Below are 57,671 nucleotides of genomic sequence, written 5' to 3'. Positions count from 1 at the left end.
ATCTCTATTGAACCTTTGGGTATTTTTTTACTTAGGAATGTTTCCTTCTACGCCTTCTACAAACCAGTCAAAGGACAGCATTTCTTCATCCGTCATTTTTTCTCCAGCTTTTACTGCGATATTTCCACTTTGATCTTTAATTTCTCCTGTGAATACATCCCATGCTCCGTCAATGATTTCCTTTTGCTTTGCCTCTACCAATGCTTTTGTTTCAGCATCTACTAGTTCTGTCATCGGTGCAAGCTGGGTAATTCCGTCATTCATGCCGCCCCAGTACTGTTCTGGCTTCCAGGTGCCGCCTATGACAGATTGTACCGTCTCTACATAATAAGGTCCCCAGTTCCAGATCGGTGAAGTCAGATAGGCTTTAGGTGCAAACTGACTCATATCTGTGTTGTATCCAATAGAAAACGCACCCTTTTCCTCAGCTGCCTGTTGTGGTCCCGGTGTATCTTGATGTTGGGCAATTACATCAGCCCCTGCATCCAATAGTCCTTTTGCTGCTTCCTTCTCACTTGCCGGGTCATACCAGGTATTGGTCCAAACAACTTTTACCACAGCATCAGGATTTACTGAACGAACTCCTAGGGTAAAGGCATTGATTCCTCTTACGACTTCCGGAATCGGGAAGGCTGCCACATAACCGATCACATTAGATGATGTCTTGTTTCCAGCTACAATACCGGATAAATATCTGGCCTGATACATTCTTCCAAAGTAAGTACCTACATTCTCACTGGTTTTAAATCCTGAACAATGAAGGAAGGTTACGTCAGGATATTTTTTTGCCACATTAATGGTTGGATCCATATATCCAAAACTTGTTGTAAAAATAATCTTATTTCCCTTTTCTGCCAGTTCCGTAATCACGCGCTCTGAATCAGCGCCTTCTGGTACAGATTCTATAAAAGTTGTTTCAATGTTTGGTATCTTTGATTCTAAATATTCTCTTCCCAAGTCATGTGAATAAGTCCATCCTGCATCCCCTACAGGTCCTACATAAACGAAAGCCACTTTTAATTTTTCTTCCTGGCCCTCATCCTTTGGCTGATCTGCTTGTGTCGGCTTTGAGCCGCAGCCAGTTACCAATAATGCCAAAATCATCATTATGGATACTGCGAATAAAGCTTTTTTCTTCATTTTTTCTCCCCCTATCATTTTCTCAATTTGGAAACTGCTGTAATCAATCTTTAAAAAGGATTCCTGTACTGGACATTTTTTCAATAATGGCTAAGGATTCTACCCGTATGCCGCTTTCTCTTAAAATTTTTCCACCACTTTGAAATCCTTTTTCAATCACAATTCCCGCACCCACCAGGTGGGCTCCGCTCTTTTTAATCATATCTGCCAGGCCCAGCACTGCATGACCAAAGGCAAGAAAATCATCGATGATCAGAATGTGCTCTTCCGGTTGGATAAAATTTTTTGACACCTTGATATCGTACACGGTTCCCTTAGTAAAAGATTTTACTTGCTGTACATATACTTCGTCATTTTGGGTGACTGTCTTCGTTTTCTTTGCAAAAACCATAGGCACGCCCAGTGCTTGAGCTGTTGCCATGGCTGGTAGGATTCCAGAAGCTTCAATGGTAATCACCTTGGTGATTCTTTCATCAGCAAACCGTCGTTGAAATTCTCTTCCAATCTCTGTCATGAAGGATACATCAACTTGATGATTAAGGAAGGAATCCACCTTTAACGTAGTTTCTGTAAGAACTTGACCTTCTTCTCGTATTTTTTGCTTTAGCGCCTCCATATTGTCCCTCCAACTCCAATAGATCTACGGACTATGCTTGATAAAAATAAAAAAAACCTAGTGCTGCGTTCTCACTACGGTGAAAACTGCAAACACTAGGTTTAATGGCAAAATAAGCATACAAAAACGCCATTTCCCGAACAATTTTCACTCATAGTCCAATAATTTACGGTTATCGGGTAGAAACTTTTGGGCCATATTCCCAACATTATATGAGTGTTGTATTCATTTAATATACCTATTGTATATGGTTATGTGTCCATTGTCAACCATATGCATAAAATTTCACCGATTATTCAAAATACAATAAGGGTGATCTCGATAACCACCCTATTGTTCGTTATTTTTTCAGTGCTTCTTCAGAATATTTGTTTCCAGCATTCCAGAGCAGATACTCTGTTACACCATTTTCCTCCATTGCCCTGATTTGATCTTCTACTTGCTTTGGTCCATATTTAATATAACCCTTTACCCATGATGCCGTAAAGTCCTGAATCCACGGCCGAATGGCAGCCGGTGTTTTGATATTCTTATTTCTGGCCACAGAATCCTTGGTACTGTTGTATACCGTCTCATAAGGATATGCATCCGGTACCGGTAAACCATAGGTTCCATTGGCATAATGACTTGGATACATCATTGGACTTACATAATCTACAGCATTGCTGACAGCTTCCCAATACTGTCCCAATGCCATATCATCGGCTACAGAACCTACTAAGCCGTAAATATCTGCAGAAATATATACCTCCATTGGAGAAAGCTGCTCCCGGGCATATTTCAAAAAGTTCTGAATGGTTTCCGGCTTGTTTTCCCCCTTCGTATTACGATAGTCTAAGCTCGCATCCAGCTTACCTCCATTTGACGCAGGAAAACGCACATAGTCAAATTGTATTTCATTGAATCCCACTGCTGCAGCTTCTTTAGATACTTCTATATTGTATTCCCACAAATCCCGATCATGAGCTGATGCCCAGATTAGTCCGTCACTGTTCGTAAAAGGTTTTTTCGTATCTTTGTAAATAATCGCCCTGTCCGGATGAAGTGTTGTATAAGTAGGATCTTTAAAGGACACAATCCTTGCAATCAGGTAGATATCATTCTCTTTCAACTTCTTAACCAAAGCTTCAATATCTTTCACAGTAGCTTTTGCATTGGCTTCCGGAGCATATTTTTCAGCTGCCTTTGTCTTGAAGAGCATGTGCCCTTTGTCATCCTTTACGTCAATAACAAAAGTATTTATGTTTGTTCTCTTGCTCATTTCGATCAGTTGATCTAACCGGCTGTTAGATGCTGAATATTTTGTTAAGTAAATTCCTTTTACTGCTACCCTTGGATTATTAGGATATTCAAAGGTTTTTTGCTGGGGAGAATAGTCCAGCTTTCTTAAACTCTCACTTAGCAATTCCGTACGGTCCTTTACAGTATATTCTGATGAAATCCAGCCATTCATTTCTCCTTTTGGCGTGTCATAGCTGACTTTGTACCATAGACTGTTGCTTTCATCCGTCTTTTCTTCAATAACCTTGACAGCACTTCCCTTCATCAGGCTATCTACAATTTCACCATTTTTTACAGCCTCTTTACGAATGTTTAATTTGCTTGCGCTGATATATATTACCCCGCTATTTTCTTCTGCAGATGGTTGTGTCTGTTCGCCATTTGTTTCTTCGCCCTCCCCTTGTTCCTGAGGTTGCTGCTCATTATTGGCTTGGTCAGCTTTTGTTGCCGGTGCCAGGTTTTTACCAAATATTACAATGCTGCCAATGGCAAATACAACCATTACTACAATCAGCCAAATCTTTTTTTTGTCCATTTAGACACCTCACTCTTTCCCTGTTTATTTCCATTATAACATGGGGTGTCGACAGACTCCTACAATTTATTCTATGAAAATATTACTATTTTCTACCATCCTTGCGGTCTTCTTCTAAGATTATTTTCCCCTCTTGCAGCCAATTCCAGTATTTTTTTCGGATTACCCTTGCTGTAAGGCGTAAATTTTTTCTTTGCGGTATGTACTGAGCCCTATAATAGGTCTCCCAAAACTTTTCAAAATCATCACACTCGACGGCCGCTTCAAAATCCTTTCCTTCTTCTTCATAGATGTTATCCTCCTCATCACAAATATATGCCCGTCCTTGATTCACCAGTATCAACGTGTGTGCAGGATAACGCTGACGAAAATAGGCCATAAGAAAGTCGATGGTATGGTGTTCTAATTGGATTTTTGCGGCCAAGGCCCCCTGACCCAAAGGCACAAATCGGGCAAAACCACAAATGGCATGGATTTCTCCAAATACACTGCGGTAAAGCTTATACAAGGCTTTTCCTTCATCGGTAGTCTTGTAGATGATCCCCTCGATTCCATGCTGCAGACCATAATCAATCGCCTTCTTGCAAATACCATACTTTTTATCGTCCCGATGCCGAAGAACGTATAATAACAGATATTTTAGCCGAGCCCCTCTATTGTCAAAAATCCACTGCCCTTTTTTCTTTTTCTGCAACATACCTTTAATTACTTCCCATGTATATGCCCTTTCATCTACTACCGATGCAAACTGCAGCAATGTGCCGTTCCATTCCTCCTCACTGCAGATATCTTCTTCCAAAATCCATCCGAGGACACATGCCTTAAAAAAACTCCCTATATTGTTATTGTATCGTATCATAGCCTACAGACTCCTTTATAAATTGTTCAATGGTCAGTTGTTCATACATCGGCCTTTCACCCTTCAACAGCTCATCCAGACTGCCAAAAGCTTTACCGTTTAGTAGGATGAAGGGAGCAGCCCGTTTGATCACCACACCCATATGCTTCAGCTGCTGCAAGTCTGTAAGCCTAACACTCTTTCTTATTTGCAGGATTCTTCTGCAAGAAGTGGGTCCGATTCCCGGAATACGCAATAATTCCGTCTCAGTAGCCTTCTGCAGATCTATAGGAAAGAGGTGCATATTGTTGACTGCATAGGCCATCTTTGGATCTACCTTATAATTGAGATTGCCATCCCTCTCAAAGACAAACTCATCACTTTTAAAATGATACTGCCGCATTAAAAAATCCATCTGATACAACCTATTTTCCCGCACCAGGAGATTCTCTCTCTTTGCTGCGAAAGAGCCTTGTCCTATTGGCTGATAAGCACTGTAATAGGCTCTTTTAAGATTATATGTATGATACAGTTGGCTGACCGAATGGAAAATTTCTTGATCAGTTTCCCCTGCCGCTCCAACTACGTATTGTGTTGTCTGGGTTACACCCTGCTCTTTTTTCAACTGCCGGCTTATTTTTCCTATCGTGCCCAAAATATCCCGTTCAAAATTCTTTTTCCGACTCAATTTTTCCATATGCCGGTCACTGGGGACCTCAATGTTCACGGATACGCGATTGCAGAGAGAAACAGCCTTTTCGATCATGCTTTCCTCGCAGCCTGGGAGAATTTTCAAGTGAATATAACCGCCAAACCGATGCTTTATACGAAGCTGCGCTACTACCTGAAGCATATCCTCCATGGTTCTGTTTGAAGAGGCGCGAATCCCCGAGCTAAGAAATAATCCCTCAACATAATTCCGTGTATAGAATTGTACAAAAAGCCGTACCAATTCCTCCGGTGTAAAGCGCGCTCTCCGAATATCCCGGTGGCAGTTATTTTGGCAGTATCCACAATCCTGCTCACACTCATTGGTCATCAGCACTTTAAACAACGAAATACAGCGGCCATCCGGTGTAAAAGAATGGCATACCCCCGAGGGAGATACAGCACCGAAGGAGGCGCCCTGTATCTTTTTATTAGAGCCGGAGGCGGCACATACATCAAATTTCGCTGCGGTACCTAAAATGTCCAATTTCTCCAGCAATTCCATAATGCTCTCCACCTTTCTAGGTTCTTGTAGAAAACCAGCAGCAGAAACTGTCCACTTCTACGAATGCGCATCCGCTGATTTATCGGGACGACACGGCGGTCGTCCCCTGCTATAATACTGATAAATGCTTTTAATGATATCGTTGATTCTGCCCAGCATCTGTTTTTTTGTCATAGATCACTGCTGCTAAAATTCCATTTGTATGAAAAACTCTGCATTCCTTTCGAAGGCAGCAATAGGCACGAATCGTTTCTCCCTGCCATGAAAGGACTTTGATCTTTCTTTTGGTAATCTCATTTTTTCCTTGATAGATAATCGTAATCGGCAGTCCACTGTCGATACTATAATTTAAAACTTGAGAAATCATGGCCATCCCCCGTTTTCTCGAACGTATGTTTTTATTATTATATCACGAACATGTGTTCTATGTAAAGTTTGCAAAAATATTTTTTGTAAATACTGGAAAGTAATTTTTCCAATTAAAAAAGAGATGCTCATGAACTGAACATCTCTTGCTTTTCTCTTAATAATCTGCTGCATTGGTGATCGTTACCACCATGCTAACTTCTCCAGAATTCTGTGCTGTGCTGAATAAGCTTCTCAGACTGTTCCAAACCTGCTCCTCCGATCCATGGATATGGGTGTCCATAGATCCTACTGAAAATTGTACCCCTTGATTTCTTAAAGCTTCAATAGAATTGTTAATCACTTCACTGGCATGGCTGGTTTTTAAAGGGTATAAAGCCACTTCTGCATGGATCATGATCGATTTCCTCCTCTGTTATTTTTCATTATATAGTATGCAGACATAACCTTAACTTTATCCCTTGAACTTTTTTATTTTACTGGATTTGTAAGGGTTCCAATTTTTTCAATGCTACAAGAGACTATATCTCCTGAATTTAAAAATTTAAAAGGTGAAAAGCCCATACCTACACCAGCTGGTGTTCCTGTGGCAATAATATCTCCAGATTTTAAAGTCATACCCTTTGACAAATCCGAAAGAATTGTTGGAATATCAAATATTAGGTTGTTGGTATTGGATTGCTGGCGCACTTCTCCATTGACACTGCAGGAAATCTCCAGTTCCACAGGAAATGGAATCATACTCTTATGTACAAGATAAGGTCCCATAGGACTAAAGGTGTCTAAACTTTTTCCTTTATGCCACTGACCATGACGTTTTTGCAATCCCCGCTCACTTACATCATTTAAGATGGTATAGCCAAAAATATATTCCTCTGCTTTTTCCTTTGGAATATTTTTTCCTTCTTTCCCAATGACAATTGCCAGTTCTACTTCATAATCCAGCCGTGTTACCACACCCGGCATATATTCGATCACATCTCCATGCCCTGTAGCCGGCGAGGCTACCTTGCTAAAATAAATGGGATACTGTGGAACCTCATCCTGATCTCCTAGAACAACGCCTACTTCCTTTGCATGATCCAAATAGTTTTTTCCCAAGCAAAATATGTTGCGCTTTGGATAAGGAATCGGTGCACAAAGTTTCACCTTTTCGATTTCAACTCCATTATTATTAAAGTCTTGATCGGTTAATTGCTGCAGTTGTTTTAAAACACCATCATGGCAAAATTCAACAAACTCCAGCATCGTTTTAGGGCAGCTTTTCAATCCCTCTGCCAATCCGAAAGACACATATAGCTTCTCCATATCCATAATTTTTGTTCTGCTGCTATTTAAAACCCCAATTTTTTCTGACCCATTTTCTAAGTAAGTTGCAAAGTACATATTTTTTCCTCCTTCTCTCCTGTATCTCTTTTTATTATTTTTCTAGAAAAAAAGAATATTTCCTTTTTACAAAATGATATTTGTTTAAACTTTATCCTATTGGATCTTATCTAATCCGCTTACCCGATGGGAATAATACTTTTCAATTTTCGTTTGATGTAGTCATCCACAGCCTTTTCCAGCTGACGGTTGATCTCCTTTTGTTTGCTTTCTAAAGTGTCTTCTATCATTTTTCGAACTTCCCCTGTAATTTCACCTTTTTTCTGTTGTATAATTCGATTGATTTCATCCTCCAATCCTTTGCGAAGCTCTATAAGAATCGTATCCTGCTCTTTAATAATAATTTCTCTTACAATGGCTGCAGAATCCTTCTTTAGTTTATAGTTAAGCCATCCTACCGTAAGCATAGATCCAAATAAATTTCCAAAGATTAGTGCCGCGGTCACACTAGCAATCCATCTTCTGCTTATTTTCATGCCGCATCCCTCCCTTCTCAATATATCCCGAAGCTTTTTAAATTATTACTGGCCTGCTGCACTGTTTTGCTCATAGAGGCGTGCAAAAAAAACAGATCTATTGTAAAATGAAAGATGATTCTTCCTTTTTGAAAAATTCTCTTTTCACAATAAAATTTCAATAATCCGATAGATATAAGGGATAGATACAAGGATGGTGTTCCGTATGAAAAATAAATTTTTAATCGGATTGCTCATAACCATTATTCTACTTAGTGGTTTTTCAGCCCCTTCCCCGCTAGAACAAAATACTGTCCCCCAACTTTCAGAAACCCGTGTATTAAAGGTTGCAGGAGACAGTAATTTTCCTCCCTACGAATATGTAGATGAAAATGGCAACTATACAGGTTTTAATGTAGATATTATGCGTGCCGTCGCTTTACAGGCAGGGGTAGAGTTACAGTTTTATCCTATGAATTGGCATGAAGCCTGCGAAAAACTAAAGCTTGGTGAAATGGATGTCATTGAGGGGATGAAAATTACAAAAGATCGTGAACTCTATTATGATTTTTCCAGAGAATATTTAGAAAACTCTCAGTCTATATTTGTAAGTATTGATAATGAGAAAATAGACAGCTTTCAAAACTTATCCGGATCAAAAGTAGCCGTTCAGCAAGGAGATGTAGTCATTACCGATCTCCGCAAATTGTCCGGAATCAACATCTTTCTTTGCAAAGATCAGCAGCATGCAATGCAGCGTTTACTTAATCTAGAAGTAGATGCATATATCGGCAACACCTTAGCCGGTGTGTTCCTGATGAATCAAATGGGTGCTAGAAATAAAATTAAAATGACAGGAGAAACACTCAATCCAACAAAATACGCCATGGCAGTAAAAAAGGGAAACACCGAAACGCTTCATCTCCTTGACAAAAGTCTTAGTGAAATTAAAAAGAATGGAACCTATGATAAAATCTACAGAAAATGGTTTGGGCAGCCCACACAGCTTCCAAGTTGGTATATTCGTAGATTCCTAGTAGGTGCAGCCTTTGCTGCTCTGTGTTCACTCATTGCCCTATTAATCTTTTATCGCTGGAACTACCTGTTAAAAAAAGAAGTCTACCGGCAAACACGCCATATCCAAGAAGCTAATGAAAATCTTATCCAGAAAAATATGCTGATTCAAGAAGAAAGGGATTTTCGCAGTAAAATCCTGAACGAAATTTTTAGTGGTATTGTAACAATCAATCAAAAAGGCCATATTACCTTTGCAAACCAACAAGCTCATTATATTTTTCGAATGGAAGATCATTCACTGATCAATCAGCAATATTATGATACCCCGGTTCAGTCGATCTTGGATATTCAGGCGCTGCCAAATAAGAATCAAGAAAAAGAATTATGTATCGAAAATGAAAAAATAATTCTCAATTATAAAACGAGTTTGCTTCGCAGTATCGATCCTGAACAAGAAGAAATTATTTTAACCTTTCGGGATGTAACAGAAGAACGGTGGATGCAGGAAAATATTAAAACAAAAGATAAACTTCAATCTCTCGGAAATCTGATATCCGGTATTGCTCACGAAATTAGAAATCCATTAACAGCTATCAAAACCTATGCGGAGCTCATTCCAAAAAAATTCGATAATCCAAAATTTCGGACGATGGTTTCAAAAGATATTCCGCAAGAAATTGACCGCTTAAATACACTTATCAACGATTTGCTGGAATATTCCCGACCAAGGAAACCCTTTAAGGAAAAATTGTCTCTACTCGATGCAGTAAATGGAGTCATTCAATTACTGCATAATAAATTAGAAAAAGAAAATATTCTAATTATGAGCAATGTTCCCCAAAATGTACACATTTATATGGATAAAAATCATCTGCGTCAGGTGCTCATTAATATTCTTTTAAATGCACTTGAAAGCATCGATAAGGACGAAAAAAGAATTATGCTGGACTTAAGGGAAACCCCTCAGCATATATTATTTTCCATTCGTGATAATGGCTGTGGCATTGATGAAGAAAGTTTTCATAAAATCTATAACCCTTTTTATACAACAAAATCAACAGGAACAGGCCTAGGTTTATTCGTATGCTATCAATTGCTGGTTGAAAATGAAGCAGAAATCATGGTTCATAGTATGAAAAATGAAGGCACTACATTTACCATTCAATTCAAAAAACCGGAGGAGGATCAATTTGGAGAAATTGCTCATTGTTGATGACGAAACATCTATCTGTACCTCACTAAGCTTTGCCTTAGAAGATGAATATCAAATATTTGTGGCAGAGGACGAATCGACTGCACTCCAGCTTCTAACAAAGCAGGATATTGCCATCATATTACTCGATCTGCGTTTGGGCAGCAGCGACGGTATCCAGCTCCTAAAGCAAATTAAAACCCATAAGCCTGATATTGTAGTGATTATGATGACAGCTTACGGAACGATTGAATCCTCTGTAGAAGCGATGAAAGCCGGTGCGTTTTACTACATTGCAAAGCCCATCAATATAGATGAATTGCATCTCCTGCTGCTAAAAGCAAAAGAATATATGTCATTAAACAGCAGAATAAAGTATCTTACAGATCAAATAAGCTTAAACCAAGGCCGCTATAATATCATCGGCACTTCAAAAAAAATAACCCATGTATTTGACCTTATTGAAAGAATTAAGGATATTGACAGCAATGTATTGATTACAGGCGAAAGCGGTACGGGCAAAGAATTAGTAGCAAGAGCCATACACACCTGCGGAAATCGTCAAAATAAGCCCTTTCACATTATCAACTGCTCTGCAATTCCCGGTCATCTTCTGGAGAGCGAATTATTTGGTTTCAAAAAAGGTTCTTTTACAGGCGCTTTTGAGGACCAAAAGGGAATTATTGAATTGTCTAACGGTGGAACACTTTTTCTCGATGAAATTGGCGATATGGATCTAAATCTGCAGACAAAACTTTTACGCGTTATTCAAGATAAGAAAATCCGCCCGATTGGTGCCAGTAAAGAGATACAAGTAGATGTTCGCTTCATCTCTGCTACCAATAAGGATCTGCGTGAAGAAATTAAATTGAACACCTTTCGTATGGATTTGTTTTATCGGTTAAATGTGATTCATATCCATATGCCGCCACTCCGCGAAAGAAAAGAGGATATCCCAAAGCTTACAGACTTTTTCATTAAAAAATATAACATCGCTTTCAGCAAAGAAATTAAGGGAATTACCCACAAAGCCTTAGATATCATTGAAAAATATAAATTTGACGGCAATGTACGGGAATTACAAAACATTATTGAGCGTGCAGTTGCCTTGACAAATCATAGTTTTATACATGAAGAAGATCTGCCCGAAGAGCTCTTTATAACTGAAAATGTATTTAATCCCCATGATGATCTCCTCCCGATCCCTGTAGGCGAGTCTATGAAGCATATAGAAAAAAAAGTTATCACTGCTACATTGAAAAAATATGAGGGAAATCGCAAGAGAACCGCAGAGATTCTGGGAATTAGTGAAAGGGCCCTCCGTTACAAAATCAAAGAATATCAGCTCACTTAACCCTGCAAATTTTGCCACTGCGTAAAAATTTGCAGGGCATTTTTTTATCCCATGATGCTTCCCAATAGCAAAACCGAAATGATCCCACTTCAATTGGCTGAATTACAGCCTTTCTAAATTCGAAAAAAGGTTTTCCTAACTTGGCATGACCATTGCAATAATATATTGTGCCATGGCAGATACGTTAAATATAGAAGGAGGGTTTTTATTGAAAACGGAAATGATTGACGGTATTTTTACATTAAGTGTAGACATGGTCGCAACACTGGCCATCGCTATCTTACTGCTATTATTGGGTTATTCTTTAAGAAAAAAGGTTAGCTTTTTTGAAAAATTCTGTATCCCTGCACCTGTAATCGGAGGTCTCTTATTTGCTGTACTGGCGCTCATTTTGAAACAGGGCAATATCGTTACCCTCAAGATGGAAACTACTTTTCAGTCTCCATTCATGATTGCATTCTTTACCACTGTGGGATTGGGTGCAAGCTTTGGGTTAGTAAAAAAGGGCGGCCTCCCGCTGATCATCTATTGGCTGCTGTGCGGTTTCTTAGCAGTTTCTCAAAACATAATCGGCCTCACCTTTGCAAAACTAACGGGTATTCATCCTTTATTGGGCATTATGGCCGGTGCTGTGTCTATGGAGGGCGGCCACGGTGCTGCGGCAGCCTTTGGCCCTACTGTTGAAGCTCTAGGTGTTCAAGGGGCAACTACCGTGGCTGTGGCCGCTGCAACCTTCGGTTTGATTTCCGGTGGGCTCATCGGAGGACCCATCGCCCGCTATCTGATAGATAAGCATCAGTTAAAACCGGATACCTCTGATATGGAAACGATTGAGACTTTTGAACAAATCGCCGGAACTTCAGAAACATCAAAAATCACTTCCCATTCTATGATGATCCATATGGCCGTAATTACAGTTTGCATGACGCTGGGTTCCATGGCTGCAGGATGGTTTGCAAAGGTTACCGGTCAGGTCCTTCCCGGTTATGTAGGTGCCATGTTCCTTGCCGTATTGTTTAGAAATCTAAATGACAGAATCCATCTGGTACGCCTTGATCAATATACCATTGACTTGATCGGAAACGTGTCTCTGGGAATCTTCTTATCTATGGCCTTAATGACTTTAAAACTGTGGGAGCTTTTCGGTCTTGCAATCCCAATGTTTGTCATCCTGGCAGCACAAGTCGCATTCATAATTGTATTCACAATTTTTATCTGTTTTAGACTGCTTGGTAAAAACTTTGATGCAGCCATCATGTCTGCAGGTATGGCTGGTCATGGCTTGGGCGCTACACCCAATGCGATTGCAAACATGGGTGCTGTAACAGAAAAGTATGGACCGTCTCCTAGAGCATTCATGATTGTCCCATTGGTAGGGGCATTCCTAATCGACTTAATTGCTTTACCGAATATCGTCTGGTTTATTAATCTATTAAAATAACTTTCTCACCCAATAAGGAGGATATACTATGGCAAAATTGGTTGAATGTGTACCGAACTTTAGCGAAGGCAGAGACAATAATATCATAGAGGCTATCGTTGAAGAAGTAAGGAAGGTAAAAGGTGCAAAGCTTCTTGACTACTCTTCTGATGAGGATCATAACAGAACAGTCGTCACCTTTATTGGAAGTCCGGAACCGATTAAGGAAGCAGCCTTCAATCTGGCAAAAAAAGCAGCTGAACTGATTGACATGACAACCCACCAAGGGGGACATCCCCGAATGGGTGCCACCGATGTCGTTCCTTTTATTCCTATTTCCGATATCACAATGGCAGAATGTGTCCAACTTGCTCGGGAAGTAGGACAGAAAATGGGGGAAGAATTAAATATTCCGATATATTTCTATGAAGAAGCTGCAACAAAACCCGATCGAAAAAATCTTGCAGATGTACGAAAGGGCCAATACGAAGGATTCTTTGAAAAAATTAAGGACGATAACTGGAAACCTGATTTCGGCCCGCAGGAAATGAATGCTAAATCCGGTGCTACTGCAGTGGGTGCCCGTGTTCCGTTGATCGCCTATAATGTAAATCTGGGTACCCACGACATTGAAATTGCAAATCAAATCGCTAAGAAAGTACGGTTTCTAGGCGGCGGTTTAAGATATGCCAAGGGTATGGGCGTTAAGCTGGAGGAAAGGAATATCGTTCAAGTATCTATGAATTTAGTTAATTATGAAAAAACAGCGATCTATACTGCCTTTGAAATGGTAAAAATGGAGGCAAAACGCTATGGTGTTCCTGTCATCGGCAGTGAAGTGATCGGATTGGTCCCGATGAAGTCTCTGATAGATTGTGCAGAGTACTATCTACAAATTGAAAACTTTAGTATGGATCAAATTCTTGAAAAAAGAATTGTAGAATAGATAGGGTTTAAATACATCAATATTTTAATTCGTTCAAAAGGGGATAGGGTAAATATAAGGCATGGAGCTCATTCGCGCGCTTCCATGCCTTACGTTTTTCAAAATACACCAACCTCTATTTTCTCCAACCCACAGCTATCAGGCATATCCAAAGTATTCCTTGATTACTTTTTCAGCTGTTCCGATCATTAAGTCAATCTCTTTTTCTTCAACTACATAGGGCGGCATAAAATAAAGTACATTCCCCAAAGGTCTCAACAATACCCCTTCTTTTAATGCCATCTGATAAAGCTGGTAGCCTACCCTTTTCTGCCAATCAAAACCTTTTTTTGACTCCTGATTCTCTACTAATTCGATCGCCCCTACCATACCCAGCTGCCTGAACTCCCCTACATGTGGATATTTCAAGAGGTTTTCAGCCTTTTCCCTTATGCAGGCAGCTTTCATAAGATTACTCTCCAAAATATTCTCTTCCTGAAAGATCTTTAAAGATGCACAGGCGATGGCACAGCCTATTGGATTGCCTGTATAACTGTGGCTATGCATAAAAGCCTTTAGTGCCAGGTAATCGTCATAGAAAACCTCATAGATTTTATCCGTCATCAAAGTCAAGGATAAAGGCATATAGCCCGCTGTCAATCCTTTTGAAAGAGTCATAATATCAGGAGACACGCCTGCATGCTCACAAGCAAACATCTTTCCTGTTCTTCCAAAACCTACAGCAATCTCATCTGCTATCATATGGATATCATATTGGGTGCACAGCTCCTGAAGTTTTTTCAAATAAATGGGAGAATAGATCTTCATCCCTGCAGCCCCTTGAATCATGGGTTCTATGATCACCCCTGCAATCTCCTCATGATGGACCTCTATGACCGCTTTCATGGCTTCAAAGCATTGGGCATCGCAGGTCTCACGGCTTTGTCCGTATTTGCAGCGATAGCAGTCCGGTCCCTCTGCTTTAAAGGTTTTTAATAACAGCGGCTTATAAATTTCATTATATAAATCAATGTCTCCCACAGACAAAGCACCCAGTGTCTCCCCATGGTAGCTTTCAGATATGGCTACAAATCTCGTTTTCTTTGGCTTTCCAATTTGCTGATAGTATTGAAAGCTCAGCTTTAAAGCGACTTCTACTGCGGAGGAGCCATTATCCGCAAAAAATACTTTATTGAGGCCTCCCGGGGTAATTTTTACGATCTCCTCAGCCAACCGGATGGCTGGTTTATGGGAGAAGTTTGCAAAAATTACATGTTCCAGTTTTTCTACCTGCGCTGCAATGGCCTGATTAATCTTTTTGTTGCTGTGTCCAAAGAGATTCACCCACCAGGAAGAAACTGCATCTAAGTAGCACTTCCCCTCCACGTCATACAGATAAGCCCCTTCTCCGCGCTCAATGACGATAGGGGGAAAAGTTTCATAATCCTTCATTTGGGAGCAGGGATGCCAAATGTATTGCAAATCCTTTTTCTGCAAATCATGCATTTGACTTCACTTCCTTTGCTTCTGCCATACACACTATAAGTTTCTCTATTGAAAGCTTTTCATCAAATTCTTCTCTCAGTTCTCCCATGGACCCCGTTTCTACATTAATATTCTCTAGTTTTCTAATGGTTGCCAGTACAGTTACCCCGGTAAATCCTTGGATCATTTGTATATTATCCACTTCTGCTGCAGATCCGCCATAACCATTGATAATGATCCCTTTAACACCAATACCAAAGTGACGGGCGGCTTGAACCGTAAGACAGGTGTGATTGATGGTGCCTACACCTGCCTTTGCAACCACGATTACGGGCAGTCCTAAATCCTGGATCAGATGATAAATCATATAGTCCTTATGCAGCAGCGGCACCATCAAGCCTCCGCTTCCTTCAGCTACAATAAAATCATATCTTTGGCACAACGTATTATAGGCATTGAATATCTTTTCTTTTTCGATTTCTATCCCTTCCAGTCTGGCTGCCAGGTGAGGGGATACAGGAGTTTTTAAACAATAAGGGTTTAAAAGACTATCGTCCTCCTGGAAATCTGCCACTCTCTTTACAAATCTCGTATCGGCAGAGATCAGTTTTCCGCCCTCATCAATCCCGCCACTTTGAACAGATTTAAAGCTGCACGCATGATGTCCCTTTGACCGCAATGTATGCACAAGCCCGGCCGTAATCACCGTTTTGCCTACATCCGTATCCGTTCCCAAAATAAAGATTCCTTTTGCCATCTTCTTATCTTTCCCTCCAGGTAAAATCATTTATAAAAAATAAGCATATGGTTTGCTATATCCGAGCTGCACAACCATATGCAAGGGGCGTTTATACTTCTAATCCTTCACATCGGATGATCCGAATATCATCCTCTATTTTACTGCCGATGGTAGTGAGATAGTTTCCTACCAGTGCCGCATTTACACCCGCGCGGAAACCTACCTCCTGCAAGTCTCCTAACAGCATTCTTCCACCTGCATAGCGTATATAACAGTCCGGAATCACGAAGCGGTATAATGCCATCGTTTTCAATGCCTCCACCGGCATCATGGTTTCTGTATCTTCCAGTGGTGTTCCTTTAATTGGATTCAATATATTTACAGGAATTGATTTTACACCTAATTCCTTGATTTCGAAAGCCATTTTTACGCGGTCTTCTACACTTTCTCCCATGCCGATAATCCCGCCACAGCAAAGTTCCATTCCCGCCTTCTGTACATTTTGTATGGTATCAATCCTATCCTGATAGCTGTGGGTCGTACAAATCTCTTCATAATATGTACTGCTTGTTTCAACATTATGGTGATACATGCTAACACCTGCATCTTTTAACCTCATGGCTTGCTCGTAAGAAATGATTCCGTGAGAGGCACAGATTTTCAAATCTGTATCTTGTTTTAATCTGCTATAAATCTCTAACAATTTTTCAAAATCTTCTCCATCGACACCCCTGCCACTGGTTACTAAAGAGAACCGATGGGCTCCTTCTTTTTCCATCTCCATGGCTCGTTCCAGCACCTTATCATAATTCAGCAGGTCATACTCGTCTACCCCTGTCGTATAGTGTACAGATTGGGCGCAATATTTACAGTCCTCAGAACATTTTCCTGATTTGGCATTCATGATGGTACATAAATCTACCTTGTTCCCTGCATATTTCTTTCGTATTTCATTGGCCGCACTGTAGAAGTGAGCCAACGCATCTTCATCCATCTCATCAATTTCCATTAACTCGAGCGCTTCTTCAAATGTAATCGCTCCACCTTGTAGAATTTTTTCTTTTATTTGCTCAATATACTTTTTCATTCATCTTCTCTCCTAGTTTTGTTTTATTCCCACATATCCTGCCCTTCTAAGGATAGGCACCACCTTTGTTGCTGTAAAAGCTACCAATGCGCTTAGCAGCACATCTTGAACAATATAAGGTACAAGACCTACTTTTACGGCTGCCATAAAGGACATTGGCTTTCCAAGATATTGATTAATAATGATATACAGGTAAGGAACTCCAACTGCATACACAGCCGCCAAACCTGCTGCTACCGGTAAAAATACATTTGCAAACTTTACTTCTCCAAGATTTTCTGTTAACTTTCCAATGATATAGGCACAGCAAATAAAACCTAATAGATATCCAAAGGTCGGTTGAAATATATAAGAAATTCCGCCGCCTTGAGTAAAAATAGGAATACCCGCTAAGCCAATTCCCACATAAAGCAGCTGTGAATATAGACCTAGCCTAGCTCCTAAGAACACGCCCGCAAAGGCACAGAATAAGAACTGCAAAGTAAATGGCACAATCGGCGTTGGAATTTTTAAAAATGCACCAATTGCCGTAAGTGCCGCAAATAATGCTACCAAAATCATGTCTCTTGTTTTCATCCTCATTTTATTTCTTCCTTTCTTATGTAGGTTACTTTTTAATGATATATTGCTTTTTTCCTTTTGTCAACATTATTTGTCATTTTAGTTTACGTTATGTGTTAACAATTTCTTTTGTTGCTTTTTACATGAATTTGTCGAGCAAAACATGTAAAACGACAGAGGATTTTTAAACTATATTGAGAAATTTAACACGAATATTATATTCATTGTTAAAATTTTATTAATTATTTATAGGAAAGGTCGTATGGATCCCATGGAGCACACTCGCCACTTTAAAAAAGCATATCCACTTAAGAAAATGTATTCTGGTACCCTAGAATCCCCCTTATTTTATCTGTTTCTTCTTGCGGTTACTTTATTTTCAATTTTCTACTCTCTAGATATTTTTTCTTTTTTTACATATATTACCTATGCTATAGGGTTGGATGATCTTAAGATAATCCATTCCGCAGTCATTGCACTCCTATTCGTTTTTGTTTTCTTAACCTACCGGTATAGATCACTTACAAAAATCTTAAAGTCCCGGGATCTGGAAAACCTGCAATTAATCCATACGCTATCTGAAACAAAGCAGAAGTACAGAGTACTTTTAGAATCAATTCCCGATGCGGTCATCGTGATTAACTATGACTGGAAGGTTTTACTGGCCAACGACATGGCCCATCAGCTATTTATTCAGGAATCTAAGGAGACCTTGATCGGTGTCAATCTTCTCAAGGCCTTTTCTTATTTCGCTGAATCCAGTATTTTAAAAACGATGCAGCATGTTATGGAGAATCGAACCCCTGATGTGATGGTAGATTCTTTTTCCTTCGATAATGACCATACAAGGTGGTTTGAAATTCACATCTACCCGGTTTCTGAAGGAATCATGCTCATTAATATTGATATCACCGAGCGAATTCTTGCAGAGGCTGCCTTATCAGAAAGCGAGCAGCGTTATCGCAGTCTCATCGATCTGTCTCCGGATATGATCACCATTGAACAGGACCATAAAATCGTCTTTGCAAATCCTGCTGCCGCTTCTATGCTGGGTATTCATTCCGTTGAGGAGCTGCTGGGAAAACCGCCTGAAACTCTTCTGTCCATAATTGATGGACATCGGGACCGGTTGATACAACAATTCGAAAAAATTTATACCCGGAACGTCTCTCCATCCTTTGAAGAATTTAGATTTGTCCGTCATGACCAAGAAATTTTAGATATAGAAATGGCATCGATTCCATTTATATTTGGTGAGAAACCTGCTGTCCAGCATATTTGCAGAGATATTTCCGTCCGGAAGAAAGCCGAAGAGGAAAGAAAAGAGGCGGCTGTAAACTTGAAATTATTACAGGAAGCAAGAGAATATGACCGTTTGAAAACTGAATTTTTCTCTAATATTTCCCATGAATTTAAAACACCGCTTAATGTGATTCTGGGAACGTTGCAATTATATGATCTGCATCTTCAAGGTACAACCCTTCCGGCAGAGCTATATCCGATTATCCGTTATAAAAAGATATTAAAGCAAAATTGCTACCGTCTGCTGCGGCTAATCAACAACTTATTGGACATCACAAAGATTGATTCAGGGTATTTCCAAATCCAGCACCGTAATTGTGATATGGTCTCACTTGTTAAAGAGATTACCTTGTCCGTAGCGGATTATGTACATAATAAAGCTCTCAGCATTACTTTCAATAGCAATACCGATCAGAAGCATATGGCTTGTGATCCCGATAAATTTGAAAGAATTCTTCTAAATCTGCTTTCTAATGCTATTAAATTTACGAACATGGAGGGCAGTATTTCTGTTAATTTCATCGACTATGGTAAACGGGTGGAAATCGTGGTTAAAGATACAGGTATTGGGATCCCAATAGATAAACAGGAAGTTATTTTTGAGCGTTTCCGGCAGGTAGACCCACTGCTCACACGTAACCATGAGGGCAGTGGAATTGGCTTGGCCCTCGTAAAATCTTTAGTTGAAATGCATCTGGGGACAATCAGGCTTCAGAGTGAAGTGGAAAAGGGAAGTACTTTCATTATTGACCTGCCTGTAATCCATTTAGAAGAATGCCAGCCGAATAATGATCCCATTGAACCCCCTTGTAATGTGGAAAAAATTCATATAGAATTCTCTGATATTTATCATATGTAAAAATAGTACCCATTCCGGGTACTATTCTAGTTTTCCAATAAAGTAACAGGGTACTTCAAAAGTATTGGCAAATACACGATCGGTAACCACTAAGACTACAGTGCAAGGTCCGGCAGACTTTTCCATATCCAACCGCTCATCATTTAGTACGTCAAACCTCAGCTGATAAGCCTCTGCCAGCTTATTTACTTCCCCTTTAATTCCAGAAGATCCTACAGGAATAATCTCTTTGACCCCTTCCAATTGAAGGAGCTTCTTCATCACCCGGGCATCTGCGATTTCACCTTGGTCTGCTGCCACATCATCTCCAATCTTCGGCAACCCCAAACTATATACCAAATCACCGGGAGATATTTTTCCAATCATCAACTGTGATTTGGCTACCGTACCTATGAGGGTTATGCCCAGTGCAGTCATTGCTGTCGGCATATTTTTCTCTGTACTGATAGTAATGGGAAGCTTCAAATCCCATTCCTCCAGCTCTTGCCTGATCCCCTCCATGATTTCTTCTCCTGTGGGGCTCGGCTCGTTGCAAATATTGGCAGTCACTGCAACAGGTTTTGCACCCGTAGCCATAACCTCCATAACAGCTACCCTGGTTGTATATTTTCCTACAATATGAGGGGGAACTTTAACCTGATCCCCTGCTTTACTGCCAACGGCACCACAGGAATCACAAGCTATCACCAGCATCTGATCTCCTTGTAAAGCAACCAGACTTATATCTCTATGTTTACTTTCCATAATCCAATCCTATGCTTTGAACGAATTTTGTCTTTTTCACCGCAGTAAATACCACAAGGGATATACCTACATTTACAGCACTGGCAAAGGTAAGAAAAGGTGCGATTCCCATAAAAAAACCCCATCCGAACTGCGGCATTAGTGCCAATACAAGAGGTGCCCCTACTCCATTTAAGAAGACGCCTACAATGCCAGCTATTGCCAGATTTGTCTTTTTATACGTCCAATGATATACATAGATAGTTAGTGCCATCATAGCTGCTACCAGTAAATGTATCGGCAGAGTCAAGTAGAATCCTGCATTTGCAGCCGTTAGCATGTGACCTAGAAAACCAATAACAGCGCCCTCAACACCACCCAGCATTAGCCCCCCTAAAAAAGCAGGCATTGCATCTAAAGCAATGCTTTGAAATGGACTGGGAATTTTTATGTAGGAACCCACAAAGCTAAGTGCAACAAACATCCCCATTAAAGTAAGTTTGAAAGTTTTTGAACGCATTTTTTCTTCCTCCTTTTTTCAAAAATAAAAAAGTTCATAGTCTACCTGTAAACCAAATAGACCATGAACTTTACCTTCATCCATGATGCAGTACATTTAGGCAGGTCTCCTGGCTCGATTCAACGCTCACTGTCCCTTCCCGGCTCTCCGGTGGTATTGACAGCAGCTCCTCCTCACAGTGACGGGTTCGCTGAAGACTTTCACTTCATTCCCTATTCTCCCCGAAGGGCACCTAAGTACTCACTTTATTTCCTTTTCACTTATAGTATAATGCCTGCCCCGGAAACTGTCAACCATCTATCCAACACAGACAAGGGGACGGTTCTTTTGTCTGCCTGCATAATCCTATTGCTCCATTATTGATCGTCCTATTGGAATGAAACGGGAACCAGTAGGAATGAATGACCTTTGGACAGAAAATAAAATCCTACGAGTAGTGCTATTCAATTATTTTTCCGCAATGCAAGCAGTTTCGATAAAATTCTGCCTCATCCTTTTCATCCATTTCAGCAGCTCTATAGAGCCGATAACCGCCGCTAAGGTTCAGGGTTTCATATCCATTTTGATCCAAAATCCGCTGTGCGATGTACCCTCTTAATCCAATTTGACAGATAATATAAACTTTTTTATTCTTATCAATTTCCTTCAGACGACTCCTTAAGCTGTCCAGAGGGATATTTACCGCTCCATGGATATGCCCGCCTTCGAATTCTTTATCCGTACGAACATCAAGCAAAACGGCTTCTTCTTGAATAGAGGATAGATCCTCTATATAAAAGGGCTTCATCTTCCCATCCAGTACATTGCCTGCCACATACCCGGCCATGTTGACAGGATCTTTCGCAGATGAAAAAGGTGGTGCATAGGCAAGCTCCATTTCCTGCAGATCGTATACGGTCAGTCCAAACCGCAAAGCATTTGCAAAGGTGTCGATGCGTTTATCCACACCCTCATAGCCAACAATCTGCGCACCTAAAATCTTCCCCTCATCAGGAGAAAACAACAGCTTTATGGACATCATTCTTCCCCCCGGATAATATCCTGCATGGGACAGGGAATAGGTAAATACCTTCTTATAGGGAATTCCACTGCTCATGAGTGATGCTTCCTTTTCCCCTGTAGCCGCAATGCTCATCTCAAAAAGCTTTAAGATGGATGTCCCCTGGCTTCCTCTATATTTCTGCTTTTGACCGCAAATATTATCCGCAACAATCCGTCCCTGTTTATTCGCAGGAGCTGCCAGCGGAATCAGCATCTGCTTGCCGCTGACAATATGCCTTACACTCACAGCATCTCCCAGAGCGTACACGTCCTTCACAGAGGTCTCCATGTAATCATTGACAATAATCTCTCCCCGCTGCCCAAGGGCAATCCCGCTGTCTTTTAAAAATCCGGTTTCAGGGGTTATGCCTATGCTCATAAGGATCATATCCGCCGCAACCTCTATACCCTTTTCCAGTACAACGGAGTTCTCTGTAACCGCCAGCGCTCTGCTGTTTAAATAGAGTTTCATCCCTTTAGCACGCATATAGTTGTGTAAATCATGGGCCATATCGTTGTCGATAGGTGCCATTACATGAGATGCTGCTTCAATCACACTTACCTCTACTCCTGATCTTTGCAGGTTTTCTGCCATCTCCAGACCGATAAAACCCCCGCCGATAATTGCACAAGATTTAGGTCGGGTATGTTCTACATAATCCCTGATGGCATAAGCATCGGGAATATTTCTCAAGGTAAAGACATGATTGAATGCCATTCCCTTCATTTCGGGAACAATTGGTGCTGCCCCGGGAGAAAGTACTAGTTTATCATAATCTTGTATGTAGGTTTCACCGGTATCGTGGTTTTTAACACAAACTGTTTTCTTCTCACAATTTACCGAAACCACTTCACTATTTACCCGTACATCTACCCGAAACCGGTCTTGAAAGCTCTTTGGCGTTTGAAGCAGCAGGGCCTCCTTATTCGTAATCACATTCCCAATATAATAAGGCAGTCCGCAGTTGGCAAAAGATATATGGGCTCCTTTTTCAAACAAAATGATCTCGTCTTTTTCACTATTTCTCCTTAAACGGGCTGCAGTACTGGCTCCCCCTGCTACACCGCCCACAATTAAAATTTTCATATCCATACTCCTTTCATCTTATCCATCAAAGATAATGCGGCGTTCTGTAAGTTAATATCTCACATCCATCCTCAGTGATCAGTATCATATCTTCAATATTAAAACCGCCCTTACCACGGATATAGCAAGGGACTTCTATGCAGAGAACCATCCCTGCTTCCAGCGGACGCCTTTCCCCCGGATGAATATAGGGTGCTTCTGCCGTTTGGGGACCCATGCTAATACTGTGCCCCAGGTGGCCTCTCCGATAGCAGCCGTATTTCTCTTTTACATAATCAAAACCAATATGGAACAACTCATTGATGGGAAGTCCCGGTTTTGCGGCTTCAATCATTTTCCGCTGACCTTCATACAATCTGTCCTTTAGCTCCAAAAGAGCTGGATGCCCATTGCCAACAATCCATGTCCGGGAGGTATCCGTGGTATAAAAATCGAATTCAGCATTTACACCTCCATCGAATTTAAAAGTATCCCCATCCTGTATCCTTCTGTCACTGGGCAGGCAGAGCCTTGAGCTGTCTATGCCCGTATTGAAGGTACTCCATGCGCTGGGAGCACAACACCCCGAAGTTATAACATGCTTGCGGAATTCTTGGGCAACCTGACATTCTGAAGTGCCAATCCGTACAAACCGACTGGCATGGCTTAATGCCTCATCAGCAACACGGGTAAGCCGGCGAAATACGCTAATCTCTTCTGTAGTTTTCACACTTCTTGAAAAAATAAATAAGTCGGAGATATTAACAAATTCTGCCTCCGGAAAGCTCTCTCTTAATCTATTGTAATAGTTTAAAGGAAGGAAATCCATCTCTATTCCAATGCTTTTATTGGCCAAATCTAATGCTTCAACCGTTTTTCTCAACACATCCATTGAAGTTTCAAAAGTATTGGGACAATCTTTTTCAATCCCGGTAACAACCTCGTCCCATTCGCGGACACCTACCCAGGTGTCATATTTTTTTACTGTAAAATCACTCATCTTTTCTTGCAAGGCTGGCACTTCAAAATCCATTGCAATGACATGGGTTTCTATCGCATCCTCTGCCCTCATGACCGCACTGGCAAACCCAGGCTGTCTGGAAACCGTATGCTGATGACTGGCAAAACCCGTAACATAATGAAAATTTTCCGGCGAAGCGACAATTGCACCCTCTATTCCGTTTCTACGCATCAATTCCTTAATTTTATGCTGTTTCGACAACACGATCCATTCCCCCTTTAAAGGAAAGCGTACCCCTCAGAGTACGCTTTCTTTTCATCTTCATTATACCGCAGGATAAAATAATGGTGCTCCAGGGCCTAGCGGTAAACCCAACAAGTACCACCCAATAAATAGGACAATCCATCCCAGGAGAAAGCAAATGGAATATGGAAGCATGGTAGAAATCACACTGCCGATCCCTGCTTTTTTATCATATTTTTGGAAAAAGGCGACGGTCAGCACAAAGAAAGGCATCAGCGGAGCAATAATATTGGTACTGGAGTCTCCAATCCTATAGGCAACCTGTGTCAACTCCGGAGAAAGACCTAAACGCATAAACATCGGTACAAATATAGGAGCCATGATTGCCCATTTTGCTGAATCAACTGCGATGAATATATTTATGAATGCCGTGAGAACGATGAAGCAGATAATTAAAGGCAATCCTACAAATCCAACGGATTTTAAGAAATTAGCACCGGATACAGATATGATGGTTCCTAAATTGGAGTAGTTAAAACAGGCTGTAAACTGTGCAGCAAAGAATATCAGCACCATGAAGCTAGAAAGTCCTGAAATGGCCTTATTCATTAAAGCAATAACATCTTTGTCATTTTTAATGACTCTTGCACCAATACCATAAAACACACCGGGAATTAAGAATAAGAGCATCATAAAGAAAATGATCCCGCTCATAAACGGAGATTTAAGAATGTCCCCCGTTTCAGGATTTCTTAAAAGTGCATTTTGGGGTAAAATCAACAGAAGCATCACAGCAATATAAACCAATGCTGAAATACCGGCAAACCGTATGCCTCTTTTCTCATCAACAGAAATATCCTGTACAATCCCGGCACTTGAAAAATCAAAAGGAGCCAATCTCGGTTCAATCAGCTTTTCAGTAACCAAAGTCCCTATGATTGTAATAAGAAAGGTAGAAACAAACATATAATACCAATTTGCAATGGGCATAACTGCATAGTTCGGATCAATCATCTGGGCTGCCTGGGTTGACATTCCGGCAAACATAGGATCATTGGTGCCAATCAACAGATTTGCGCTCCACCCCCCCGAAACACCGGCAAATGCCGCTGCAAGCCCTGCAATAGGATGTCTTTTAAAAGCCATAAACAAAATTGCTCCCAATGGAACCAGCACTACGTAGCCTGTAGAAGATGCAATATTAGACATGATTCCAAGGAACACCACCACAGCGGTAACCGCTTTCCTGGGGGTTACCGCTACTACTTTTTTAAGCAATGCTGCCATAAACCCTGTACCTTCAGCAACCCCAACCCCTAAGATAATTGTAAAAACGGTCCCCAATGCAAAGAAGCTGGTAAAGTTGCTTACTACCGTCGTTACCATATGTCGGATACTGTCCGGTGCAAGCAGATTCACGGCATTTACTGTAACCTCCTCAATTTTTCCGGTTGCACTGTTATATCCTTCATAAGTGACAGAAACACCGGCCTGTGCACAGATAAAGGATGTGACAATGGTGATTAAGGCAAGAAGGATAAATAAAGTTGCCGGATCCGGCAGCCCGTTGCCCACGCGTTCAACCCGATCCAAGGCCCGGGCGATAAAGCCTTTTTTCTCACTTTTCTGCTTTACTCCTATTTTTTCCATGTTTCTCCTCCTTTTTTACATTTATCATTTATTTTTATATAGCTATGTAACCAAACCCCTATTTTACCAGCCGATCTACCGCTTGTTTCAAATGATTCATTGCTTTTTCAAGGGTAGCTTTAGGACATGCCACATTCATCCGCATAAACCCGGCATCCGTACCAAAGGCTCTTCCATCGCCCAGTCCCAGATTCGCTTCATTTACCATAAAATTCACCAGTGCATCCCCTCCAAGATTCAACGCCCGGCAATCCAACCACATTAAATAGGTGCTTTCGGGAAAATATGTTTTTATTTGAGGAATATTTTCATCACAGAATTCCTTTACGTAAAGGATATTCTGTTCTACATAGCGGAGTAATTGTTCAAGCCAGTCCTCTCCATACCTATAAGCCGCTTCCACCGCCACAACACTAAAACAGTTATTCCTGGTAATATCCAGGCGCTGCCAAAAACCTTCAAACTTTGCCTTTACTTCTGCATTAGGGAATATCGTAGTAGAGGCTTGCAGCCCTGCCAGGTTAAAGGTTTTCGTAGCAGAGATACAGGTTATTGTGTTTCTTGCAAAGGCTTCTGAAATCGAAGCAAAAGGGATATGCTTCTTGCCCCATAGCATTAAATCAGAATGAATTTCATCAGAAATTACCATAACATTATATTTCAAGCACAATTCACCCATTTTGACAAGCTCCTCCCTTGACCATACCCTGCCTACAGGGTTATGCGGACTACAAAGGATAAACATTTTCGGACCTTGTTTGAGTTTTTCTTCAAAATCTTGAAAATCTACAGTATAGTGCTGGTTTTCTTCCTTCAATGCACTGGTAAGTGCTATACGGCCCCATTTCTCCACAGTATCAAAAAACTCTGAGTAAACAGGGGTCAAAAACAATATCTTATCCTTTTCCTCACTAAACTCCCTCACTGCAGTACACAAAGCAGGAACAACCCCTAAATTGAATCCAATCAGATCCCTGTCAATCTCCCAATGATTACGGCGTTTTTGCCAATCGCACACGGACTCAAAATAAGAGACCGGGCGGGACGTATACCCAAAAATTCCCTGGCTTGCCCGCTGCTGAATGGCATCCATAATAGGTTGGGCAACCATAAAGTCCATATCCGCAATCCACAGGGGAATCACATCCTCCCTTCCAAATTTATTTTTTCGCTCATCAAATTTTGCTGCCAAATTATTGCTCCGATCTACAGGTACGTCAAAATTATATCGCATCCTATGTCCATCCTTTCAAATTATTTTTTTACATCGGTTTATTTTGCAAAAATTATGCCAAATGAAGGCAAGCTTCAAAATAGGATCTTTACATAGGACTATGCCGCTATTATTCTGCCTTTTATGCATTACAACCGGCAAATAGCACAGCGGAGATTCTAGTCTCCGCTGCGCTTGTTGAAAACCTCCTCTTAAGATCCTCCCGGCTCCGCAATCAGGCCACTTTTACTGAGTGAAACAGCTGGAAAAATTAGTCTTCGCCCAGTCGCAAATTGGGAGCTTAAGAGAGGGTTTTTATGAAAATATGTCTTGCTCAACAGTCCGGCTGCATCATAGAAAAATAATTTTTGTCACCTCTCCGGTATTTAATGGTTGAAGATATCAAACTTCAACCTTATTAACCATTTCTTTTATTTTTTCAAATAACTGAATCCCCTTTTCCGTAATCTTGCTGCCTCCTCGTCCCTTAGAAACTTTCACAAATTGAAATTTATCCAGATGCAGGAGAAGTCTTCGTATCTCCTGTTCCGTAAGGAAAATTCCCTGCCTTTCGGCTTCTTGCGCCATGAATTTACGTCCAATGGCTTTGCGGTTTTTCGTGGCTTCATAAAGCTGCTCCAGAATAAAGTAACAGGCCTCTTCATCACTGCCTACAGTCTTCATAAAAACCTCAATCTGAGCCTTATCCTTATGCCTCATTTTATCCTGTATCACCATCACCGGATTTCCTTTTAAGGCGGGAGGCAAATCTTCATACGCTACCACAGGAATATCCATATAGGTGAGGTACTCCACGTAATTTCGCAGTTCTCTTACATTTCCACTCCATTTATGCTGTAAGAACGCATTTTGGGCTTCCTCAGTAAGAATAAATTTACTGTCCAAACTCATTTTCATATGTTCAAACAGCAGCATAATGTCATCTCCCCGCTCCCGCAGGGGCGGCAGTTCAACGGGCAGTGTATTCAGTCTATAATACAGGTCCCTGCGGAAGCTTCCCTTCTCAACCATATCCATAAGGTTTTCATTGGTTGCTGCAACAATCCGCACATCTACATTGATAATTTTATTTCCTCCTATACGCAAAACTTCTTTTTCCTGTATCACCCGGAGCAATTTTACCTGCAGATTTGCACTCATTCCTTCAATCTCATCCAAAAATAGGGTTCCTTTGTGGGCAAATTCAAATAAACCCAGCTTCCCCCCTTTTTTGGCGCCGGTAAATGCACCCTCCTCATATCCAAATAACTCACTTTCCAACAGATTATCAGGAATAGCCGCACAATTTATGGCAACAAACGGGTATTCCCTCCTTGGTGAATGATTATGTATCGCATGTGCGAAAAGTTCTTTGCCGGAACCGCTTTCTCCGGTTATTAAAATGGAGCCATTTGTGATGGCCATTTTTTTAGCAATCTCCCGGGCTTTTTTTATAGACGGGCTATTTCCTGTAATGTCATTAAATGTATATTTGGCTTTATGGCCTTTATTTAACAACTGCCTTCTTAATTTGTGCTGATTATACTCCTCATCATTAAAACGCTTTACTGCCGCAAAGGCGCCAACGTATTTGCCGCCACGTATAACAGGGGTTACAGAAAGACTAATATCTGTATCCGCAATTTTAATCAGCCGGGACTTAATAATGTGCAAATTTCTTCTGCATTCACCAAAGGGAATTAAAGGAAAAACTTCATTGGCAGGTTTATTCAGTACAAAGTTTCTTTTTACACCTAGAATCTGCTCTACTTTTAAACTACAGGCAAACACAATATTTTCCTCATTCACCCCTATAATCCCATCATCTAAAATATCCATCAATATTTCAAACTGACTTTCTAACCGGATGGACCGACCGAATAAACGATAGAAGCTATAGCTGTTATCTGCGATGGAGCTGAAATAATCTAAAAATTTGCTTTGTTCCAGCAGATGCTCCAAATTCAACTTCAAAGCAATTTCAACAATCGTGGCTGCATCCAATACCCTGGGGCCGATGTCCATAATCTGTGCCACACAGGAGGGAACGTGCCGCTTTTCTCCCGGGGTAACTGCAAAATCTAATTCTGGAATTTTTACCATCCCCGGATACACGGGAACAAAATCAATGTTATTGACTCCCAGCTGATTCAATCGGGTCAGACTTTCAATAGCCATTTTACTGCTTAGGTTTACAAACATGGCCCGGGTTCCCTTCGGCAAAGACAACAGTTCTCTGATACTTCGCTTGGTAAAGGTTACCCGAATCTCTACGATGTCACTGTCTAGGGGCAAATATTTATTGATGTCCTCACTGCTTTCAAATGCATCCGTAGAAATCACATATAGATCTGCCTTCCGTATGGAAAATGCAGAACTATCTTGGATATTGTATGTATCTATTTTGATAATGTCTCCGAACAATTCTTTTATCTGCAAAGCGTAAAAAAACACTGCCTGGGAATCTAATGTTATTAATGCAATCTTTTTCTGCACAACCCATCCCCCTTCCTACACCTTGTATCTAATAAGACTTTATCCTTATTATATTCTTTGCCGTGCAGATAAACAATCTAAAGAAGAACTTTTCGGTAAATATGAGAATTGGCACTGTTTTTGCTTTATTCCTTATAGATACCCTTTTAGCAAATCTATGAAAGGTTGTGTAAACATGTCAAACTTTTTAAATGCGGCTCACGAAATGAAAGAGGAATTGATTCACTATCGCAGATTTTTACATCAAATCCCGGAGGTCGGAGATAATTTACCTCAAACCACCCGTTTTGTCATGGAAAAGCTAACAGAAATGAACATTGAACCGGAAGAGATCTGCAAAGGTGGGATAACCGCTGTCATTGGCGGAAGAAAAGGAGGAAAGGTCATTCTGCTGCGTGCAGACATGGATGCACTTCCAATGATTGAAGAAAGCGGACTGGCGTTTTCTGCAACCAACGGATGTGCCCACACCTGCGGTCATGATATACACACAGCCATGTTGCTGGGAGCAGCAAAGCTTCTCAAGCAGTACGAGGAAGAACTTGACGGCACTGTAAAATTAATGTTCCAGCCTAGTGAAGAAAATATGGCCGGTGCTGCTGCAATGCTTCATTCCGGTATACTTCAAAACCCAAAAGTTGATGCGGCCATGGCGCTGCATGTATTTCCCGGCAATATGCATGTCGGTATGATGTATTGGGGAACCGGGCCTATTCTGGCTTCATCGGATGTATTTCGCATAACGGTTTCAGGCAAAGGCGGTCATGGCGCAATCCCGCAGAATCCCATTGATCCCATTCATGTGGCTGTACATATTTATATGGCACTACAAGAGATTCTAACGCGGGAAGTTGATCCCCATGAGCCCATTGTGCTTACCATTGGCACTCTTCATGCAGGAGATGCCCCCAATGTCATCCCTGAAACAGCCGTAATGACAGGCAGTCTGCGTACCTTTTCCAAGGATGTTCGCGTTTTTGTCAAAACACGGCTGGAAGAAATTGCTGCAGGGACTGCAAAAACCTTCCGCGCTGATTGCACGGTGGAATATATGGGAGGACTATGCCCAACAGTCAATGATGAAGCCTTGGCATTGGAAATCAGAAAATACATGAATGAGCTGGGCATCCAGCTGCTTCCATTTCCCAGACAAATGGGCTCCGAAGATTTCGCTTTGGTTGCCGAAGCCGTTCCATCAGTCTTTCTCGGCATTGGTGCCGGCGGTGCAGAACCCTACTATCACAAGGGAGGCTCTCATAACTCAAAAGTTATATTTAATGAAGATGTTCTTCCCCTTGGTGCAGCAGCACTTTCATACAGCGCCTATCACTGGCTGAAAAATCACTGCTGATGGACTTCCTGTATTCCCGAAAAATCTAAAGTCGCACCGCGTAAACATAAAGCAGAAATATACGGATCGACACCCTCGTCGATCCGTATATAAATAATGGTTTCCAGTCACAAGTCTATTATAGGTTGCATGTAATAAGACAACTGTCGTCTCTTTGATTTAATGAAAATACTCTGTTACATCTGGTACATTAATAAATTGAAAGGTTTTGATGCAATAAATCAGCTTGATGCTGAGCTCTTGAAAGTGGTCCTCATTAAAGTAGCCATTTACAATACTGCTTTTATAAAGAATAGGTTTAAATATATCTAAAAAAGCGCCGATTGCTTCATGATTTCCATCTTTTGCTTGGTCAAAAAGATCTCTCATCGAAGTATCACTCATCGGAGGACCTCCTTTACCGACCAGCCTTTACAAGGCTTTCAACTACCTGAATAAGGGTTTTGTTCAGCTCATCCAACCTCTTTTCTATCCGAATTAACAGAAAGGCTGCTACGGCTATGGGGAAGCCTAAGTTTGAAATAAAGTTATTAAATATTTCCATGCTTATTCCCCTCCAATCTGTTTTCTTAGTCTGTTCTACAGCTGCACAGGTTGATTCTAAATAGGCAGTCATTAAATTTCTTATTGAGGCTTTCTAGAGATGGATGTCCGTTCTTTCAATAGAATATCATTGATATATAGATCCCTATTTCCTGTATCCTCTTCTAGAAAGCCTCCTGTCAGGTGATCCATGTTATCCCCTCCTTATGTAAACCTCCATACACACTTTCCCAATAGTAAAAAACCTAAGCTTAAAGTAATTAAGCTTCCCCTACTATATAAGACAAGATTTTATGCTATAAAATCACCCAAATTTTATAAAAAATTCTGTAAATTTTAAGGATAGGATTGAATTAACTATTTTAGCAGGGATAAAAGGAGTTATATCCATTTTTACCGAATATACGTTCGTAAAAATAGTTAAAAAAATATTCTTCTCTTCTCTAATTTTAAATTTGATCCCACCCTATATAAAACAGACAAATGGATCAATAAATCAACCACTTTTGAAAAATTTTTAAAAAAATATTTTTGAGATGTGATCAATTTAAATTGTTACAGCAATACCTTCTTCTTCAACATCGATAGCTCCTGGTAAACTCATTCAATTTAAGTGTCCTCTCTAGAATCCCTTAAATATTCTTCTATTTTTTTCAGACGCTCCTCAATGATCAGAAAACCTTGTTTTATGTTCCATGCAATAACTCCAAGCATAAAAATAAGTCCCAATATCAAGAAAATATTCATGATAACAACTCCCTTAATTTATTCTTTTAGTATTTATAAAGTCAAGTAAAGCCCGGAACGTTTCTTGACTTAGTTATCTTCATAAATCTTGCAAACTATGGTATATTTCCAATCCAGTTTGGGATTGTTTATGTAGTGCCTAATCAAATGAATCCAGTAAATTCGAGAATCATCCCTAAATTTACTGAATTCAAGACCCCTCTGTTTTTTCCATTCTTCCCTGCGATTTTAACCATAACTCTACTTTGCTTTTTATAGCATCGTGTAAATCTTTAGGTTTTTCATTTAATGCTTTTTCTGCATACTCTGTAGGAAACATTTTTTTCACGTCCTCACTTACTACAGAATCTTTGTAGTTAACCACTTCAAACTGTCCATTCTTTTTTTCCAATTCAATGACTACATATCTTGTAGAATATGCTAGGTTTTTAAAGTATCCATCACTAAAGGAGTACCCATCAAATATAGAAAATAGATACACGGTTATTCTATCCGCCTTCTCTTCTATACCGTATATTCTGTGTTCTTCAAATTGTTTTTCTGTTGGTTTATGCAATACATTCACATAGCGTATAATATAATCCGAAATAACTTCATCCATGTTTGTTTTATCTACTTCGCTGTCAGCTTGGATATTTACATTCTCTTTGTCCGCTTTTATGCTATCGCTATCACAACCAGCAAAGAGTAGCGATATGACCACAAGCATTGAAATTACAAAACTTTTTTTCAATGTAACTTCCTCCCTAAATATATTCATCATATTGTTCATTATAATCTATGTGAATGATAAGAGAGGCATTTGCAACAATAAAACACCTCTGCCTCCCTACTCTTTAATTACTCGTAAATTAGTCTAATTGTTAAAAATTCGCTGAAGAAAAACGTATTCCCCTAGCTTTGGTTTTGTCTGGATTATTGAGATAGGTTAGTATATCTTCATCTAGAGCCTCACCAGAGTGGGCGCAAACAAAAATTATATTTTCGGTTAAGGTTTTATACGCGTAGGAAACATACACGGAATGTCTCCAATTTCCATACGAATTACTATAGAACTGTACAACATCACCTCTTCCAACATTATTTAAATTAAAGCTGCTTGTAGATGCTTCTCCGTAGCCAGTTCCTTTCGGCCCTGTGGTTTTTGAAGAAGTAACATAGTTATAAAGGTATGTTACACCTGCAAAAGCATTAGAAATGTCACCATAACCAAATTTTGCTCCATACCAAGAAGTCGTCATTCTTACTTTATTGCCTACATTATTTCTGCTATTTGTAACACTACTTTCATCCCATCCTCCATAAGCAGCCCATATACATTGAGAAACAAAATTTGTGCAATCAGGTGAAGCTGCAGCAAATATTTTTTTAGAATCTTCAAGACTAGATTCTTTTGCAAAAGCTCTTGCGTATCTGATTCCTTTATCAATATCATAACTGTATGTAGCTTGTATAGTTAAATCGCTGGTAGTATCAGTGTCAACAATTGCCTCAGCAGCAGTATCAGCCCCAAAGCTTTTTTTCAAAGAGTTTTTCAGCGATTTAGTATAATTATCTTTTTTATCAAACATATTTGCAATATACTGCTTTTTCGTTTGTTTAGAGTTTAAGGTATTGAATAATTTCAGCTCATTTTTAACGTACTCATAGTTTAAGTTGGTTTCTGAATCTATGGATGATATTTTCCAAGTATCATCTATCTTTTCTAACTCTATTATATACTCGACATTACCAATTTCTGATATAATGTCTTTAGGCGATACATTGTATTGAAATTGGGCGTTTTCTATCATTTTTACTTTGGCAGTATTTTTATCTGTTTTTATATCTTTAAAATCTAGTGCTAACTCATAGAAATTATAGCTCCTACCAAATTCTTTAAAAAGTAATAGGTGATTTTTAAGTATTCTTTGCGGTATCATTGCCTCATCATTGTCAGTAAATAAATCAGCCACATCAACGTAGGTTCCTGTTTTTAGGGTTTTGTAATAACTGTCAAAGTACTTTTGGATTGTGGCTTGAATGAGTGTCCTATCATCATCTGAGTTGTTTGCGTTTTCCCCAAATACACTGTATGATGATGCAAATACCATTACTATGCAAAGGCACATCAACATAAACCTTATATGTATTTTCTTCATAAGAAAACCTCCTCATTTTTTAAAAATTTGATTTTTGTGTTTTTATGATATACAATTTTAGATATAGGACTCTTAAATATCTACCCGATCGAAAGACTTTGCAGAGGTCAAGATATGGGGATATACAAGAGTCTTTTTACTTGGCACGGTGACCTTATGTATAACATGGTGTTCACCTCCTTAAGTATCAATTTTTTATCTAATAAATAGAGTAAGAGTGGAAATTCAGTTATCTGATTTTGTTGCTTATATACTTATGTACAATTAACTTATGCTGTAAAATAGTATCTTAAATTAGAAGCCACTCTTTTTACTTATTACGACTTTACTATATCACATAAATTTCCACAATAATATATTTATGGAACGAAATGGGAGTTAAAGGGAATGAAATAGCGCATAAAACTTCTTCGCTCCCTTTAACTCCCATTTCGTTCCCCTTGGATTGTACTGATCCTGTAAAATTTATTGAATTTAGCCGCCCTGCTTGTACAATAATAATTTATCCTTATTCTCACCTGTCCAGCCTGTTTTAGATCAGAAAAGAAGAGGATATGGCCTACCTATCCTCTTCTTTCTCCTGAAGTAAACTTATATTCTATTCATAAAGAAACCCTGCTCTCCATTTTACCCTAACAAACTTTTCCCGGGTTCAGGATATTTTTAGGATCAAAAGCTAATTTAATATTCTTTAATAGGGCCATGGTTGTGTTCCCCTCTGATTCTTGTAAAAATCCTTTTTTGGCATAACCGATGCCATGTTCTCCCGATACCTTTCCACCTAATTCATGGGCTTTTTCATACATCAGTTTAAATACCTCATCCATTTTCCGCTTCCATACAGCTTCATCCAATTGGTCCTTTAAAATGTAGATATGGAGATTCCCATCTCCCGCGTGTCCAAAACCTTTTATTCTGATATCGCAGGTTTTTTGCAATTCATCTGCAAACTTTACAAACTCGGCGATACGATTTCTAGGAACCACCACATCGCATTCGTCCATCTCTGTAGTAGATGCTTTGATGGCCTCTAAAAAAGCACCTCTCGCTTTCCATATGGATTCTTGTCTTTCTTGGGTGTTGGAAATGAGTACGTCTAGTGCTCCTGATTCCAGGCAGATATGGGCCACCCGTTCATAGGCATTTTCAATTTCTTCCGTACTGTTTCCATCAAAAGTAAGCAGTAGGTAGGCATCGGAAGAATTATCGGGAAATTTCCTGCCCAAGAATTCTTCTGAAGCTAGAATAACATCCCGTACCATATACTCAATCGCTGTAGGAACCGCCTTTGATTTAATAATCTTCGGTACTGTCTCGATAGCCATTTCAAGGTTAGGGAATGGAATCAATAAACTAATGGCCTTTTTCGGCAGGGGAAGAAGCTTAAGCACTGCTTTTGTGACAATCCCAAGGGTTCCTTCCGAGCCTACAATTAAATCTTTGAGGCTGTACCCTGAACTATTCTTCACCACTTTGCCTCCCACTTCAATAATCTCTCCCGTTGGCAATACCACTTCCAAGCCCCTTACATAATCTCTCGTCACGCCGTATTTTACTGCGCGCATGCCCCCTGCATTGGTATTAATATTTCCTCCGATGGTAGCACTCTTTTCTCCCGGATCCGGCGGATAAAACAAATCATGATCCTCTACATATTTAGAGATTTCCATTAACAATACACCGGGTTCTACAGTCAAAGTAAGATTTTCTTCATCCAACTCCAGGATTCTATTCATTTTGCTCATATTGATCATAATTCCACCATGAATAGCCACTGAAGCACCTACCAGCCCCGTACCCTGACCTCTCGGTGTAATACAAATATTGTTCTCATAGGCATACTTCATAATGGATGATACTTCAAGGGAATTTTCCACTTCCACCAATACTTCCGGGAATTTTCGAATGCCTGCCAGCTCATCGTGACTAAAATCTTCATTAATTTCTTTCCCAACAAAAACTCTATCTTGCCCACAGGCGGAAATCAGAAAAGAGATATCCTGTTCATCTATTTTTTTATAAGTCATATCCATTCCTCCTTATTCTATGGTGGCGGCTGTTAACGCTTCAAATACTCTTATTTCTCCGTTGCACTTTAAATTCTCTATCAGTCGTGGAATTATCTCGTAGATATCTCCCACAATGCCATAATGGGCTGCATTAAATATCGTTGCGTTTTTGTCTTTATTGATGGCAATGATACATTCTGAATTATTCATCCCCGCTACAAACTGAATGGCTCCCGATACCCCACAGGTAAGAATTAGTTTTGGCTTTACCGTCCTGCCACTAAGACCAATCTGTTTTCTTGGGTCCACCCATCCTGCTTCAATAAGGGGTCGCGTGGCCGCCACCTGGGCCCCTAATAAATCAGCTAAATTGTAGATCATTTCCATGTCCTCAACCTTTTTGACAGCTCTGCCTGCAACGATAATGATTTCTGCATCTTCAATCGTTGCAACCTTTTCCTTTTTCTTAATCTCTAATACCTGAATACCCGATGAAAGTTTGTTTTTATCAATTGTACACAGCGTAACTTTTCCAAAGGCCTCCATGATTTTTTCAGGTGCAGTAAATATTTTGTATCTGACGGTAGCAAATTGAGGCCGGTGGTTGGGTGTGAAGATATGGGCCATGATGTTGCCTCCAAAGGCTGGCCGGATTTGGTCCAAGTCTGTATTTTCCTGTACATCTAATATGGTACAGTCTGCCGTTAGACCGGTTCTGAATCTTGCAGCCGTTCTTGGCGCAAGAGATCTTCCGATGGTAGTTCCCCCTACCAGTACAATGGTTGGCTGCACTTTTTTAATGAAATCCTCAAAAACTGCCGTATAGGGTTCGATTCTGAAGTCCTTCAATTCTTCTTCATCATATACAAACACTTCATCCACGCCATAATGGAGTAAATCCTTCGCCTTTTCTCCAATGCCGTGTCCCATCAATACACAGTAGACAGGATGATTGATCTTATTCGCCATTTCCCTGGCCTTACCGATTAATTCATAGGTAACCGGATGAATTTCCCCCTCCACATGATCCACATATACGGCAATTCCTCTCCAAGCCGATTTATCAATTTCTACTACCGGATCTTCTATAAACTCAAATACCCCCTCGGGTCCTTTCTTAATACAAATCTTGCACATTTTACAAGCAGCATTGATCTGGAGATACTCATTAATATATTCAATAGCTGAAAATGGACATAGCTGAATCAATGCCTCGGGACAAGTTACCTTTTCCTGGTGAATGATAATTTTAGCCATATGATCCCTCCTAAGCAAACTTTAACGCTTTTAATTTTTTGAGCAATCTATCGGATAATTCCATGTCTGTGCCTTCCCAAATCTCATGATTTTGATTGGCTTCCGGTGGGAATATGCGTTTCACCTGGGTAGGCGACCCACTCAAGCCATAATTCTTTTCATTTTGATCTTCTAAGTCTTCTAATCCATAGAAATCTATCTTTCTATCCTTTGTAGCCAGCTTCAATTTAAAGGATGGCAGCCTAGGTTGAAATATATCCTTTTCTACAGTAATCAGGCAAGGGAGCTGAACTTCTGCGATTTCTATGCTGTTTGGCATATCCATTTCCACAACGATTGATTTGTCCTTTACTTCCAGAATACTTAACACATTGGCGACATGTGGGATTTCAAGAAATTCTGCGATTTCTGGCCCTACCTGGGCGGTGTCTCCATCGGTGGTCATTTTTCCACAGATAATTAAATCTGGGTTACCCATTTTCTTGATACCCTGTGCCAACGTATATGCTGTTGCCAGCACATCCGCCCCTGCAAATTTTCTTTCCGTTAACAATGCGCCATGGTCTACCCCCATCATATAGGCTTCTCTGATAATCGCTTCTGCTTGCGGTGGCCCCATACTGATAACGCCTACCCTTCCGCCTTTGCTTTCTTTCATTCTGATAGCCGTTTCCAGGGCATATAAATCATAGGGATTCATCTTCGAATCAATTCCATCTCTTTTTAAAACCCCTGTTTTTTCATCTACTTCTACCTCTGTAGTTCCAGGGACCTGCTTAATACATACCAGTATTTCCATACATAAACCTCCTTGTTGAATGCTTCTCATGATTATAGATGTACTAAAATATTTTTGTTTTTTCTTTCTACCCTGCTACACAAACAAACTTCCTGCATAAACCAATAACCCCAATATCAATACATAAATCATGCAGAATTTTATCGTGCTGTTAAAGATTCGACCTTCTGATCCTACCAATCCTGTAGCCGATGTAGCAACAGCAATACTTTGAGGGGAAATCATTTTCCCCGCCGTCGCGCCGGAGGTGTTGGCCGCTGCCAGCCAATAGGGATTCACCCCAATAGAGGTAGCAACCTCTTTTTGCAGTGCTCCGAATAAAATATTGGAAGAAGTATCACTTCCTGTTACAAAGGTTCCCAACATCCCGATAACCGGAGAAATTAAAGCAAAGTTTTTGCCTGTGACTTCTACAAGAACAACAGCCAGAGAGGTAATCATTCCGCTATAGCCCATAATCTTAGCCATAGAGACGATAGATACTACTGTAATCGTTGATTTGGTCAGTTGTTTGAATGTATTCAACAACACTTTGGCGATCTCTTGTGTTTTTGCCCCCTGTATCCAGCCTCCCAAAAAGGTCGCTATGATAATCAGGGCACCGGGTGTAGCAATCCAGTTGAAAGAAGTTGCCTTTGCACCTTCTCCCTGATAGAAGACAACCTGGGTTTCAATATTTCCGAGCAGGCTCTGTACTCCTGGAAATAGAGGACTGGTCAAAATAATAAAGAAAAATATCAGCATATAGGGCAACCATGCCAATAGCCCTTCTTTTACCGTGATAATTTCTTTCGAATGGGCCTCTCCCTGCTCATTTCTTCTTCTTGCTAAGAAAATGGTCACCGCCATGCTGCATATACTCCCTAGCAAAGCAGGAAGCTCCGCGCCAAGAAATTTTGCAACCAATACCTGTGGAAGTGCAAAAGCCAATCCCGAGGCAAAGGTTATCCCGAGAACCCCTTTTAATCCTTTGATACTTTTCCTAGTCATAACTACCAAGACAAATGGGATAATCATGATAAAAATGACCAATTGCATGCCTATGGCATAGCTTAAGGGCGCCACATCCAAACCAGTGACTTTGGCCAAGGTTGTTACAGGTATGCCTACTGCTCCAAAAGCGGTCGGAACGGTGTTGGCAATCAAACATATTACTGCTGCAAAAATCGGGTCAAAGCCTAAAGATGCCAATATGCTTGCAGGAATAGCTACGGCAGTTCCATATCCTGCCACGGCTTCAAGAAATCCTCCAAATCCCCAAGCCAGTATGAGTACTTGAATTCTGTCATCGGTGGTGATACTGGATAACATCTTTTTGATCGTATCCATGCTTTTCGTATGCAGTGCCAGGTTATAGGTAAAGATCGCTGCAATGATTACAATCATAATTGGCCATAATCCAATAGCCACTCCTTCAATGGTTGCAGAAATTGCAGATAAAACCGGCATTTTCCATACAAATACTGCTAAGATTAGCGTAGCCAATGTTGTCATACTACAGGTTATATGGGCTGGCAGCTTCAGAATACCTAAAGATACCATCAACCATACAATTGGGATCAATGCAATTACAAACAGCAAATACATACTCATTTTATCCCCCTTTAACATATTGGTAATATGGTAGTGTGGTCTTACCACCTTACCAATATGTTACACCAATTTTCTGAATCATTCAATAATAGTCTTTTTTTTAACAAAAAACATCTACAAGGGGTAATCCCAGCAACTGTGTCATGTACTGAAAGGTAATTGTAAATATATGTAAATAGCAACAAGCCATCGCCACATCTTATGAAATGTGGTGATGGCTTATTAACGATATGGCTATTTAAGATTTTTTCATATCATTAGATGTATGATTCTAACTGCCTGCTACCTAGAACTCTGTTATAAAAAACTATTTGTCTATATATTCTTCAAAATATAGAGGACTCTCGTATTTTACATTTCACATATGCTTTGATCCTTCAGATCACAGACTGTTCAAATCCGAAGGATATCTTTGCTTCATCATTTTATATTTTCTTTCTATAAACCATTAATATAAACCATAAGTTTTATTTACTTCTTGGATAAACATAACTCCATTCCCTGGCTTATCGATTTCAAGATGATCCCTAATGGAAGCTGCAATCGATTCCGTTAGGTCCTTTTGAGATATAATCAATACGATCTCTTTTTCTGGTTCTATTTCCATCGCAAATAATTTACTCGTTTCATGGATACCAGACCCTCTTGTATTGATGATCGTTGCGCCTCTAGAACCTGCCTTGTTTGCAGCTTCTACTGCAAGTTCCGCCTTCCCTCTGTCAACAACTACAAAAATAAGATTGTACATTGAGCTTTCTACACCTCTGCTTTCTGCTATATTTTTGCTTGTTGAGCTTTTCGTACCGAATATATTCATAATAGAAGTACTGATTGCTATACCATGATTTGGTTTAACAAAACCAAATTTCTTATTAATCCCCTCTAAGGCAGTATAAGCTGTAGATTTCTCTGCTGCCATTAAAACAATTTCTCTTCTAATTTCAGATAACTCTAGGAATTCTAAAATAGGGTTTTTGTTAGTTCCTTTCCCTAAAAAAATTGTGCCCCCTGTTATGCCATGTTGCTTTGCACACTTTATTATCTTGCTTCCACATCCAAAATTAACAATCACGCAGAGTAATTCAAATTTTTTGCTTTCAAAACTGGTCTTCATCTGTTGCTAGGCTACTTACAGAGGAAGCTGTTGAAGATAATATAACTGAATTTTTAAAAGATGCTAACTCTACAGTAGAAAAAGCTCACTACGTGATATTTACAATTCCATGTCGTATGTGCTAAACCGTTCTTATCCATTTCGGATACCTCCCTTTGTTTTTTAAAATTGGTTGGCGAACCTTTTTTATTCTAACAAAAGGAGGTTATTTTTTTCTACTCATAGCTAAAGCTTTTTGGAATCCCCGGTAGAACCGGGGTTTTCTGTATACAAATAAATTGGTAAAAAACTTAGTCTTTTCCCACGCTAAGTAAATAGGTATAATTTCTCCTATTTATATGCTATAATATAAAATATAGGAGGTGTTGAAAATGTTAATCAATCCTAAGAGACAAGTTAGCATTACAGAAGCGAATCAAAACTTCTCAAAAGTTACTAAAATTGTTGACGAAGAAAAGATGGTTATTATTTTAAAGCAAAATAAACCAAAGTATCTTGTTATAGATTTCGAGGAAATTGCTCAAACCGTAGAAAATAATGAAGAAGAAAAAGCTTGGGAAGAAGTAAGTAAAAAGATGTTGTTCAAAAACTTTGAAGCTTATAAAGAGCTTGCGAAATGATTTATCCATCTTTAGAGCAAATTATAAGTGACCAAGCTATGATCGTACAGTACACTGGAGGGAGTCCAGGAATAAAAGATCAAAAACTATTAGAGTCTGCTTACTATAACCCTTTGCAAACTTTTGAGGGAGAGGAATTATATCCCGCGATAGAAGAAAAATTTGCTGTCCTCTGTTATGGCTTAGGTCAGAATCATTCTTTTCAGGATGGGAACAAGCGAATTGCTGTTCATACTCTGACTGTTGGATTAGAGGTTAATGGAATAGAAATAACCTATACTCAGCAAGAATTAATTGGTCTAGGTTTAGCTATAGCACAGAGCCAGTGCAGTAAAGATTGTATTTTAAAATGGATCGAAGAACATAAAAAGTCCATTTAAATCATCACTAAAAGTAGGGTTTTTTCGGCATTGAGATTTTATCTCCCAAAACTATCAAAATTAATTTCTGGGATAACACAAAATAGCTCATGGACTTTTAGAGTAGTCCACGAGCTATTTTATAGGTTGTCAATATAATTACATGCTTTACATATGCACAACGTTAAACACATTGAAAACGCTCAATTTTTCCCTCTTGAGTATAGATAAGTGTCAGGATGCTGGTACTACCCCTACAAGCCAGGTAGATGCTTCTCACAAGTAAAGTTAGGGACGGTTTTTCATGCTTTTAAGTTGCTTTTACTGCAAACCGGTTTTTGAAACTTTCAAATGAAAGATAGATCACGGGTATAATGATCATGGTCAATAATGTAGACACCATGAGTCCTCCCATAAGGGCAATGGCCATAGGACTAAATAATTCACTGGCGGAAACCGCCAAAGGTACTAAGCCCATCAGCGTTGTGATGGAGCTGAGCATGATGGGCCTAAACCGCAGATTCACGGCATTGATGCAAGCCTCTTCACTTCCATCTCCCTGTTTTCTGGCATCTTTAATGTAGTCAATTAGTAAAATGGCATTGTTTACTACGATTCCCATTAGACTAATCACACCAAGAAGGGCCGTCAGTGATAGGGGTTTTCTAAATATCCAGAGTCCAAGCATAGAACCAATCAAGGAGAGGGGCACCGTCAGCAGAATGATAAAGGGCTCAATGAAGGATTGAAATTCTATAAGCAGTATACTATAGATCAGAAAGAAGATTAAAATTCCCAAAGCACCCATATTGGAAAAATTTTCTCCAATTTTTTCCCTTTCTCCATCAAAAACGATTTTGACGCCATCTAAATCTATATCTTTTAGCGCTACATTCTCTATGTGATTTTCAACATCCACAGGGCTAAAGCCAGGCTTAACATCACTGGTTACCAAAACGCTCCTTTGCTTTTTAAAGCGTCTTATGCTATCAATTTGGGGCTCCAATTTGATCTGGGCGACCTGCTTAAGGAGTACCTTCTCCCCCGTAATGCTGGACTTGATAGCCAGGTTTTCCAATTCATTCACACGCTTCATATTACTTATTAATTGGATGTCGTATTCCTTGGCGGCCTTTCTGAATACTGCATTTCTACTGCCAAAAAGGGCCGTACTCACCTCCTGTTGGATATCGGAATTCAGTATCCCCATCATAACTGCCTTATCGGTATCTGCATCTATTAAATATTCAAAAGTATTTTCACTGGCATTGCTCTTTACATTAATGGTTCCGGGAGTATCTTTAAGTCTCTTTTCAAGCTCCCAGGAGACCGCTTTTAACCGGTTCATATCTTCGCCCAGCACCCTTATGACTACAGGCGTTTCCGTATCAGTCATTTCCAACATCTTAACCGTGGCTGCAGCGCCAATCATTTGAGCATCTAATTTCTCTTGAAGATACAGTGCAAGTTCTGTTTTTGTCTTAAACCGCCGGCTCTTTTTTATATCAAACTTCAATATTGCCCGCGTATAGTTTTCTTTATTGGGAAAGGGCATCATGGTCGTATAAAATTTGGGCATGGAAGTGCCGATTCCCGTTGTTACATCCAATATTTCCGGCTCTTCCAACATCAATTGATTGATCTGCCCTGCTATTTTTTCTGTGTGCTTTAAATCTCCCACCTTCTCAACAAAGGTGTCAATATAAAGCACATCTTTATCTGCCTTCGGAAAAAATGCTACTTTTAGCTGGGGCATCACAACGCCAACAGTCAGTAGGAATAAAAGGAGGGCCACAGCCAATGTTCTCCCTTTTCTTTTTATGCCCAATTGGAGTAAGGCCATAAATCTTTCTTTGATCTTCCCCGTTCCCTTATCAGTAGATTCTTTTCTTTTTATAACCATAGTCAGTAGGGCTGGTGTCACAAAAACAGCGGAGATAAAGGAAGCTGTCAATGCATAAATAACAACCTTCGGCAAGCTGGATAAAAAACTTCCCACATCGCCCGGTATGAACAATAAAGGCACAAAGGCGGCCAAGGTGGTTAAGGTTGAGGTGAAAACAGGCATGGCTGCAGCGCCGGTGGCATTGATGGCTGCCTCTCTCTTGCTTTCTCCATTGGAATACCTGACTGCTATTCCATCGCTGATGACAATGGTGTTATCCACAATCATTCCTAAAGCAATGATCAGGCCGGCTAGAGAAACGCTTTGAAAGGTTACCTGGGTAGCCTTCATTGCAATAAAGGTCACTGCTACAGCAAAGGGAATACCCATGGCAACCACCAAAGCATTTCTAAAACCCATTCCAATAAATATAACGACTATAACCAAAACCATACCTAGAATGAGGTTGGTAGTAAAACCCTTCATGCTTTTCTGAACATCTTCCGGCTGAAAGATTACTTCTGTTAAAATCAGATCCTGGGGCAGGTTCTTTTTTAAGCTCTCTAACGTTTCCCTAACTTTTTTTCCGATGGGTATTATGTTTTTATCTTCCTTGAAATAACCGGTGAGAATAACTGCTGACTGCTCCCCTTGCTTGGTTTTCTCAACATCTTCCTTCAGCTCCATCTCTATAGTGGCAATATCTTTGAGCCGAAGGATGCCTCCATTTTCTGGCGAAACCCCTACAATCGTATTTTTAATATCTTCTATCGATTGATAAAAACCCTTTGCCCTCACATAGAGTTTTCCGGCTTCATTCTCTAAAGCTCCATTTGGAATTTCCACATTTTGTGCATAGAGTATTTGATTGATCTCACCGAAAGACAGATCTAACTGATTTAATCGATCTGTATCCACCTTTACCGTTATCTGCTTATCTACATTCCCTACCAGTTTTGTTTTATAGATCCCATCTATTCCGGCAATAGCATCCTCTATTGCTTCAGCATAATAAGACAGCTGCTCATAGGTATATCCTTCTCCAGAAAGGCTGATCAACATCCCAGCCGCCTCCGCCAAATCCGTATCTATTTCCGGTTCCAGGCACCCTTTCGGCAATTGGCCTTTTACACGATTAATTTTCTCTCTTAACGCTTGATTGGCCTTATCAATATCTGCGTCATTATGATATTCAACAATTACCACCGATACATTTTTTGCAGACTCTGAAGAAACCTGTTTAAATTCTGATATCTCTGATACGGCATCTTCAATCTTTTTGGTAACCAGCTCCTCCATATCCTGGGGCGAAGCTCCGGGGTATAAAGTTGTTACCATAGATGCCGTTACCTTTATATGGGGATTCTCCTGTTTCGGAATCATCATATAGCTATAAATCCCCAAAATAGCGGCCAGCAGGGCCATAAACAATACAATTTTTCTTTGTTCAACAGCGATTCTTATTAAATTTTTCATCTTCTTTCCCCCTACTGCACGCCATCATTGAAATCAATATCCATGGCTACCGCATATCCATCTTTAATGCCTTTGATCCCTTCTGTAATCAATATTTCTCCTTCCTGCAGCCCTTCTAATAAAACCTTATCTTCCTGGATTTTTGTCATTTGTACATTTTTTCGCTTGGCCCTTCCCTCCTCTACGATGAAAACATAATCTTCTCCATCATTGAGTATATATTGAACCGGAACCCATATACCATTCTCTTCACCTACTGGAATGGAGACTTTGATGATTGTTCCTACACTTAATTCCTCCCAGTGGTCCAAAGCAATATCCACTGGGTAGGTTTGCGTTTTTTCATCAGGTATTTTACCTATCGTAGTGATCCTTCCCTTTATTTGTTGTTCATTAATGAAAACCGTTACCTCACTGCCCACATCCACTTTTGAAATATCCTCCTGGGTTAAACCAATACGCCCCTTATAGGCTGCGCTGCCTATAACCACTACCGGATAACCCGCTCCGGCAATTTCACCGGCTTTTCCCGGAATACCAACTACATAGCCGTCGCAATCGGCCAAAATGAGTGCATCCTCCAGCAGTTTTTCACTGGCGTTAAAATTTGCTTTTGCCACTTCATATTGCTGATAGAGCGCTTCCAGTTCTTCTATCCTGGCACCGCTTTGAGTTACTTTGTATACCTTCTGGACCTGTTCTAAACTAGCTTTCGCTTGATCTTGCTGCAATTTCGCTTCTTTTAGAGCCTGTTCAGAGATTCCACCGCTGTCATACAATGCTTTTGCTTTTTCATAATAGTCCTTCACAAATTCATATTGTTCTTGCGCTTTGTCTGCATTCAGCTTTGCCATTTCTATCTCCTCAACCCTTGCACCGTTGAAGGCTTTGTCATATTGAGCCTTTGCAGCATCCATCTGCGCCTTAGCTCCTTGCAGGGCAAAGTTCAATTCTTCCTGTTCCAGAAGCGCAAGGGGATCTCCTTTTTTTACGGATTGACCTTCTTCTACAAATACTTTTCCAATTCTTCCTGAAGTTTTGAAGGAATATTTTATCATCTCCTTTGCTTCTATCCTCCCGGTATACTGAAGGGCAACCGGCCTGGATTCCTCTCTCAGGGTCATCACTGCCACAGGCTTTACAATTCTTTCATCTTCTGCATCGGCCCCACTGGCGGCACAACCAGTCAACAAAGACAATAAAAGGATTCCGCTCGTAACCGCACTCCAAAACTTTTTCATATATTCTTTGCCCCTTTCCTTATGAAGATTTGTTCAGAAACCAATAACAACCAATCGGTCGTTTTTAATTAAAAAAATTTAGCTGATTGAATCAGCAAAAAAATAGGAATACCCATAGATATAATAGCCCACCAACATCTTTACATTATTCTGAATCCACATATCACTTTGATTATGCCGGATAATTTCTAATAAGCCTTCTATTAAGCTGGTTGATATATAGTGGGCAAAAAACCAGTCCTCATTTTCCAAAGTAATATGGTACTGCTTGAATTCCCACTTCATGTGTTTCTCTAGTCGGTGAATGATCTCCTCTTTGGCATTTTCAAATTTAGTTCCTATAGAGCGATCCAAAATGAGCAATATTTCTTCCCTGTATTTTGTCAGCAGTACAATCAGTTCCTTTGTCATCAATGCTGTAAATTTTTCCAGTTGAAAACAGTCTTCAGAATCATGCCTTAACAGATTTTCCATGGTATTGTTGATTTGTATATAAGCTTCTTCTGTTAAAGCATAAAAAATTTCTTCCTTAGATGAAAAATAGTTATACAAGTTACTCTTGCTAACGCCTGCCTCTTTGGCGATCATACTCATAGATGCCTTTTCAAAACCAATGTCTAAGAAGAAGGTTTTTGCTGCCTTTAGGATCTTTTCATTAATTTCATCCTTTAGTATCTGCATTAAAGACCCCCCAGTCTTTTTTCATTTTTATTATATAGCAACTGGATATTCTTGTAAAGAAATCTTTTATTCGTTTTTGTAAATTCGTTCATTGATAAATTTTCAAACCAAAATGCACCATTATAACGGTTTCTAATTTCTTACAATAAATTCATTATTGGTAAGGGAATCATTTACTGTCATTATGGTATAATTGATTAGGTTACATACATTTTAGAGGAGGTGCTTTTTTGACAATTTTTAAAGCCATTCTATTAGGAATTGTCCAGGGATTGACAGAATTTTTACCCGTCAGCAGCTCAGGTCATTTATCCGTTGCCCAGCATCTATTAAATACGCCTGAAGACAAAATACTGTTTTTGACAGTGATGCTTCACCTTGGCACGCTTATTTCTGTCTTCTTTGTATATTCATCGGATATTTTTTTAATCTGTAAGGAATTCATCTTGATGATTTTTGATGTTTTTAAAGGCAAAGGCTTCAAAATAAACAATGATCATAGAAAGCTGGGGATTTTAATCATTATAGCTACGATCCCTACCGGCTTGATGGGAATCTTTCTTAAGGATATTTTCGAAGGCTTTTACAGATCTCAACTCATTATCGGCTTTTCCCTAATCATAACGGGTACGCTCCTATGGACAGCTGAAAGGGTTCATAGCGGTAAAAGAAATATCAAGCAAATGAACTGGGTAGATGCTGTTATCGTTGGACTTTTTCAAGGGTTTGCCATTACTCCTGGGATCTCCCGTTCCGGCTCTACGATTGTAGGCTCTTTATTTAGAGGCTTTAACAAGGAGTTAGCTACTAAATTCTCCTTTCTCATTTCTATCCCTTCCATAGGAGGGGCAGTACTATTAGAGGCAAAAGATGCTATCGCCCATGGTACAGGAGATATGACCTTTTCCATTCTTCTTGCAGGTATTTTCGCTTCCTTTATAGCCGGAGTTCTTGCTATAAGGACTTTAATTAATTTTATTAAAAAGGAAAAACTCTACTATTTTTCCTATTATACCTGGACAATAGGAAGTGCCATTGTTATTTTAAATCTAATCAGATAGTAAAAAAGCCAACATTGAATGTTGGTTTTTTTCTTATGGCTGACTGTTTTTTCATAAAATCTGTGATTGAACGAAAAATTTTTAAAATATTGGTCAGGCAATAAAATATTATAACGAATTAATAAGTGAAAAGTTTAAAAAGGGAAAAGGAGGTAGAAAACTTGCAGGATATAGAATTGCTGAATGAATGTAAAAAGAACCCGGAACAAGGACTGGAATATGTCATAGAACAGTACGTAGACTTAATTTATACCATCGTATATGGAAAAATATCTACCGTTGGAACGACAGAAGATGCCAAAGAATGTGTTAGCGATGTTTTCATGGCATTCTATCAACAAATTGACCGGATTAATTTAGATAAAGGCTCTGTAAAAGTTTATCTGGCAATGATCGCACATCATAAAGCAGTTGATTTGTATCGTAAATTAGTCCGAGTCGCCAGTAATATTGGCATAAATGGGGAGTTGATGGAATATCAAGATTGCAAGACAGACCTAGAGCACGATATGTTAAAAAAGGAAGAAAAGAAAGTTTTATTGCAAGCCATTGATTCTCTTGGGGAGCCGGATAAAGAGATCTTTGTTAGAAGGTATTATTTGGGTCAAAAAACGAAAGAGATTGCCGATGCATTGAACTTACGGGATAATACAGTGGATAAAAAAATTTCCAGGGGTTTAAAGAAACTTAAATTTTTGTTGGGAGGTGTGCAATATGGAAGAGAAGAAAATTTGCTTGCTAAGTGAGGAGGATATAGATGCGAAAGTCACTGATTTCATGAATGAATTAGATATAGAAGAGACACAAATATTATTAGAAGGTTATTCTATAGATTGTCTACATTTGGATAAGGAATATGTGCAGGATATTAAAGAAAGAGTTGCTTTAAAGGTTGGAATGAATAAAAGCACTGAGAAAGATATAGCAATAGAAAAAGACCGCAGCATTTATGAAGAGGTGCAGGGCAAGAGAAAAGAATTGAAGGATAGCCGCGGCAAAGGATCAAAAAAGAAAAATGCTAGATGGAAAGTCTATGCCGCTTCAGCAGCTGTAATTTTAGTATGCCTATTTGCTTGGAAAAATAGCGACAGCATTGTACATGCATTCAGCAAAATGTTTGGATTGATTCCTGGTGTAGGAATTGTTGAGGATAATCAAGATATTTTATATCAATTAAAACAATGTGAAAGTGTAGAAACAGACCAGGGAATTTTAAAGGTCTTAAGCGCAGTAGCCACAAAGGATTGTATCACCGTTAATTTTAGCTTTGAGAGAAAGAACTGCACAGAAGAACAATTTATGTTGGAGAAGGAAGAAGAATGGGAGCAAATAAAAAAAGAAGATAAATTGGTAGAACCCAATATTTATCTTATGGTAGATAATGAAAAATACAAGATGTCCGGGGGAAGCAGCGCAGGCGGCCTAACATCCTATTTTTCTGCAACCTTTGAGTTAGAAGAAAAGAACATTCATCCCTCTAAAGTCTATACCCTCCAATATGAAGATTTTGATATCACTGCAGATTTTCAGTTAGTAACATTAGATCAATATAATAGCCTGGACCAAATCGGAGCCACAGGCATCCATAATAATATAAGCTTAACCGCTATATCATCGATAGCAAGTAATCAATTGCAGGTAAATGTATATCCTATAAACCATTCAGAATACAATCTGATCAGTTTTTATAATGAATATGAAATGGAGTACTTCGGTAAAAAGCTGACATTGAAAACGGAGAATGGAAATAAGGATTATACATTGCCGGGGTCTTATGGAAGTGACCTGAATGCAGCCTATACCTTTGATATAAGTGATGGATCAAAAGAGTTTCTCCTTCATATCCCCTTTGTAGTAGTGGAGTCAAATGAAGAAGAAAAAATCACACTGCCGATTCCTAAAGAAGGAGAGGTAGTTGAAATAAATAAAGAGATTGCCTTTAAAAATGGCAGCGTAATGGTTGAAAGTGTAGAAAAAATTGTATCAGGACAGGAAAACGAGTATGGTCATTTAAAGGTTAATCTAAAGTATAAAAATCCAAATGAAAACCAACAATTGGTTGGCGTAAAGTTAACTAGGAGAAAATCAGAAGGTTGGTTTGAAGAATTCGATGAGCAGGGAAGAATAAAAGCCATTAACTATATGTTGGAAAAGTCTGATAATGGAGCGTTAAAATTATATGTAGTACATCCTAGATATGTTTTTATGGATGAATACAATCTAACGTTAGATGTAGAATAGTCATTTTAAAAAGTTAATCCAGCTTGAAGCTGAAGCTTTAGGCTCTGTCAATGATGTTTAAAAGAGGGTTTATCAATGGGTTAAGTATATTTCTTAAAGGGCTCAATCGCAAGCTTGCCCCTTAAAATAAGGCCTAAACATTAGTTAATATCTAAAGTTTAGGCCTTGATGTTTTTTGAAGACCCTATTTCATTTTGTAGGTGAGTTTTTATAACCCCTTTTCTGATTATATTAGCGGAATAACCACACATTCTGCCGTCCCTTTTGACTTATAAAAAAGTCCTCAAAGTAGGACTTTTTTTGTTATCCTTATTTTTAATTTTTAGTTTAAACTATTAAATATTATGACTTTGGTTTTTTATAAATTATATATAGATCCACAATATTTTTGCCTAAGTGAGCACCAAGAAGTGAACATATTATACCTATTCCAGGTATTACAATACCAATTGCTATAATATAAATAATGTATGCTGCTTCTAAAATAGTAAAAATTAAACTGTATATCACACTTCTTCGAAATGTGTGTATATTTTTTTCAAAATTTTCATTTACATTATTCATACAATCTTAGCAGGAAACCACTATCCCTTTAGGGTACTAGAGGAATGCTTTTGACGACAACCATCCCTAACCTGCGTTCCTTCTTTCCCATAATAAAGATTTTCTTTTTTCTACTAAGTCTAACTTCTTACAATTTATACTGCCCTTGTTTACTTTTGCCTCGTTTAAGGTGTCCAAGTATTCTACTTGTATTTACTAAATCAGATTTACTATTATCCAGGTAGATAGAAAAACTGCTCCATATTCCATATATAGTCTTCCGGTTTTTCACCATACCTGCCTTGACTGGATTATTATGTATATATTTACTTACTTGCATTAAATAATTGTCGTCTAATACCAACTCACTTAGGAAACGATTTTGAAAAAAGTGGTCACATCTTCTGTACTTCCGATTGAAGTATAATACATAGCTCACATTAATGCTCTTTATAAACTTCGATATGTCATTTCCATTGTCATTCATCAAATAGGTGGACATGATTATCCATCAAGCAATAAGCATAAATGATAAAATTATATTTATTTTTCATTTTAAGCAACGTGTCAACAAATCGAGTTTTGTCACTATCTGATAAAAATATGTTATTCCTATCATTACCTCTTTGAATTATATGATAGGTTCAAAATTCTCCTTTTTCTCTTGCTTGTCTAGGCATGTCCTTTCACCCCCACACACGCAGTTTATTGTTACTGTCAACGGAGGCAAGCAGGGACCGTCCTGGTTTGCCTTCTTTATTCTCTTTTAAATTCCTTCACAATAACAAAACTATTTAATCCAATTGCTATCAAAATAAAGATCAAGTAAATCAAACTGCCCTTCGGCTTAGTAGAAAAACCATACCCTAAAAAGAAAAAAATTGTATTTAAAAATGTATATTTAAAAGAAACATGCTTATCTCTTTTAATAAACAATGTAATAGCTGAGTAAAGTAGCAAAATAGGACTAATCATTGCCCCTAAAAAAAATATTGCCTTTAAAAGATAGAACATATCATCACCTCTTTTTTATATTTTAGTTTTTAGTTCCGAGAATATGCTCTAACAGCAAAATCTCCAAGCTCTATGCTTTATTCTGACTAACCAGATCAATTTGTAAATATAACTATTATCTCTATTATAGATTTAGATTTTAGACTCTAAGATTATGTAATACTCTTTTCTTTATGAATTTATTTGCTTATTGAATAATTATGCAAGAACTTTCTAAGAATACCCATTTTGTTTAGATTCTTATTTATTTCAAGGAAACTTATTACAAGTAATCTCATGACTCTTATTGATGATTTTTTGGAATAGGATCCACATTACGTAAAATTTATTCTTGTTAAATCCAAACCCCTTTAATTCTTGAACCATTTGGCGCGAGCCGTAGTAAGGAGGCTTCATGTGTATTAGAACAATTAATTGCATCAGAAGGGTTTGAGAACTATCATTTGGCTTGGGTTGCTAGTATGTTCCGGTTCGATTGATCTGTAACACATCACACTGCCTTTTGATGGATATTCTCTTCAAGTCAGGCTCCAGCATACTTTTACGTTCTTCAACAGATTTACTTGCGGCCAGATTTTTTTCAACCAATCAACCTCTATGGTTAATTGTCCAATTTTTTTGATTAATGACTCCTTTTCTGCCTCGTGTTGCTGTTGTTCTTTATTAGCTTTGTCATCTGCACCTTTGAATGCATTCGCCATATTATCTAAGAATTGCTTTTTCCATCTTAGAATCTGGTTTGAATGGATTTCATAGATAGAGCAGATTTCTGAGAGTGTTTTTTCTCCTTGGATTAGCTCCATTATTATTTTAGATTTTTCTTCTGGGATAAATTGTCTTCGTTTTCTCATAGTTTCATTATAACTTATTCTAACGTTTTTTGTGTCAAATCTATGGGTCCATTATACAGCTAGGCCGTCTCCACTTGCCCTACGGCAAAGAAAAAGGGCTATTTGCAACGCCCTTTTTCTTCAAACTTTTATTCTAAACTTTTTCTTCACATCAATTAGGTAATCCATTCTTTCTATTATTTAAGATATCATAGTTATTCTCTGTATATACTTATACATTATAACTTCTTGAATATTCTATAAAGCAAATAGCCAATAAAAATATATAGTAGCGTATTAACAATTTGGATGAAAATCCCTATTCCAGATATATCTAAAATTCCATTTGAAATCATGTTAAATCCCCTTTTTTACTTAAATGTTGACCTACTAATACTATGAATCCCGCTTGCAACACTATATTTGTATGTGATAACAGAATTTTCCTCACTAATCTTGATTACACCATCTAGAAGAAAGTAATATGTATAGTGACCTCCAGTTTTAATTGTAACAGTTTTTCGATCCGATGAATAGCTAATATTATTATGTCTTGAATTATGCTCATACTCAACACCTACAGTATATCCTGTAATATCTGAATACAAGTTAGATACACTGCCAATCGTATTATTTGTCGTATCGTAAGTTACAGTTGAGTATGCATTCTGACTATGTAGTAAATTACTCACATATGCCTGTAAGTTAACAGACTTTGTATCTACACTCATTGGTCCTACTAGTGCATCTTCCTTTAATAAAATTGGCGAGTCTATACTCGAATCGATAGTGTATTCTCCGTTTCTAAGTTCTTCTAATACTTTTACTAATTCTACTTCATCTTTTACTTCTATAGGGGTTATCCATTCGGGTACCTCACTGATGTCTATTGTTTTTAGTTTATAATCATCTAAATTACTGGTCTTTTTGTCAGCAGCAAACCCAGAAGAACTCATCAATAGAATAAAACATAAAGCTAAACAAAGAATATTTCAAATTTTTTTCATTTATTATTCCTCCTTGTATAAAATTAAGCAGTAACATAGCATTAAATTCTTTGAACCATACAGAGAATAATTATAATATCTTAGAATACTCTTTAAGTTCTCCCTTCTCTATTTTTTGAAAAAACATTGATACCAGATTTGTCAGCTTTCTTTAATTTACTATGTCTGAATTACTTTTTCTAAGAAATAGCCTCTATTTAGAAACCGTTCTCAATTTTATATGTTTGCTAATTTTACATGTAACATCTTTCCCCCTCTTTTACAAATTCATATAATTAAGTAGTACTTCCTGCTTTACACACGTTCACTGTATCACATGAATTTCCACAATAATATATTTCTGGAATGAAATGGTACATAAAACTTTTTTGTTCCCTTTCACTCCCATTTCATTCCTATCTAATTGTATATATTTTACAGGTATGTTATTATTTGAGTAACTTCTTTAAGAATGGAGAATACATTGACAATGCACAGTTTTATCGATATCTTTGCCTATAAAATCTATAAAGAAAAGCTTTTATCCCATGGAGATATCCGCAAAATGAAATATGCCATGAGGGTTATCTGGAACGAAGGGTTGAAATTTGTAATCCTCTTGTCACTTTTTACCATGCTAAATAAAATGTACCTGTTCCTGTTCTGCCTCAGCTTACTATTGTCTATTCGTGCTTTCTCCGGCGGGCTGCATTTTGAAAGCAGCTTCCTATGCTTGATTGTAAGTTTAAGCTTTTTTTCTTTAGCCATATTGATTCTGCCATATTTATTGCCTATGCCCTTACCTTTAGCTATCTTGCTCATACTGATAAGTATCATCGTAATTTGTTGTTATTCTCCCATGCCCTCACGCTTTCGGCCTATTTCAAATCAAAAAAGAAAAAGGATATTAAAATACCTATCCCTTTTCTTTACGCTGCTGTGGATTTATATTCTATTTAAATTTGTTTTTACATATGACAAGACTTTTTTTGAATGCGGTATATGGACCATTGGTCTACAGGCATTCCAACTATTGATAGGAAGGAGGGGATATCAGTGAAAAACACCAATCCGATACTAAAAACTGTTTTATTTTCTATTGCTTCCATGTTTGTTGCTGCTTCCGGCCTAATTACGACCTCAGGATCATTGCTTTTCTGGGGAGAGTCAAAATGTCCTAAGAACTTACTAAAGTAATATCCTAAAAACAGTATACATACCATCAAAGGAAAGCTCTATGGTTCCCTTGTAACGATCGATGATCCTCTTTACATTATACAGACCATAGCCTCGAGACTTTCCTTTTTTGGTTGAAAAACCTCTTTCAAAAATACGGTCAATATCTTTTTGCGGAATTGCTCCTCCTGTATTTCTTACTTCTATCACACTGGAATTTTCTTCTGTTCCAAGGATTAGTACCACCTTAGGCCCATTAACATCCTTATTTTCTACCGCCTCAATGGCATTGTCCAACAGGTTGCCCAGCAGTTCAACAAGCTCGTGCTGCTCTAACGGGTATTCGGGAATTGGTCCCTGGAATTCAATCTCAAACAGAATTCCTTTTTCCGCTGCCAAAGACTTCTTACTATAAATGATGGCACTTAAGACAGGGTCTTTTATATTTAACAACCGATCCGTACCTTTTATCCCTTCAATCAGTGACTCTATATACTGTTTCATCTCTTTTTTCGCCTGCCGGTCATCTTCCATTTGTACCATTCCATAAAGTGCATTCAGGTGATTCTTAAAATCATGCTGCTTTTCTCTTACTTCATTTACCATATTTTTTAAATAGGGTATATATTTCTCGTGTATATAAATAATCTTTTGCTGCTGGTGAATAAGAATAGACTGATATAGGAAAAAAATATTTAAGCCTTCCCAGAGAATAACTGCAAATACCAAGTATAGGATATGCTTCTCTACAAAATCCTTATCAATTTGCCACATATACATAAGCAGCAAAATGATTCCGGCAATATTCAGGCTAATCGTGATTACATAATTTCCATACCGGTGCAAATATTTATGTATTTTACTAAGCGTACTATATTTGTGAACGAGCATACAGCTTGCCAGTGTAGCTGTATTGACAATCAGCCCATTCGCAAGTGAGTAGTATATTCCATCTGAAAACCATGTTAATAGATAGGTAAATACAAATTGGATTGTCGAAACTGTAATAAATACAATAGAAAACTGAAAAATTGTATCTTTAACCGATATTTTAAATAGGATGATAACCATTATACACAATAGGATGAAATTAATTAAAAATCCAATATCTACGTCGTAAACATCAACAATTACTACAATTGTCGGTAGAAGTGCCATAATGAAAAGACTTTTTACTGTATATAACCCTATTCGGTTATTTAACTTATTCCATATGTATAGAAGGGATAAAACCTCTAATACCGAAAGCAGATATATTTCATACCACTGCATTACACACCCCTTTTCCTTATGATTCAAGCTGGAATTTTTTTAAAAACTCCTCTTTATAACTATTGCTGATATAAGCAGGTGCAGCGTAATCTCTAAAGTACACAATCCAAGAATTCTTCTCATTTTTTTCTATCTGGCGGACGTTCTCAAGATTGACAATATATGATTTATGAGTTTTTATAAAATGGACAGCAGGTACTTTCTCTAATACTTTATTTATTGCAGTATTCGGTAAAGTGTATGGGGTATATTTTGTATGAACCCTACAATTCTTTCCTTGTGCCTCAATAAATAAAATATCTTTTACAGGTATCTTTAAAATACAGTTTTTAAGTTCAAATCGAATCGTTACTCCTTCAGTATTATTATATTGAAGCCCTCTGATCAGCCGCTCAGAAACCCGTAACACCTCCTCCCGTTTATAGGGCTTTTCAATAAAATCATAGCAATTGTATTTTTTAAAAGCTTCAAGCTGATAATAAACATGGGTGGTTATAAACACAATATAGGTTAATTCATATTGGCGGATAGAACGAATCTTCTCGGCAACTTTTAAACCTGAGCAATCAGGCAGTTCAATATCTAGGAAAAATAATCCTATTTCCTCCTGTTCCATTATCCTCACTGCCTGTGTTCCGGTAGATGCTTCAAATACTTTCATATCTCCATTCAAATGCTTAAGTATTTCCACAAAATTTTTTCTTTCAATCTGATCATCTTCAACTACGAGAATATTTAACATAGGAGCCCTCCTTGCTGACAATTCACTCGTTTTACATTTTATGGAATATTTGCTACTTAAATATTATCATACAGAAGCATAGATTAAAAGAACAGGCTGCAAGATTCTGTTAAATAGTAACAAATGACTATTGTGCATAACAAACAAAATGAAAGAGAGGTTAGCACTCGTATAATAAGTTCTAACCTCTCTTCTCGTTTTGCATATCGATATGACTGAGAATCTTGATTGATATCCGGATCGACGAGGGCGTTGATCCCTACATTCCCATTTAGACTTATGCATGTGCAACTCTGTATGTCTGCC

52 protein-coding genes and 2 riboswitches are annotated in these 57,671 nt (G+C 38.8%); of the genes, 13 read left to right on the top strand and 39 right to left on the bottom strand.

Annotation, left to right across the window (positions count from 1 at the left end):
• Positions 1-27: 27 nt before the first annotated feature.
• The 9 genes from Gferi_RS16190 to Gferi_RS16150 form a co-directional block, all read right to left on the bottom strand.
• Positions 28-1,140 (bottom strand): BMP family ABC transporter substrate-binding protein, encoded by a 1,113-nt coding sequence (locus Gferi_RS16190; RefSeq protein WP_069978294.1) that lies wholly within the window; start codon positions 1,138-1,140, stop codon positions 28-30.
• Between the two features lie 43 nt (positions 1,141-1,183).
• The gene (locus tag Gferi_RS16185) at positions 1,184-1,756 is read right to left on the bottom strand and encodes a xanthine phosphoribosyltransferase (RefSeq protein WP_069978293.1); all 573 of its coding nucleotides are present in this window, start codon (positions 1,754-1,756) and stop codon (positions 1,184-1,186) included.
• A 134-nt stretch (positions 1,757-1,890) separates the two neighbouring features.
• A riboswitch (purine riboswitch) is annotated at positions 1,891-1,992 on the bottom strand.
• Between the two features lie 104 nt (positions 1,993-2,096).
• Complete coding sequence (locus Gferi_RS16180; protein WP_069978291.1) at positions 2,097-3,572, bottom strand: putative glycoside hydrolase; 1,476 nt, start codon at positions 3,570-3,572, stop codon at positions 2,097-2,099.
• An 85-nt stretch (positions 3,573-3,657) separates the two neighbouring features.
• Positions 3,658-4,431, bottom strand: a complete 774-nt coding sequence (locus tag Gferi_RS16175; protein WP_069978289.1) for a DUF4130 domain-containing protein — start codon at positions 4,429-4,431, stop codon at positions 3,658-3,660.
• A complete protein-coding gene (locus Gferi_RS16170; RefSeq protein ID WP_069978287.1) occupies positions 4,415-5,623 on the bottom strand; it encodes a putative DNA modification/repair radical SAM protein in 1,209 nt (402 codons plus the stop codon). The genes Gferi_RS16175 and Gferi_RS16170 overlap by 17 nt, the downstream gene beginning before the upstream one ends.
• Before the next feature lie 130 nt (positions 5,624-5,753).
• On the bottom strand, positions 5,754-5,990 hold the full coding sequence (locus Gferi_RS16165; protein WP_069978281.1) for a hypothetical protein: 237 nt from the start codon (positions 5,988-5,990) through the stop codon (positions 5,754-5,756).
• Between the two features lie 156 nt (positions 5,991-6,146).
• Positions 6,147-6,386 (bottom strand): YkoF family thiamine/hydroxymethylpyrimidine-binding protein, encoded by a 240-nt coding sequence (locus tag Gferi_RS16160; RefSeq protein ID WP_069978279.1) that lies wholly within the window; start codon positions 6,384-6,386, stop codon positions 6,147-6,149.
• Between the two features lie 74 nt (positions 6,387-6,460).
• Positions 6,461-7,375, bottom strand: coding sequence for a fumarylacetoacetate hydrolase family protein (locus tag Gferi_RS16155; RefSeq protein WP_069978277.1), 915 nt, complete (start codon positions 7,373-7,375; stop codon positions 6,461-6,463).
• Positions 7,376-7,494: 119 nt separating this feature from the next.
• Positions 7,495-7,851 (bottom strand): hypothetical protein, encoded by a 357-nt coding sequence (locus Gferi_RS16150; RefSeq protein WP_069978275.1) that lies wholly within the window; start codon positions 7,849-7,851, stop codon positions 7,495-7,497.
• Positions 7,852-8,056: 205 nt separating this feature from the next.
• Here Gferi_RS16150 and Gferi_RS16145 point away from each other — a divergent pair, with 205 nt between their 5' ends.
• The 4 genes from Gferi_RS16145 (at position 8,057) to ftcD (ending at position 13,759) form a co-directional block, all read left to right on the top strand.
• Positions 8,057-10,060, top strand: a complete 2,004-nt coding sequence (locus Gferi_RS16145; protein WP_069978269.1) for a transporter substrate-binding domain-containing protein — start codon at positions 8,057-8,059, stop codon at positions 10,058-10,060.
• Positions 10,038-11,393 (top strand): sigma-54-dependent transcriptional regulator, encoded by a 1,356-nt coding sequence (locus tag Gferi_RS16140; protein WP_179948106.1) that lies wholly within the window; start codon positions 10,038-10,040, stop codon positions 11,391-11,393. The genes Gferi_RS16145 and Gferi_RS16140 overlap by 23 nt, the downstream gene beginning before the upstream one ends.
• Positions 11,394-11,601: 208 nt before the next feature.
• Positions 11,602-12,834, top strand: a complete 1,233-nt coding sequence (gene gltS / locus Gferi_RS16135) for a sodium/glutamate symporter (RefSeq protein WP_207645760.1) — start codon at positions 11,602-11,604, stop codon at positions 12,832-12,834.
• Positions 12,835-12,862: 28 nt separating this feature from the next.
• Positions 12,863-13,759: a glutamate formimidoyltransferase gene (gene ftcD / locus Gferi_RS16130; protein WP_069978266.1), complete on the top strand. Its 897-nt coding sequence runs from the start codon at positions 12,863-12,865 to the stop codon at positions 13,757-13,759.
• A gap of 138 nt (positions 13,760-13,897) precedes the next feature.
• Here the strand turns inward: ftcD and bioA are convergent, their stop codons facing one another.
• The 4 genes from bioA to Gferi_RS16110 all read right to left on the bottom strand — a co-directional run bounded on the left by bioA (position 13,898) and on the right by Gferi_RS16110 (position 17,631).
• The gene (gene bioA / locus Gferi_RS16125; protein ID WP_069978264.1) at positions 13,898-15,244 is read right to left on the bottom strand and encodes an adenosylmethionine--8-amino-7-oxononanoate transaminase; all 1,347 of its coding nucleotides are present in this window, start codon (positions 15,242-15,244) and stop codon (positions 13,898-13,900) included.
• Positions 15,237-15,980: a dethiobiotin synthase gene (gene bioD, locus Gferi_RS16120; protein WP_069978262.1), complete on the bottom strand. Its 744-nt coding sequence runs from the start codon at positions 15,978-15,980 to the stop codon at positions 15,237-15,239. The genes bioA and bioD overlap by 8 nt, the downstream gene beginning before the upstream one ends.
• Before the next feature lie 91 nt (positions 15,981-16,071).
• The gene (bioB, locus tag Gferi_RS16115) at positions 16,072-17,049 is read right to left on the bottom strand and encodes a biotin synthase BioB (protein ID WP_069978260.1); all 978 of its coding nucleotides are present in this window, start codon (positions 17,047-17,049) and stop codon (positions 16,072-16,074) included.
• Positions 17,050-17,061: 12 nt separating this feature from the next.
• The gene (locus Gferi_RS16110; RefSeq protein WP_069978258.1) at positions 17,062-17,631 is read right to left on the bottom strand and encodes a biotin transporter BioY; all 570 of its coding nucleotides are present in this window, start codon (positions 17,629-17,631) and stop codon (positions 17,062-17,064) included.
• A 241-nt stretch (positions 17,632-17,872) separates the two neighbouring features.
• Here Gferi_RS16110 and Gferi_RS16105 point away from each other — a divergent pair, with 241 nt between their 5' ends.
• Positions 17,873-19,771 (top strand): sensor histidine kinase, encoded by a 1,899-nt coding sequence (locus tag Gferi_RS16105; RefSeq protein WP_069978255.1) that lies wholly within the window; start codon positions 17,873-17,875, stop codon positions 19,769-19,771.
• Positions 19,772-19,792: 21 nt separating this feature from the next.
• On the opposite strand, the gene Gferi_RS16100 is transcribed toward Gferi_RS16105, so the two are convergent.
• The 7 genes from Gferi_RS16100 to Gferi_RS16070 form a co-directional block, all read right to left on the bottom strand.
• Positions 19,793-20,515, bottom strand: coding sequence for an AIR synthase related protein (locus Gferi_RS16100; RefSeq protein WP_069978254.1), 723 nt, complete (start codon positions 20,513-20,515; stop codon positions 19,793-19,795).
• Positions 20,505-21,014: an ECF transporter S component gene (locus tag Gferi_RS16095; protein ID WP_069978252.1), complete on the bottom strand. Its 510-nt coding sequence runs from the start codon at positions 21,012-21,014 to the stop codon at positions 20,505-20,507. Before Gferi_RS16095 ends, Gferi_RS16100 begins: the two co-directional genes overlap by 11 nt.
• Positions 21,015-21,096: 82 nt before the next feature.
• A riboswitch (cobalamin riboswitch) is annotated at positions 21,097-21,265 on the bottom strand.
• A gap of 188 nt (positions 21,266-21,453) precedes the next feature.
• Positions 21,454-23,142, bottom strand: coding sequence for an FAD-dependent oxidoreductase (locus Gferi_RS16090; RefSeq protein ID WP_069978250.1), 1,689 nt, complete (start codon positions 23,140-23,142; stop codon positions 21,454-21,456).
• A 25-nt stretch (positions 23,143-23,167) separates the two neighbouring features.
• Positions 23,168-24,346 (bottom strand): M24 family metallopeptidase, encoded by a 1,179-nt coding sequence (locus Gferi_RS16085; protein WP_156782419.1) that lies wholly within the window; start codon positions 24,344-24,346, stop codon positions 23,168-23,170.
• Between the two features lie 60 nt (positions 24,347-24,406).
• Positions 24,407-25,975 (bottom strand): AbgT family transporter, encoded by a 1,569-nt coding sequence (locus Gferi_RS16080; protein ID WP_069978248.1) that lies wholly within the window; start codon positions 25,973-25,975, stop codon positions 24,407-24,409.
• Between the two features lie 58 nt (positions 25,976-26,033).
• Complete coding sequence (locus Gferi_RS16075; protein ID WP_069978246.1) at positions 26,034-27,209, bottom strand: MalY/PatB family protein; 1,176 nt, start codon at positions 27,207-27,209, stop codon at positions 26,034-26,036.
• Between the two features lie 381 nt (positions 27,210-27,590).
• Positions 27,591-29,684, bottom strand: a complete 2,094-nt coding sequence (locus Gferi_RS16070; RefSeq protein ID WP_069978244.1) for a sigma 54-interacting transcriptional regulator — start codon at positions 29,682-29,684, stop codon at positions 27,591-27,593.
• A 175-nt stretch (positions 29,685-29,859) separates the two neighbouring features.
• Here Gferi_RS16070 and Gferi_RS16065 point away from each other — a divergent pair, with 175 nt between their 5' ends.
• Complete coding sequence (locus tag Gferi_RS16065) at positions 29,860-31,035, top strand: M20 metallopeptidase family protein (protein WP_069978242.1); 1,176 nt, start codon at positions 29,860-29,862, stop codon at positions 31,033-31,035.
• Positions 31,036-31,194: 159 nt separating this feature from the next.
• On the opposite strand, the gene Gferi_RS16060 is transcribed toward Gferi_RS16065, so the two are convergent.
• The 10 genes from Gferi_RS16060 to Gferi_RS16025 all read right to left on the bottom strand — a co-directional run bounded on the left by Gferi_RS16060 (position 31,195) and on the right by Gferi_RS16025 (position 41,238).
• A complete protein-coding gene (locus Gferi_RS16060) occupies positions 31,195-31,419 on the bottom strand; it encodes a helix-turn-helix domain-containing protein (RefSeq protein WP_156782418.1) in 225 nt (74 codons plus the stop codon).
• 13 nt (positions 31,420-31,432) lie between these two features.
• A complete protein-coding gene (locus Gferi_RS27675) occupies positions 31,433-31,579 on the bottom strand; it encodes a YvrJ family protein (protein WP_156782417.1) in 147 nt (48 codons plus the stop codon).
• 608 nt (positions 31,580-32,187) lie between these two features.
• The gene (locus Gferi_RS28200; protein WP_156782416.1) at positions 32,188-32,325 is read right to left on the bottom strand and encodes a hypothetical protein; all 138 of its coding nucleotides are present in this window, start codon (positions 32,323-32,325) and stop codon (positions 32,188-32,190) included.
• Positions 32,326-32,515: 190 nt separating this feature from the next.
• Positions 32,516-33,058, bottom strand: a complete 543-nt coding sequence (locus Gferi_RS16055; RefSeq protein WP_069978240.1) for a hypothetical protein — start codon at positions 33,056-33,058, stop codon at positions 32,516-32,518.
• A 130-nt stretch (positions 33,059-33,188) separates the two neighbouring features.
• Positions 33,189-34,466 carry an amidase domain-containing protein gene (locus Gferi_RS16050; RefSeq protein WP_069978239.1) on the bottom strand — a complete coding sequence of 426 codons (1,278 nt, stop codon included), beginning with the start codon at positions 34,464-34,466 and terminating at the stop codon, positions 33,189-33,191.
• 632 nt (positions 34,467-35,098) lie between these two features.
• Positions 35,099-36,493, bottom strand: coding sequence for an FAD-binding oxidoreductase (locus tag Gferi_RS16045; RefSeq protein WP_179948105.1), 1,395 nt, complete (start codon positions 36,491-36,493; stop codon positions 35,099-35,101).
• A 12-nt stretch (positions 36,494-36,505) separates the two neighbouring features.
• Entirely contained in the window at positions 36,506-37,732 is a 1,227-nt protein-coding gene (locus Gferi_RS16040) for an electron transfer flavoprotein subunit alpha/FixB family protein (RefSeq protein ID WP_069978237.1), read from the bottom strand.
• 10 nt (positions 37,733-37,742) lie between these two features.
• A complete protein-coding gene (locus tag Gferi_RS16035; protein ID WP_069978236.1) occupies positions 37,743-38,531 on the bottom strand; it encodes an electron transfer flavoprotein subunit beta/FixA family protein in 789 nt (262 codons plus the stop codon).
• Between the two features lie 75 nt (positions 38,532-38,606).
• A complete protein-coding gene (locus Gferi_RS16030) occupies positions 38,607-40,124 on the bottom strand; it encodes an L-lactate permease (protein WP_069978235.1) in 1,518 nt (505 codons plus the stop codon).
• 448 nt (positions 40,125-40,572) lie between these two features.
• The gene (locus Gferi_RS16025) at positions 40,573-41,238 is read right to left on the bottom strand and encodes a P-II family nitrogen regulator (protein WP_069978233.1); all 666 of its coding nucleotides are present in this window, start codon (positions 41,236-41,238) and stop codon (positions 40,573-40,575) included.
• 371 nt (positions 41,239-41,609) lie between these two features.
• Here Gferi_RS16025 and Gferi_RS16020 point away from each other — a divergent pair, with 371 nt between their 5' ends.
• Together Gferi_RS16020 and Gferi_RS16015 are read left to right on the top strand one after the other, a co-directional pair.
• Positions 41,610-41,858 (top strand): type II toxin-antitoxin system Phd/YefM family antitoxin, encoded by a 249-nt coding sequence (locus tag Gferi_RS16020; RefSeq protein WP_069973926.1) that lies wholly within the window; start codon positions 41,610-41,612, stop codon positions 41,856-41,858.
• A complete protein-coding gene (locus tag Gferi_RS16015) occupies positions 41,855-42,238 on the top strand; it encodes a type II toxin-antitoxin system death-on-curing family toxin (protein WP_069978232.1) in 384 nt (127 codons plus the stop codon). The genes Gferi_RS16020 and Gferi_RS16015 overlap by 4 nt, the downstream gene beginning before the upstream one ends.
• A 289-nt stretch (positions 42,239-42,527) precedes the next feature.
• Here Gferi_RS16015 and Gferi_RS16010 read toward each other — a convergent pair whose 3' ends face one another.
• From Gferi_RS16010 to Gferi_RS16000, 3 genes are all read right to left on the bottom strand, one after another.
• Entirely contained in the window at positions 42,528-45,578 is a 3,051-nt protein-coding gene (locus Gferi_RS16010) for an efflux RND transporter permease subunit (RefSeq protein ID WP_069978231.1), read from the bottom strand.
• An 11-nt stretch (positions 45,579-45,589) separates the two neighbouring features.
• Positions 45,590-46,819 (bottom strand): efflux RND transporter periplasmic adaptor subunit, encoded by a 1,230-nt coding sequence (locus Gferi_RS16005; protein ID WP_069978230.1) that lies wholly within the window; start codon positions 46,817-46,819, stop codon positions 45,590-45,592.
• Between the two features lie 78 nt (positions 46,820-46,897).
• The gene (locus Gferi_RS16000; protein ID WP_069978229.1) at positions 46,898-47,500 is read right to left on the bottom strand and encodes a TetR/AcrR family transcriptional regulator; all 603 of its coding nucleotides are present in this window, start codon (positions 47,498-47,500) and stop codon (positions 46,898-46,900) included.
• Between the two features lie 230 nt (positions 47,501-47,730).
• On the opposite strand from Gferi_RS16000, the gene Gferi_RS15995 reads away from it, so the two are divergent.
• The 3 genes from Gferi_RS15995 to Gferi_RS15985 all read left to right on the top strand — a co-directional run bounded on the left by Gferi_RS15995 (position 47,731) and on the right by Gferi_RS15985 (position 50,802).
• A complete protein-coding gene (locus Gferi_RS15995; protein ID WP_069978227.1) occupies positions 47,731-48,561 on the top strand; it encodes an undecaprenyl-diphosphate phosphatase in 831 nt (276 codons plus the stop codon).
• A 161-nt stretch (positions 48,562-48,722) separates the two neighbouring features.
• Positions 48,723-49,307: a sigma-70 family RNA polymerase sigma factor gene (locus tag Gferi_RS15990; RefSeq protein ID WP_069978225.1), complete on the top strand. Its 585-nt coding sequence runs from the start codon at positions 48,723-48,725 to the stop codon at positions 49,305-49,307.
• Positions 49,276-50,802, top strand: coding sequence for a hypothetical protein (locus Gferi_RS15985; RefSeq protein ID WP_069978223.1), 1,527 nt, complete (start codon positions 49,276-49,278; stop codon positions 50,800-50,802). Before Gferi_RS15990 ends, Gferi_RS15985 begins: the two co-directional genes overlap by 32 nt.
• Positions 50,803-51,824: 1,022 nt before the next feature.
• Here Gferi_RS15985 and Gferi_RS29495 read toward each other — a convergent pair.
• The 4 genes from Gferi_RS29495 to Gferi_RS15960 all read right to left on the bottom strand — a co-directional run bounded on the left by Gferi_RS29495 (position 51,825) and on the right by Gferi_RS15960 (position 54,148).
• Complete coding sequence (locus Gferi_RS29495) at positions 51,825-51,950, bottom strand: transposase (protein WP_408607510.1); 126 nt, start codon at positions 51,948-51,950, stop codon at positions 51,825-51,827.
• 151 nt (positions 51,951-52,101) lie between these two features.
• Positions 52,102-52,359, bottom strand: coding sequence for a hypothetical protein (locus Gferi_RS15970; RefSeq protein ID WP_069978219.1), 258 nt, complete (start codon positions 52,357-52,359; stop codon positions 52,102-52,104).
• Between the two features lie 518 nt (positions 52,360-52,877).
• Positions 52,878-53,210, bottom strand: coding sequence for a transposase (locus tag Gferi_RS15965; protein WP_069978218.1), 333 nt, complete (start codon positions 53,208-53,210; stop codon positions 52,878-52,880).
• A gap of 350 nt (positions 53,211-53,560) precedes the next feature.
• Positions 53,561-54,148, bottom strand: coding sequence for a hypothetical protein (locus tag Gferi_RS15960; RefSeq protein ID WP_156782415.1), 588 nt, complete (start codon positions 54,146-54,148; stop codon positions 53,561-53,563).
• A 499-nt stretch (positions 54,149-54,647) separates the two neighbouring features.
• On the opposite strand from Gferi_RS15960, the gene Gferi_RS29300 reads away from it, so the two are divergent.
• Positions 54,648-55,235 carry an accessory gene regulator ArgB-like protein gene (locus tag Gferi_RS29300; RefSeq protein ID WP_334292679.1) on the top strand — a complete coding sequence of 196 codons (588 nt, stop codon included), beginning with the start codon at positions 54,648-54,650 and terminating at the stop codon, positions 55,233-55,235.
• Positions 55,232-55,372 (top strand): hypothetical protein, encoded by a 141-nt coding sequence (locus Gferi_RS28195; RefSeq protein WP_156782414.1) that lies wholly within the window; start codon positions 55,232-55,234, stop codon positions 55,370-55,372. The genes Gferi_RS29300 and Gferi_RS28195 overlap by 4 nt, the downstream gene beginning before the upstream one ends.
• Here Gferi_RS28195 and Gferi_RS15950 read toward each other — a convergent pair.
• Positions 55,364-56,623 carry a sensor histidine kinase gene (locus tag Gferi_RS15950; RefSeq protein ID WP_069978212.1) on the bottom strand — a complete coding sequence of 420 codons (1,260 nt, stop codon included), beginning with the start codon at positions 56,621-56,623 and terminating at the stop codon, positions 55,364-55,366. The genes Gferi_RS28195 and Gferi_RS15950 overlap by 9 nt on opposite strands.
• 16 nt (positions 56,624-56,639) lie before the next feature.
• Positions 56,640-57,365: a LytR/AlgR family response regulator transcription factor gene (locus Gferi_RS15945; RefSeq protein ID WP_069978210.1), complete on the bottom strand. Its 726-nt coding sequence runs from the start codon at positions 57,363-57,365 to the stop codon at positions 56,640-56,642.
• Positions 57,366-57,671: the final 306 nt, after the last annotated feature.

Origin of the sequence: Geosporobacter ferrireducens (assembly GCF_001750685.1) — a bacterium.
Taxonomy (GTDB): domain Bacteria; phylum Bacillota; class Clostridia; order Peptostreptococcales; family Thermotaleaceae; genus Geosporobacter; species Geosporobacter ferrireducens.
This window is presented reverse-complemented; position numbering and strand designations above follow the sequence as displayed.

Coding starts and splice junctions, on each gene's coding strand:
- Gferi_RS16190 (WP_069978294.1), bottom strand. CDS start 1,140: ATGAAGAAAAAAGCTTTATTCGCAGTATCCATAATGATGATTTTGGCA.
- Gferi_RS16185 (WP_069978293.1), bottom strand. CDS start 1,756: ATGGAGGCGCTAAAGCAAAAAATACGAGAAGAAGGTCAAGTTCTTACA.
- Gferi_RS16180 (WP_069978291.1), bottom strand. CDS start 3,572: ATGGACAAAAAAAAGATTTGGCTGATTGTAGTAATGGTTGTATTTGCC.
- Gferi_RS16175 (WP_069978289.1), bottom strand. CDS start 4,431: ATGATACGATACAATAACAATATAGGGAGTTTTTTTAAGGCATGTGTC.
- Gferi_RS16170 (WP_069978287.1), bottom strand. CDS start 5,623: ATGGAATTGCTGGAGAAATTGGACATTTTAGGTACCGCAGCGAAATTT.
- Gferi_RS16165 (WP_069978281.1), bottom strand. CDS start 5,990: ATGATTTCTCAAGTTTTAAATTATAGTATCGACAGTGGACTGCCGATT.
- Gferi_RS16160 (WP_069978279.1), bottom strand. CDS start 6,386: ATGATCCATGCAGAAGTGGCTTTATACCCTTTAAAAACCAGCCATGCC.
- Gferi_RS16155 (WP_069978277.1), bottom strand. CDS start 7,375: ATGTACTTTGCAACTTACTTAGAAAATGGGTCAGAAAAAATTGGGGTT.
- Gferi_RS16150 (WP_069978275.1), bottom strand. CDS start 7,851: ATGAAAATAAGCAGAAGATGGATTGCTAGTGTGACCGCGGCACTAATC.
- Gferi_RS16145 (WP_069978269.1), top strand. CDS start 8,057: ATGAAAAATAAATTTTTAATCGGATTGCTCATAACCATTATTCTACTT.
- ftcD (WP_069978266.1), top strand. CDS start 12,863: ATGGCAAAATTGGTTGAATGTGTACCGAACTTTAGCGAAGGCAGAGAC.
- bioA (WP_069978264.1), bottom strand. CDS start 15,244: ATGCATGATTTGCAGAAAAAGGATTTGCAATACATTTGGCATCCCTGC.
- bioD (WP_069978262.1), bottom strand. CDS start 15,980: ATGGCAAAAGGAATCTTTATTTTGGGAACGGATACGGATGTAGGCAAA.
- bioB (WP_069978260.1), bottom strand. CDS start 17,049: ATGAAAAAGTATATTGAGCAAATAAAAGAAAAAATTCTACAAGGTGGA.
- Gferi_RS16110 (WP_069978258.1), bottom strand. CDS start 17,631: ATGAGGATGAAAACAAGAGACATGATTTTGGTAGCATTATTTGCGGCA.
- Gferi_RS16105 (WP_069978255.1), top strand. CDS start 17,873: ATGGATCCCATGGAGCACACTCGCCACTTTAAAAAAGCATATCCACTT.
- Gferi_RS16100 (WP_069978254.1), bottom strand. CDS start 20,515: ATGGAAAGTAAACATAGAGATATAAGTCTGGTTGCTTTACAAGGAGAT.
- Gferi_RS16095 (WP_069978252.1), bottom strand. CDS start 21,014: ATGCGTTCAAAAACTTTCAAACTTACTTTAATGGGGATGTTTGTTGCA.
- Gferi_RS16090 (WP_069978250.1), bottom strand. CDS start 23,142: ATGAAAATTTTAATTGTGGGCGGTGTAGCAGGGGGAGCCAGTACTGCA.
- Gferi_RS16080 (WP_069978248.1), bottom strand. CDS start 25,975: ATGGAAAAAATAGGAGTAAAGCAGAAAAGTGAGAAAAAAGGCTTTATC.
- Gferi_RS16075 (WP_069978246.1), bottom strand. CDS start 27,209: ATGCGATATAATTTTGACGTACCTGTAGATCGGAGCAATAATTTGGCA.
- Gferi_RS16065 (WP_069978242.1), top strand. CDS start 29,860: ATGTCAAACTTTTTAAATGCGGCTCACGAAATGAAAGAGGAATTGATT.
- Gferi_RS16060 (WP_156782418.1), bottom strand. CDS start 31,419: ATGAGTGATACTTCGATGAGAGATCTTTTTGACCAAGCAAAAGATGGA.
- Gferi_RS27675 (WP_156782417.1), bottom strand. CDS start 31,579: ATGGAAATATTTAATAACTTTATTTCAAACTTAGGCTTCCCCATAGCC.
- Gferi_RS28200 (WP_156782416.1), bottom strand. CDS start 32,325: ATGAATATTTTCTTGATATTGGGACTTATTTTTATGCTTGGAGTTATT.
- Gferi_RS16050 (WP_069978239.1), bottom strand. CDS start 34,466: ATGAAGAAAATACATATAAGGTTTATGTTGATGTGCCTTTGCATAGTA.
- Gferi_RS16045 (WP_179948105.1), bottom strand. CDS start 36,493: ATGACTTATAAAAAAATAGATGAACAGGATATCTCTTTTCTGATTTCC.
- Gferi_RS16040 (WP_069978237.1), bottom strand. CDS start 37,732: ATGGCTAAAATTATCATTCACCAGGAAAAGGTAACTTGTCCCGAGGCA.
- Gferi_RS16035 (WP_069978236.1), bottom strand. CDS start 38,531: ATGGAAATACTGGTATGTATTAAGCAGGTCCCTGGAACTACAGAGGTA.
- Gferi_RS16030 (WP_069978235.1), bottom strand. CDS start 40,124: ATGAGTATGTATTTGCTGTTTGTAATTGCATTGATCCCAATTGTATGG.
- Gferi_RS16025 (WP_069978233.1), bottom strand. CDS start 41,238: ATGAAGACCAGTTTTGAAAGCAAAAAATTTGAATTACTCTGCGTGATT.
- Gferi_RS16020 (WP_069973926.1), top strand. CDS start 41,610: ATGTTAATCAATCCTAAGAGACAAGTTAGCATTACAGAAGCGAATCAA.
- Gferi_RS16015 (WP_069978232.1), top strand. CDS start 41,855: ATGATTTATCCATCTTTAGAGCAAATTATAAGTGACCAAGCTATGATC.
- Gferi_RS16010 (WP_069978231.1), bottom strand. CDS start 45,578: ATGAAAAATTTAATAAGAATCGCTGTTGAACAAAGAAAAATTGTATTG.
- Gferi_RS16005 (WP_069978230.1), bottom strand. CDS start 46,819: ATGAAAAAGTTTTGGAGTGCGGTTACGAGCGGAATCCTTTTATTGTCT.
- Gferi_RS16000 (WP_069978229.1), bottom strand. CDS start 47,500: ATGCAGATACTAAAGGATGAAATTAATGAAAAGATCCTAAAGGCAGCA.
- Gferi_RS15985 (WP_069978223.1), top strand. CDS start 49,276: ATGGAAGAGAAGAAAATTTGCTTGCTAAGTGAGGAGGATATAGATGCG.
- Gferi_RS15970 (WP_069978219.1), bottom strand. CDS start 52,359: ATGTTCTATCTTTTAAAGGCAATATTTTTTTTAGGGGCAATGATTAGT.
- Gferi_RS15965 (WP_069978218.1), bottom strand. CDS start 53,210: ATGAGAAAACGAAGACAATTTATCCCAGAAGAAAAATCTAAAATAATA.
- Gferi_RS29300 (WP_334292679.1), top strand. CDS start 54,648: ATGGAGAATACATTGACAATGCACAGTTTTATCGATATCTTTGCCTAT.
- Gferi_RS15950 (WP_069978212.1), bottom strand. CDS start 56,623: ATGCAGTGGTATGAAATATATCTGCTTTCGGTATTAGAGGTTTTATCC.
- Gferi_RS15945 (WP_069978210.1), bottom strand. CDS start 57,365: ATGTTAAATATTCTCGTAGTTGAAGATGATCAGATTGAAAGAAAAAAT.